The following is a 56,915-nucleotide window of genomic DNA, read 5'->3' as shown; positions in this document are numbered from 1 at the left end:
CGGCCGGAAGGCCGAAGCCACCGCGCTTTACGACATCGACGCCACGATCGGCGCCCTGGTGAAGCAGGCACCGCCGAATGACGGCGTGCTGACCGCGATCGGCCGGCTGGGCGTCACCGTCGACAGCCCCATCGCCTTCAACATCGTCTCGACCGAGATGGGCGGCGAGGCCGGCTGGATGGTCAATGGCGGGGTGATCCACAAACTGGATCTGGCCACCGGCAACGCCACGCCGCTTCGCCCGGTGGATGGCGCACCGGCGCCCATCACCGACGTCGCCTGGATGGAGTAGTCTTTGTGGTCCCTCGCCGGGCGGGGTGCTTCCGCACCCCTTGGCCGCCGCCGCAATGGCGGGAGTCTTTAATAGCCCCTCGCCGGGCGGGCGCTTCCGCGCCCTTGGCCGCCGCCTCAATGGCGGGAGTCTTTAATAGCCCCTCGCCGGGCGGGCGCTTCCGCGCCCTTGGCCGCCGCCTCAATGGCGGCTTGCTCCCGCACGGTCCCGTGCGGGAGCGGGGACCTTCAGAGGGGGCGCGGGGCTTTCGGGCGGGCGTCAGTCGGCATAGGCATAGGCGCCGCCGCGCTCCAGGGCGCGGCGGAAGGCCGGGCGGGCGTGGATGCGTTTCACGAAATCCTGCACGCGTGTGGCGTTGCGCGCGCCTTCGATCCGCTGTGCCGACACTTCGGCCGGGAAGCTCATCATGATGTCGGCGGTGGTGAAGTCGGGCCCGGCGAACCAGGGGCCGCGGGCGAGTTCCGCTTCCCAGAAGGCGAGGTTGGTGTTGAGCCGGGGGTCGACGAAGCCGGCATTGATCGCGCCGGTGATCTTGCGCGCCAGCGGCCGGATCAGTGCCGGGGTGCGGTCGGGGGCGCGCATCAGCACCAGCTTCATCACCAGCAGCGGCATCGCCGAGCCTTCGGCATAATGCATCCAATAGCGCCAGCGCAGCCGCTCCGGCGTGCCGGCGGCCGGCACCAGCCGGCCCTCGCCATAGCGCTCCAGGATGTAGTCGACGATGGCGCCGGTCTCGGCCACGGTGACGTCGCCATCGGTGATCACCGGCGACTTGCCCAGCGGATGCACCGCCTTCAGGCTGGCCGGCGCCTCCATGGTTGCCGGGTCGCGCTCATAGCGCCGGATCTCGTAGTCGAGCCCCAGCTCTTCCAACAGCCAGAGCACGCGCTGCGAGCGCGAATTGTTCAGATGATGCACGACGATCATAATGCCTCGACCCCTTGACCCTGTCTCTTGCCGGCGACTGGACTGGCCGCCCCTCGTATGTTTACATTGTAAACATTAGGGCGAAGGAGAGGGACGTCAATGGGGGAGACGGGTGCGGCACGACACTCCGACGGCTATCATCACGGCGATCTGAAGCCGGTGCTGATCGCGGCCGCCCGCCGCCTGGTCGAGGCGGACGGCCATGACCGGCTGTCGCTGCGCGAGGTGGCACGCCAGGCGGGCGTTTCGGCCATGGCGCCCTATCGCCATGTGGAGAACCGCGAGGCGCTGCTCGCCGAGCTGGCCGCGCAGGGCTTTCGCGAGCTGGGGGCGGCGCTGAAAGGCGCGGCCGATCAGGGGGTTGATCCCCGGTCGCGATCATTGGCGCAGGCGCAGGCCTATGTCGGCTTCGCTTGCGTAAATCCGGGCTTGTTTCGGTTGATGGTCGGGCCGCTCGATCCGGCCCAGAAACAGCTGATCGCCGCCGATGCCGAAGCCGCCCATGCGATGGGGGCCACCCCCGACATCGATCCCGATCTGGCCCGGGCGCGCTGGGCGCTGGTCCATGGGCTGTCGATGCTGATCATCGACGGCCGGCTGGCCATCGCGCCCGGCGACACCGTGCCGGCCATCGTGGCCCGAACGGCTGCGGCCCTCTGGCCCGAGAGTGGGGTTTGTGAGGGCGGGGCTGGTCAGTCGGCATAGATCGCATCGCGCAGCGCGTCGGGAAAAGCCCCGGTCATGCCGGCGAGGGCGGTGTTGGTCATCGCCACGACGGTCAGTTTGCGGACCGGATCGACGAACCAGGAATGGCCATAAGCACCACCCCAGGCCCATGTGCCCGGGCTTTGCGGGCTGCCGGCAAGGGCCGGGTCGATCAGCACCGAGGCACCAAGCCCGAAGGCCCAGCCGGGGCCCGTCACATCGAGGGGCAGGTCGCCGGTGGTCGGGCGGACGAAGGCTGCGGCCATCCCGGGGCTCAACACCCCGCCGCCGCCGGTGCGGATGGCTTCCAGCAACGCCAGGACATCGGCGGCGGTGCCCGCCATGCCGGCACCGCCCGAGGGCCAGGCATCGGGATCGAGGATGCGGCCGGGCGCGTAATGCACGGCGCTGCCGCCAAAGGGCACCGCTTCGGCCGCCGCCATCCGCCGCGGTACGCCGCCCTCTGGGCCGTCGACATAGGGCACCGCCAGCCGCGTGGTGTCGGCGACGGTGAAGCCGGTGTCTTCAAGGCCGAGCGGTGCGGTCACCTTCTCGCGGACCACATCGGGCAGGGTGCGGCCGGTTGCAGCCTCGATCAGCCCGCCGGTCACGTCGATTGCCAGCGAGTAATGCCAGGCCGCGCCCGGGCGGTTGCGCAGAGGTGCCATGGCGAGTCGACGCAGGTTTTCAGCCAGGGTCAGGCCGGGACGGTCATCCATCCCGTCCGAGACCCCCGCCCGGGCATAGGGGCCGTCGGCCGGCTGGAAGAAACCGTAATCGAGCCCGGCGGTATGGCTCAACAGCTGGCGCAGGGTGATGACCGGCCGGTCGCCGTCGCCGGTCGCCGGACGGAAATCCGGCAGATGGCGGGTGATCGGCGTGTCGAGGTCCAGAACCCCGTCATCGACCAGGGCCAATGCTGTTGCCGCCACGAAGGGCTTGCTGACCGAGGCGAAGCGGAAGATCGCATCCTCGCGCATCGGCAGGCCCGCCTCGCGGTCCAGATGGCCGGCGGCGCGGCGATGGATCAGCCGACCGTCCTCGGCGACCAGGATCACGGCACCGGCGATCTGCCCCTCGGCGATCGCCGTGTCGACCACCCGGTCGATCCGGGCGCCCAAGGTCTTCTCTCCCGTGGTCTTGTCGGCCTTAGTCTTGTCGTCGGCTGCGGCCGGCGTCAGGGCGAGGGGGAGCGTGACCGCCGCAAGGGATGCGGCGACGGACAGGCTGCGCATGGCGCTTCTCCATTTAAATAGCAGTCGCTATATTAATGAGCAGATGCCTGTCCCCGCGCAACAGAAATATATATCGATCGCTATGAAAAGCCCGTCATCCCCATCCCCGACCCCGCGTCAGGGCCGTGGCCGCCCGCGCAGCTTCGATCGTGATGCGGCCCTGGCCAAAGCCATGCGCCTGTTCTGGGAACGGGGGTATGAGGGCACCTCGGTTGCCGACCTGACCCAGGCGATGGGCATCACCCCGCCCAGCCTCTACGCCGCTTTCGGGTCGAAGGAAGAGCTGTATCGCGAGGTGATGGCTGCCTATCGCGCGGGGCCGGGGCTGTTCACGATCCGCGCGCTGGACGAGGAGCCCGACCCCCGGGCGGCGATCCGGCGGCTGCTGCGCGAAACCGCCATCGCCTTCACCGATCCCGGCCAACCCGCCGGCTGCCTGATCTCCACCGCCCTGATCACCTGCGCGCCCGAGCACGACGCGGTGGCGGCGGAGACCGCACGGCTGCGCCGCGATACCATTGCGGCCATCGCCGCCTGCATCCGCCGCGGCATCGCTGCCGGGCGCTGGCCTGCGGGAACCGATGCCGGGGCGCTCGCCCGGCTTTACGGCGCCGTCATCCAGGGCATGTCGATCCAGGCCCGCGACGGCGCCGGGCGCGACGAGCTGCTGGCCATGGTCGATCAGGTCATGCCCGATCAGGTCATGCCGGATTGAGGCGGTGGCCGATCACCCCTCCGAGCCGGTGCGCCGGGGCGGCGGGGTTGCCTCCGCCATCCGTGCGCGGGTGTCGGCATCGACCAGACAGCGCAGCCGGGCCAGCAGCGGGTGGCCCTCGGCATAGTGGCGACCGTAATCCAGGTTGAATCCATGATCGAAATCGGGGGCGGTGGCACCCTGATTGTGCTGGATGATGGTTTCCATCTTGTCCAGCGCCTTGACCATCCGGGCCTCAGGGGTCGAGCTCGCTTCGTATTCGTCCCAGAGCGCCAGGAATTCGGCGCGGCGTGCGGCATCAAGCGGTTCCAGAAGAGTGATCAGGTCGGCGCGTTCCTGCGCCGCCTTGTCTGGTCCGCCGGTCTGCCGGATCGCCGGCACATCGCCGCCGATCGCCTCGCCCAGGTCGTGGATCAGGCAGAGCTTCAGCACGCGCAGCAGGTCGACCGGCTCGCCATCCCGGCCCAGATCCGGGCCCAGCACCATCGCCATCAGGGCCAGACGCCAGCTGTGCTCCGCAGTGCTCTCGTGGCGGCCGGAGGCGGTGTAGGAATTGCGCAGGACGTCCTTCAGCTTTTCAGTCTGACGGATAAAGTCGAGGCAGCCATGAAGCTCGGCATCGGTCATGTTTTCCTGTCCGTTCCGAAGGTGGCCGCAAGAGCTGCGGCCTCGGGTGGGACGACTATATATGGGGAGCGTTTCCGGTTTCGTCGCGGGTCATGATGCGGCCACATCGATGAAAGCCTCATGACAAAGCCTCATGACAAGGGGGCATAACGTCATCGTGATCATTACCTCCGGCATAATCGCCGGCGGGGGATCGCCGGTGTCTGATGGGGGCAGGACGGCGGGCAAGGGGCCCCGTCCGGCACTGCTCCCTGAAGGAGACCCGTCATGACCGTCAACCCGACCCTGCTGCGCCGCGTGCTCTGGTTCGATGCCCTGAGCGGGCTTGGCATGGCTGCCCTGTTCCTGATCGCCGGCGGCCCGGTCGCCGAACTGACTGGCCTGCCGCGCGGGCTGCTGGCCGCTACCGGTATCGCCCTCGTCGTGATCGCGGGCGGCATTCTGCTGATTGCGACGCGCGATCCGCTGCCTCGCAAGGCGGTGCGCACGCTCGCCATCCTGAACCTGCTCTGGGTCGTCGACAGCATCGCCCTTCTGGTTCTGGGCTGGGTGGAGCCAACGGGCCCCGGCTATGCGTTGGTCATCGGCCAGGCGGTGGTGGTGGCGATGCTGGCCGAGCTTCAGCTCCTGGGCCTTCGCCAGCCGCACCTTGCAACTGCCTGATCACCCTGGATCTTCCCCCGCGGCACCCCATGTCATGAACATGGGGTGCGCGCGCGGCGACAGGGGGGAGGCCCGGAGATGTCCCGTCAGCAAGGCTTGCCGGCCATGGGCCGGGGGTGGATCAAGATCGCGGCATCGCTGCTGATCGGCACGGCGCTGGTGGTGGTTGCGGCCGATCACCCGCGGGCGGATCATCCGGCCCGGACCGCGGCTCCCGTGGCCGTGGCGGCCGATACGGCCGAGCGGTCGGCGGTGATCGCGGCCATCGACCGTCAGCTTGCGGCGTTGGCCCGCGACGATGCCGCCGCCGCCTTCGCCATGGCGGCACCCGCCCTTCAGGCCCGGTTCGGCACGCCCGACCGCTTCCTGCGCATGGTGCACCATGCCTATCCGGCGGTCATCCGGCCCGTGCGGGTGGATTACGGCCCGGCCTGGCGCCTTGCCGACGGCCGCTTCGTCCAGCGGGCCATACTGCAGACCCGTAAAGGCGGGGTGGTGATGGCGGTCTACACGCTGGAAGTGATCGACGGCCGGCACCGCATCACCGGCTGTTTCCTGTTCGACACCCCGGCCGAGGCGGTCTGACCCGACCGCCGCCGCCGCGCGATCCCCCCTGTTGACCTTCATCCATATTCGTATCATCGTAAGTTACGAATTAGGATCCGGAGGACAGCATCTCATGTCGGACACCCCTGCCGATGGCGGCACGGCCGATCTCGTCAGCCATTTCTGCAACCCCGAGGCGGTGGCCGCCTATGCCGACGGCCCGCGGCGCTTCGTGCCGGGGCTGGAGGCGCTGCACCGCATGACCTGGCTGTTGCTGGCCGAACGGGTGCCGGCCGATGCCCGGATCCTGGTGCTGGGCGCCGGGGGCGGGCTGGAGCTGAAGGCCATGGCCGAGGCACAGCCCGGCTGGCGCTTCACCGGCGTGGATCCATCATCCGAAATGCTGGGGCTGGCCCGCCGCACGCTGGGGAAGCTGGCCGCGCGGGTCGATCTGGTCGAGGGCCATATCGACGATGCACCCGAGGGGCCCTTCGATGCCGCAACCTGCCTGCTGACCCTGCATTTTCTGGACGCGGCCGAACGCCGACGGACGGTGGCGGAGATCCACCGCCGCCTGGTGCCCGGTGCGCCGTTCGTCGCCGCCCATTCCAGCTTTCCGCAAGAGGCGGCGGAACGCGATCTCTGGTTGTCGCGCTATGCCGCCTATGCGGTGTCGATGGGCGCGGATGTCGAACAGACCAATGGTGCCTGCGAAGCGGTGCGCCGCAGCCTGATGACCTTTGACCCCGCCACCGACACCGCGATCCTGGAGGAGGGCGGCTTCCGCGACGTCAGCCTGTTTTTCGCCGCCTTCACCTGGCGGGGCTGGGTCGCCACTGCCTGAGGCGCTCAGCCGCGCGCCTTCCGCCCGGTCCAGTGCCGTTCCAGATTGGCAACCAGCGCCGGGCTCAGATGGCAGACCGCCACCTCGCGGGTATAGATTGCAAGATAGGCGCGGAACAGGTCCAGCGGTTCCTGGGCCACCCGGAAGGCGCGGCGGTTGCCGGCGATCGAGACCACGCCGCCATCGACCAGATCGGCCGCCACCTCGTCGATCGCCGTCTCCAGCCCGTCGGGTTCGGCCACGCGGTCGATCAGCAGCCGGGCTTCGGGCTCGTCCACGCGGATGGTGCGGCCGTTCATGATGATCTGGCGGGCCAGCCGGTCGCCCATGATCCGCGGCAGGCGCAGATTGGTGCACCCCGGCACCAGCCCTTCCTTGCGGGCGGGCACGTTGAACCAGCTGCCGGCCTCTGCCACCACCGCGTCGCAGACCAGCAGCGCCTGGGTGGCCGCGCCGATCGCGAAGCCGTCGATCACCCCGATCCAGGCCTTCTCGCGCGTCTCGGCCAGTTCGTCGGGCAGGCGGTCGGGGGCCGCCAGGCCGCGGAAGACCTTGGCGACCCAGCCCATTTCGCGCTCGATATACATCACATAGGGCACGCGGCCCTCGTAGAGATCGGTGAGGTTCAGCCCGGCCCCCGCCAGCCGGCGCCCGGCATAGCGGGGATGGTCGACCACGCCGCCGCGCAGGATGCAGGCGGTGCTCTCCTCGTCCAACAGGGCGGCATCGACCGCATGTTCCAGCGCGTCGATGGTGGGCACGTCCTCGGCATTCAGCCGGCCGGCATTGCGGTTCTCCACCACCAGCAGCCGGCCGTGCCGTTCCACCCGGACCAGCCCCAGATCCAGCACGCCGTCCCGGGCGAGCCGCGCGGCATTGGCGGCGGCCTCGGGGCGGGGCAACTGCATCGCATGGCAAAGATGCAGGCCGCGGGCGCGGTCGGCGAAGATCGCCTGCAGGAACAGCGCCTGGGCCATCTCCACCCCGGTTTTGGCCGAAAGCGGCCGGGCGGCTTCGGCTGCAAGGGTCTGCGCATCCGGCAGCAGCCCGGGGGCCGTTTCCGCCCCTGCGGTCAGCAGCTCCCCCACGCGCAGGAACCGGCTGCCATTGCCGGTCAGGTGGTCGTAGAGCGCGCGGGCTTCCGCCATGCGCGCCTCGTCGAGCGGCCGGATATCGGTCATTGCAGGGACCCCTTCAATGTCGCCAGACCGCGGGCGACGATTTCCTTCATCACCTCGTTGGAGCCGGCATAGATCCGCTGGGCGCGGGCATCGACATACATCTGTGCCAGCGGGTGTTCGGCCATGTAGCCCGCGCCGCCGAAGACCTGCAGGCAGGCATCGACCACACGGCCCTGCATCTCGGTGGTCCAGAGCTTGGCCATGGCCGCGGTTTCGGCGTCCAGCCGGCCCTGGATGATGCGGGCGATGCAGTCGTCGACCAGCACCCGGCCGGTATGGGCTTCGGTGCGGGCATCGGCCAGGGAGAAGCGCAGCGCCTGATGGTCGATCAGCGGCCGGCCGAAGGTCTCGCGGGTCATGGCATGGTCGACGGCGAGCGCCAGCGCGCGCTCGGCAAAGGTCACCGCCTGCACCGCGATGATCAGGCGTTCATAGGCCAGCTGCGACATCAGCTGGCCGAACCCCAGACCATCCGCCGCCCCCAGCCGATTGGCGGCCGGCACGATCATGTCGTCGAAAAAGAGTTCCGAGGTGTCCTGGCCGCACTGGCCCATCTTGGCAAGCCGCCGGCCGCGGCGGAAGCCGGGCAGGTCGTCGGTTTCCAGCACCAGCAGGGTGACGCCTTTCGCGCCCGCCGCCGGGTCCACCGTCGCCACCAGCAGGATCAGATCGGCCGAGGCGCCGTTGGAGATGAAGGTCTTGGAGCCCGAGACCAGATAATGGTCCCCCTGCGGCCGGGCGGTGGTGCGCACCGCCTTCAGATCCGATCCGTTGCCGGGCTCGGTCATGGCGATGGCGCCGATGCGCCGCCCGGCGGCAAGGTCCGGCAGCCAGCGGCGCTGCTGTTCGGGCGTGCCATAGGCGCGGATATAGCCCGCGCAGCATTCATGCACGCCCTTGCAGAAGGATGTGTCGCCGATCCGCGCCAGCTCTTCGTAGACGATCGCCTCGGTCGCGAAACTGCCGCCGCCGCCGCCCAGATCCGGGTCGTGTTCGGTCAGCAGCAGGCCCATCGCACCCGCCGCCGTCCAGGTCTGGCGGTCGACGATACCCTGCGCGCGCCAGGCGTCGAGCCGGGGTACGAATTCCGTGGCCAGAAAGCCGCGCACGGCATGGCGGAAGATGCGCAGCTCCTCTTGCGCCGACCAGGCAGGTTCCATCCGTCACGCCTCCGCGGCTTCGGGCTGGCGAGCGGGTTCGCGCGCGGCGCTGTCCCAGAGCGGATCGAGCAGGCCCGTCAGCAGCCGGGCGCGCATCTCGCGCCGCCGGATCTTGCCCGACGAGGTTCTGAGGATGGTGTTGGGCCTGAGGATCACTAGCCGCTCCAGGCGCAGTTCCAGGGCGGCCGCCACCGCTTCGACCGCATCGGCGAAGATTTCGGGCCCGTCCAGACGGCGCATGCGCTCACGCTCGGCCTCGATCATCGCCACCACCGTCTCGCCGCCTGGTCCGTCTACTGAGACCGCAGCCGCGGCTCCGGCGGCAAGGTCGGGGCAGGCGGCGGTGATCGCGGTCTCGACATCCTGCGGGTAGTGATTGCGGCCGCGGATGATGATCAGTTCCTTGATCCGGCCGGTGACGTAAAGCTCGCCGTCGATCCGGCAGCCCAGATCGCCGGTGCGCAGCCAGCGGCGGTCGTCGCCGGGCAGGCGGGCGCCGAAGACCTCGTCGGTCAGCTCAGGGCGCCGCCAGTAGCCGCGGGCCAGGCTGGTGCCGGTGACCAGGATTTCCCCGATCCGGCCGTCGGGCAGGGGGCGGCCGGTTTCGGGGTCGGCGATCGCGACCGCCAGCCCCTGGCCCGGCTGGCCGCAACCGACCAGCCGGCGGGGCGGGGTGACGGCGCTCGCGACCGGCGGCACCACCCGGCCCAGATCGAGCGCGCCGCCGTCCACGTCGATGATCGGCGGCGCGATGCCCTGGCTGCCGCCCGAGATCATCAGCGTCGTCTCGGCCATGCCATAGCAGGGATAAAAGGCGTCGGCACGGAAGCCGTAGGGTGCGAAGGTGGCGGCGAAGCGCTCCAGTGTCTCGGCCCGGACCGGCTCGGCGCCGTTATAGGCGACGTTCCACGACGACAGGTCCAGCCCTTCGCAGAGATCGGGGCGGAAGCGGCGCACGCACAGGTCGTAGCCGAAATCGGGGCTGCCGGCGGTGGTGGCCTTCCAGTCGGAAATCGCCCTGAGCCAGCGCATCGGCTTCTGCAGAAAGGCGGCGGGCGCCATCAGCACCGACGGGATGCCCAGCCAGAGCGGCTGGAGCAGGTTCCCGACCAGCCCCATGTCGTGATAGAGCGGCAGCCAGCCGGCGAAAACCGTTTCGGGCCCGTGGCCCATGGCGCGGCGGATCAGCCGCTGATTGGCCGCAAGCGCGCCGTGGCTGACCATCACCCCCTTGGGATCACCGGTCGAGCCCGAGGTGTATTGCAGGAAGGCGAGATCGTCGGGCCCGACGGTGGGTGCACGCGGTAGCAGGTCTTCGGGCCGGGTCACCATCTCGTCGGTCGCCAGGATCCGGGCGGCGGCGATGGCGCCGGCCCCCTCGGCGCCGGCCTCGGCAAAGCGGGGTTCCAGCCAGGCGCGCTGGTCAGCGGCGATGAGGATCACCCGGGCGCCACAGCCCGAGACGATCGCCCCCAGCCGGTCGAGCGACTGGTTGCGGCGCGGCGGATAGGCCGGCACCGCCACCAGACCCGCGACCAGACAGCCGAAAAAGGCTTCGATGAACCCCATGCCCGGCTGATGCAGCAGCAGGGCCCGGTCTCCCGGTTCCGCCACTGCCAGCAGGCCGCGGGCGATCGCCCGGGCGCGGGCACCGAGCCCGGCATAGTCGATCCGGGTCTGTTCGCGCTCGCCATCGGCCAGGAAGACATAGGCCAGCGCGTCGCCGCGGTTGCGGGCCAGGTCTTCAAGGCGGTGGACCAGGGTGGTGGCGGTGGTATCGGCGGTCATCGACGCCCCCTTCGCTCAGCCGGCCTTGCGGAAGCCGATCCGGGCCAGATTCATGGCGCCGGTGTGGAAGCCGATCATGAACACGCCGCAATACTTCTCGAACCGATCGACCACGGCGGGACCGACGATGGTCTCGGCCGCCGCGCGATTGGCCCGAAGCCCGTCGAGCCAGCTCTGGAAGGTGCGGACATACATCTGGCGGTCACACCGCAGGCGCTCCACCTCGAACAGGCGGTCGCAGCCTTCCATGATCTCGTGCAGGCGCGGCAGGTCGCTGTCGGGGAAGACCTCGGCGGCGCAGAAGGTGCTGAAATCCGCCTTGGTCGCCCGGCCGTAGACGATGGTCTGGATCGACATCCGCCCGCCGGGCTTCAGCCAGGAATGGGCGCGTTCGAAGAAGGCACGATAGCCGGCCTTTTTTTCCGCCTCGGTCGAGTCCAGCCGGGCGAAATGTTCGAAAGCCTCCAGCGACACGATGGCGTCATAGGGCGCCTCGGGCTCGAACCCCGCCCAGGGGGTCAGGGCGACCTCGAGCCTGGGATCGCCGAAGCCCGTCACATGGGTGCGATGGGCCTCGGTCATGGTCATGCCGGTGACGTGGCCTGCGCCGCGTTCCGCCAGCCGCCGCATCATCGACCCCCAGCCGCAACCGATATCCAGCACCCGCTCTGCGCCGGCGGCATGGGCCTGGTCGATGTGGAAGTCCAGCTTGCGGGTCTGGGCGGCCAGGAAGCCCGCCGGATCATCGGTATCGCCGGCCTCGTAGAGCGCGCAGGAATAGGTCAGCGACGGGTCGAGCCACAGACCGAAGAAGTCGGTCCCGATGTCGTAATGCGAGCGCAGCGCATCCGACGACGTGCCGGGGTGGCCGCCGGCAGGGCTGGTGGGATGGATCTGGTTGGTATCAGGTGACATGGCGCGAACTCCGGTCGGGGCACGGCCTCAGCCGGCAAGGGCGGCTGCAAGATCCTGGACGGTGGGGTGATCATAGGCGAGTGTGGGCTCCACCTTACGGCCGAGCCATTCTTCCAGCTCGCCGGTCATCGAAACGACGGCGAGCGAGTCGACGCCCATGCGCTCGAAGCGTTCGGTCCGTCGGATTTCAGAGCGATCGCGGCCCAGGCGGTCGGCCAGATAGTCGACGAGCCAGGCCTCGATGGCAGCGGCATCGGGGCGGGTGGCCGCCCGGGCACCAGCGGCGGCCTGCTGGGCGCCAGGAAGCGTGGTCTGGGTGTTCATGGAACAGGTCTCCGGCTGCGGGCTGCGCCCGGCGTTGGAAGGGTCTGAGAGGCTGGAAAACACTCAATCTTGGGTTGATATGCACATGATATAGACCTAAGAACAGAGAAAATTTCGCGTTCAGCGCGATAATTTCCGATCGGGCCCCCGGGGTGAAATGCGGCCGCAATCGGGGCGGCCGGGCGGGGCGTTCAGGCCGTCACGCGGTCGTCGTCGTCGACCTGCATGCCCGCGGCGGCTGCGGCGCGCTTGGCGCTTATGCTCTCGGGCAGGGGGCGGCGGACATTCCAGGCAAGCCCCACGGCTTCCAGGCTGCGGATGATCCACCAGCCGATATCCACCTCCCAGACCGCCAGGCCGAAGCGGGCGGAGGTGGGGAAGGCATGGTGGTTGTTGTGCCAGGCCTCACCCAGGGTCGGCAGGGCGATCGGCCAGAGATTGGTGGATGTATTCCGGCCGCCGAAGGGCCGGGTGCCGATCATGTGGGTGAGCGAATTGATCGCATTGGTGAAGTGATAGCTGAGGGTCAGCCGCACCGCGCCGCCCCATAGCAGGCCCAACACCGCGCCCCGGATGCCGCCGATGGCGAGCGCACCGGCGAGCGCCGGCAGGATCAGCCCCAGGGCCACCCACCACAGATAGCGCTGGTTGATCCACATCAGCCGCCGATCGCGGGTCAGGTCGCGGGTCACGGCGAAGACATCGGCCGGGCGATGGCTGAAGGTCCAGCCGGCCTGCGCGTGCCAGAACCCTTCCCAGCGTCCCAGCTGCCGCCCGTTCGCGATCCGCGGACTGTGCGGGTCGCCGTCACGGTCCGACCGGATGTGATGGACCCGATGATTGGCGGCCCAATAGATCGCCGGTCCCTGGGCCGCCATGCAGCCGAGCACGGCGAACACCGCGCGCAGCCAGGGCGTGGTCTCGAAGGCGCGATGGGCGAACAGCCGGTGCAGCCCGACGGTGATGCCGGCATAGGTGGCCATATAGGACACGAGCAGAATCACCAGGGCCGCGGCCGGGACGCCACCGTCATGGACGGCGATGCCGATGGCGATCAGGCTGCCGATGGCGGGCAGCACCAGAATCGCAAAGGCGTGACGGGCCTGTGCCCGTCTGAGACGCGGATCCAGACCGCTCCCCCCTCCGGGGCGGGTCGATCCGCCGGTCGGCGTGTCAGACGACATCATCCCCCCTTCGTCCGCATCCGTCTGCCGGCCGCGGTCACCTAAAACCTTAATATTATTTTGAATACTATATAAACAACCAATGCGAGAGATGGCAAGCGCTGTCGGAGACGTGTCGCGGGATGCAACGTCTTACAGTTGCAAGCTGTGTCAGCCGACCGGGAGGGAGGGGGAGCAGGGCGGGCCTGAGACCGGCAGGATCACCCGGGCGGTGGTACCGCTGCCGGGGCTGCTGTCCAGGCGGATATCTCCACCCATCAGCAGGCAGAGTCGTCGGCAGATCGGCAGGCCGAGCCCTGTGCCGCCATAGGTGCGGGCGATCGCGGCATCGGCCTGGATGAAATCCTCGAAAACCCGGGCAAGCTGTGCCTCGGTCATGCCGATGCCGGTGTCGGTGACCGTGATCTCCACCAGATCGCTCCGGCCGTCGACCGAGCCGAGCCGCCGTGCGGCCAGGGTCACGGCGCCACCGCGGGTGAATTTGCAGGCATTGGACAGAAGGTTCAGCACCACCTGCCGCAGCCGGGTGACGTCGCCTTTCAGCGTGCCGATGTCGTTGGGGATATGGGTCTCGAACCGGTTGTCGTTCCTGCGGGCCAGTGGCCGGCAGGTGTGCATCAACTCGCGCAGCAGGCCATGGAGATCCACGTCGTCGACCAGCAGCTCCAGCCGGCCGGCCTCGATCTTGGCCATGTCGAGGATGTCGTCGATCAGCTTCAGCAGATGGGAGCCGGCGTGGTGAATGTCGGCGGCGTATTCGGCATAGCGCTGTGGCGACCGATCGCCCAGCAGCTGATCGCGGATGATTTCGGAAAAGCCCAGGATCGCGTTCAGCGGCGTGCGCAGCTCGTGGCTGACCCGGGCCAGGAATTCAGACTTGGCGGTGTTGGCCCGCTCGGCTTCCAGGCGGGCGGCGATCGCGATCTCGCGGGCGCGGACCGCCACCTCGCGTGCTTCTGCCAACTGCTGGGTCTGGCGTGCCAGATGGTCGCGCGCCATCTTCAGCTCGATCTCGCGCTGCTTGATGTCGGTGATGTCGCTGCGCAGGCCGAAAAAGCCGACGCCCTGCACCCTGACCTCGCGGACCAGATGCCAGCGTCCGGCAGTCAACTGCTCGAAGGGCTGGGGCTGCGGGTTGTGCAGCCGGTGGCGGCGCTTGGCGATATAGGCATCCGGATCGGTCCGGGCCAGCGGATCGAGCACGACACCCGGTGCCACCATGCTGTGGCGGATGACGTCTTCGAAGCTCTGGCCCATCAGCTCCCCGACCGGGGGCATATAGGGGAAGAAATCGCAATAGGCCTGATTGACGAAGGCGACGCGATCATCGGTGTCGTAGATGATCACCGCTTCCGGAATCCGGTTGACCGCCATGCGCAGCAGCCGGTCGGCATGCTGCACGCGGTCTTCCATCGTGTCGTCGAGGGCTTCTCCGTCAGCCATGAGAGAGGGGTCCGGTGGTTCAGGATGACAGACCGGGGATGTGGCACGACCGCGTCACATTTGATCCGTATGCATTGCATGATGGTGCCGCGATCACCATCAGGTTGCAATGTGAGTCGACATTTGCCCTCGCAAAATGCCGTGCCGCAAAAAAACCGCCGATGTGGTGGCATTATGCGATGACCGGACCCTGAAACAACGACGCCCCGGCAGGAAAACCTGCCGGGGCGTGTCGATCGGACATACCGAAGTTGGTCGGAGTGGCAGGATTCGAACCTGCGGCCCCCGCCTCCCGAAGACGGTGCTCTACCAGGCTGAGCTACACTCCGGTGCGTCCGTGGGGCGCCTTATAGCGGGATCCGGCGGCCCCTGCAAGCAGGTTTTCGATCAGAATCCGCGGGCGATGCAGAACGAGATCAGTTCGTCCAGGGTGCGGCGTTCGATCCCGTCTGCGAAGCCCTGCAGCGAGGCGCGGGCGATCTCGCCATAAGTCTCGGCGCGGCGCAGGGTTTCGCCGAAAGCGTCGTGGCGGCGCATCAGTTCGATGGCCTGTTCCAGATCGCCCTCGCGCTGGTCCAGCTCTTCCATGGTCCGGGACCAGAAGGCCCGTTCCTCGGCCGTGCCGCGCTCGTGGGCCACGATCACCGGCAGGGTGATCTTGCCCTCGCGGAAATCGTCGCCGATGGTCTTCCCCAGCGCCGCCTGTTCTGCCGAGTAGTCCAGCAGGTCGTCGGTCAGCTGGAAGATCACGCCCAGCGCCATGCCGTAGCGCGCCAGCGCTTCGATATCCGCAGCCGGACGGTCGGCGACCACCGGGCCGATCTGGCAGGCGGCCTCGAACAGCTTGGCGGTCTTGCTTTCGATGACGCGCAGATAGGCCGCTTCGTCGGTTTCCAGATCGTTGGAGGTGAGCAGCTGCATCACCTCGCCCTCTGCAATCACCGCCGAGGCATCCGACAGGATGCGCAGCACCTCCAGAGAGCCGTCGCGGGTCATCAGCTGAAAGGCGCGGCTGAACAGGAAGTCGCCGACCAGCACGCTGGCCTTATTGCCGAAGACCGCATTGGCGGTGGCCTTGCCGCGCCGCAGCTCGCTTTCGTCCACGACGTCGTCGTGGAGCAGTGTTGCGGTGTGGATGAACTCCACACAGGCTGCGAGGGGAACATGCCGGTCGCCGGCATAGCCGCAGAGCCGGGCCGACATCAGCAGCAGAAGGGGCCTGAGCCGCTTGCCGCCGGACGAGACGATGTGGCCGGCCAGTTGGGGGATGAGCCCCACCTGGCTCTGCATGTTGTCGATGATGACCTGATTGACACGCTTCAGGTCATCTGCCACCAGAGCCTGAAGGGTCGAGAGGACCTCTTGCGAGGAATGTGCGCGCGCATCCACGAGAGAGCAGCCGATCCGTCTTGTTTCAGGGCAACGTTGGAAAAGAGGGCAACGTTGGACCCGGGGCCGGCAGGGCTTGACGCTCCGCACGGCGCTGGGGAGCATATGAAGTGGCGCGCGGCGCGGTCAAGATGCGCAGCGACGCGAGGGGTGGGTATAGTGTGTCGCCGCACATCCTGCCGCGCTCGTGTGCGTTGCACAAGCCGCTGCGCGTCTGTCTGGTGCCCGTCACCGTCTCTTCACTTCGCCCCCTCCCTTCCGCCCCCTCCCTTCCGCGCCCTCCGTTCAGCGCCCTTCGTTCAGCGCCTGGCCGGGAGGCGGCCATGACCTCACCTTCCCGGGATCGCCGCTGATGGATGTCGTATTGCTGACCACCGATCCGGTGCGCCTGTCCTGGGCACGCGCGGTTCTGGCCGCCGAAGGCATCGACAGCCTGGTCTTCGACGAACAGATGAGCCTGGCCGAAGGTTCCATCGGTGCCTTTCCGCGCCGGCTGATGGTGGATGACGCCCTGGCGCCGCGCGCCCGCCGCCTGCTCGACGAGGCGGCGCAGGGGCTGGGGGAGACCGCGCCGATCTCGGCCCCGCCGCGCCGGCCGGCACCGCAGGCCACGGGCGGTCTGGCCGGGCTGGTGGCGCGCATGCTGGGGCCCAGACGGTGAACATGGCGACGCCGATCGATCTTCAGGACAGGCTCACCCGTCATGGCATCGATCCGTCGGCGGTCAGCCTGGATCATCTTCTGGGCCGACGGGTGCAACTCGTTCAGTTCATCCGCGGCTATCGTGCCGCGGTCGACCCGGTGCTGCTGGCCGCCGCCGTGCCGGCGGAACCGGGGCAGCGGGTGCTGGATCTGGGCCTCGGCACCGGGGCGGCAAGTCTTTGCCTCGCCGCCCGTGTGCCCGGGCTCAGACTGGTCGGCGTGGAACGCGATGCCGGTGCGGCCGCGCTTGCGCGGGTGAATGCCGGGCTGGCCGGTGCGGCGCTGACCGTGGTGGAGACGGATGTCGGTGCCCGGCTGCAGGGGCCGGACGATCCGCGGACAGAGCCCTTCGACCATGTTCTGACCAACCCGCCGTTTCTCGAGGAGGTCCGCGCCGATCCGCCGCCGGATCCGGGCCGCCGTGCCGCCCATGTCGAGGGCGGGACCGGCCTCGGCGCCTGGATCGCGGCCGGGCTCAGGCGGCTGAAGCCCGGCGGCAGCTTCACCATCGTCATGCGCGCCGACCGGCTGGCCGAGATCCTGACCGCGCTGGCCGGGCCCGCCGGTGACATCCGCGTTCTGCCGGTGCACACGGTGGACGACGGCCGGCCGGCCGGCCGGGTGATCGTTCAGGCCCGCAAGGGCCGGCGGACGCCGCTCACCCTGCTGGCGCCGCTGGTGCTGGCGGGGGAGGGGCGGGACTGGACACTGCAGGCTGGGGCCGTGCTTGAGGATGCGGCGCCGCTGCCTCTTGCCGCGCCCTCCCGGCGTTGACAGCCGCTGCCCGCCACTCGATATGATCCCCAACCTCTTTATCCGGGAGACATGCCGCCTTGACCGACAAGCCCAGCCGCTTCCGCCGCCTGCTCCGCCTGCTGCCGGTGAAGCGGTTCCGCAATCCGCCGCCGGTCGTGGCCGTGCTGCGGCTCGAGGGCATGATCATGTCCGGCCGCAGCTTTCAGGCGAACCTGTCGTACGAGGCCGTGAAGCCGCTGATCGAGCGCGCCTTCAAGGTGCCCGAGGCGAAGGCGGTGGCGCTGGTGATCAACTCCCCCGGCGGCTCGCCGGCCCAGTCCTCGCTGATCTGGAAGCATATCCGGGCGCGGGCCGCCGAAAAGAAGCTGCCGGTGATCGCCTTCGTCGAGGATGTCGCAGCGAGCGGCGGCTACTGGCTGGCGATGGCCGGCGACGAGATCTTCGTCGACGAAACCTCGATGGTCGGTTCGATCGGCGTGGTGTCGGCCGGCTTCGGCTTCGACCGGGCCATGGCGCGGCTCGGGCTCGACCGCCGGGTCTATACCATGGGCAATTCCAAGATGCGGCTCGATCCGTTCCAGCCCGAGAAGCCCGAGGACATCGCCTGGCTGGGCGGCATCCAGGAGCAGGTGCACCAGCGCTTCATCGAGGTGGTGCGCGAGCGCCGGGGGGAACGGCTCGGGAAAGCCGGCGACACGCCGCTGTTCGAAGGCGATGTCTGGGTCGGCGCCCGGGCCGTGGAACTGGGGCTGGCCGACGGGCTGGGCGATCTGCGCAGCGTGATGCGCAGCCGCTTCGGTGACGAGGTCCGCTTCGCGCAGATCGAAGAGCGCAGCGGCCTGTTCGGCCGGGTCAGGCTGGGGCTGCAGGCCGAGCGCGCCGGTTCGGCCGCCGTCGCCGGGCTGGTCGAACAGGTCGAATCCCGCGCGCTGTGGTCGCGCTACGGACTCTGAGGACACGAGGCCATGCTCAGCCTGTCGAAGATCCTGCTGCTGGTGCTGGTGGTGCTGGCGGTGTTCACCGGGGCGCGTCTGGCGCGGATTTTCGGCCAGCGGCGCGAGACGATTCGCCGCGAAGACCGGCGGGAACCGCGCCATGTGCCGCGCCGCCGCCGGGCCGCGCGCGAGGTGGCCGATGCCGACCGCTGCGCCCGCTGCGGCAGCTTCGTAGTGCCCGGCGCCGGCCCCTGTGGCCGCGCCGACTGTCCGATCGGATGAGACCGATGCATCTGTGGCGTGCATTGAAGACGTTAACTAACCCTTAATCATAGATGCGCCGCCGCATCTCCCCCGGAAACGGGGGGAAGGCGGGGTGGCCCGGCTGCGCACGCATCTTGCGCGAAGCGCGCGATCCTTGACCCTCAACCGGCCGGCGGCTATGTTCGCGCCGCACCAAACGAACCGGTCGGCGGCAGGATTGCCGACACGCATCAGCGGGCTGAGCATGGCGACAGAGCGCAAAGGCGCGCCGTCTTTCCAGGAGATCATTCTCCGTCTCCAGCACTATTGGTCGGAGCGGGGCTGCGTCATCATGCAGCCCTATGACATGGAAGTCGGCGCAGGAACTTTCCATCCGGCCACCACGCTCAGGGCACTCGGCCCCGAGGCCTGGAATGCGGCCTATGTCCAGCCGTCGCGCCGGCCGTCCGACGGTCGTTACGGCGAGAATCCCAACCGGCTGCAGCATTATTACCAGTTCCAGGTGATCATGAAGCCGTCGCCCGAGAACCTGCAGGAGCTGTATCTGGGCAGCCTGGCGGTTCTGGGGATCGACCCGCTGGTCCATGACATCCGCTTCGTCGAGGATGACTGGGAGAGCCCGACCCTCGGCGCCTGGGGGCTTGGCTGGGAAGTCTGGTGCGACGGCATGGAGGTGTCGCAGTTCACCTATTTCCAGCAGGTCGGCGGCATTGAATGCGAGCCGGTCTCGGGTGAGCTGACCTATGGCCTGGAACGCCTGGCGATGTTCATTCAGGGCGTGGAGAACATCTACGACCTGGCCTATAACGACCGCGGCGTGCGCTATGGCGACATCTTCCTCAGGGCGGAGCGCGACTATTCGGCGCACAATTTCGAGCACGCCGACACAGGCATGCTGTTCCGGCACTTCGCCGACGCCGAGGCCGAATGCGCCCGCCTGCTGGCGGCACGTCTGGCCCAGCCGGCCTATGACCAGTGCATCAAGGCCAGCCATCTCTTCAACCTGCTGGACGCGCGCGGCGTGATCAGCGTGACCGAGCGTGCGGCCTATATCGGCCGGGTGCGGGCGCTGGCCAAGGGCTGCTGCGAGGCCTGGATTGCGGGCAGCCCCTCCGTCTCCGCCGCCGGAAAGGCCTGATCCCATGGCCGAACTGCTTCTCGAACTTCTGTCGGAAGAGATCCCCGCCCGCATGCAGGGTCGGGCCGCCGACGATCTGGCGCGCCTGGTGACCGAGCGGCTGACCGCCCAGCGGATCACCTTCGGCCGGGCCGAGGCCTTTTCGACCCCGCGCCGCCTGACCCTGGTGATCCACGATCTGGCCGACGCCCAGCCCGACCGGGCGGAAGAGCGTCGCGGTCCGCGGGTCGGTGCGCCCGAACAGGCGCTGGCGGGGTTCCTCGCCGCCAACAATGCCGATCGCTCGTCACTGATCGAGCGTGAGACGCCCAAGGGCAGTTTCTGGTTCCTCGACGTGTTCGAGGCGGGCCGCCCGACCATCGAGGTGCTGCCCGAGCTGATCGCGGGCGCACTTGGCGATCTGCCCTGGCCCAAATCCATGCGCTGGGGCGCCCATCAGATCCGCTGGGTGCGGCCGCTGCGCTCGATCCTCTGCCTGTTCGGCGGGGCGGTGGTGCCGGTCCGCTTCGGCCATCTGACCGCGGGCAACACCACCCAGGGCCATCGCTTCCTGGCGCCGGCCACGATCGAGGTGCACGACTTCGCCGGCTATCGCGCGGCGCTGGCCGGCGCCCATGTGGTGCTGGATGCGGCCGAGCGGCGGCGGAAGATCGCATCGGACGCCGCGGCACTCGCCTCGGATCTGGGGTTGATGCTGCGCGCCGATGAAGGCCTGCTGGAAGAGGTGGCCGGCCTGGTCGAATGGCCGACCGTGCTCGCCGGCCGCATCGACGATGCCTTCATGGATGTGCCGTCCGAGGTTCTGGTCTCGGCCATGCGCACCCATCAGCGCTATTTCGTCGCCGAGGACGCCCATGGCCGTCTGGCGCCGGTCTTCGTGCTGGTGAGCAATCTCGCCCCCGACGCCGAGGGCGCGAAGGTCATCGTGCACGGCAACGAGCGGGTGCTGCGCGCGCGCCTCGCCGACGCCAAGTTCTTCTGGGACACCGACCGTCAGACCCGCCTGGATGCGCGTCTCGACCGGTTGTCCGCGATCCTGTTCCAGGCGAAGCTCGGCACCGTCGCCGACAAGGCCGGGCGGATCGCGGCGCTGGCCCGGCAGCTGGCGGCCCATGTGCCGGGTGCCGATCCGGCGCTGGCGGAGCGGGCGGGCCGGCTGGCCAAGGCCGATCTCGTCACCGGCATGGTCGGCGAATTCCCCGAGATCCAGGGCATCATGGGGCGCTACTACGCCACCCATGACGGCGAGCCCGCCGAGGTCGCCCAGGCGATCGGTGATCACTATGCGCCGGCCGGTGCGTCGGACGGCGTGCCGACCGCCCCCTTGTCGGTGGCGGTGGCGCTGGCCGACAAGCTCGACACCCTGGCCGGCTTTTTCGCGATCGACGAGAAGCCGACGGGGTCCAAGGATCCGTTCGCGCTGCGCCGCGCGGCGCTCGGCGTGCTGCGCATCCTGATCGAGACCGGCGTGCGTCTGCCGCTCAAGGCGGCGATTTCGGCGGCGGCCGAAGGCTATCGGCCGATCCTGGGCGAGATCGACATCGACCGCCTGCATGGCGATCTGATGGGCTTTTTCGCCGATCGGCTGAAGGTCTTGATGCGCGACCGCGGCGTGCGCCATGATCTGATCGCGGCGACGCTGGCCGGTGTGGATGACGACGATGTCGTTCGGCTGCTGGCGCGCGTGCGGGCCCTGCAGTCGTTCCTGGACGGCGAGGATGGGGCGAACCTGCTGGCGGCGTACCGGCGGGCGAGCAACATCGTGCGTATCGAAGAGAAGAAGGACGGGACGACCTATGGTGGCGACGCCGATGCGGCGCTGCTGGTCGAACCCGAAGAGGTGGCGCTTCACGGCGCCCTCGTGCAGGCGCGGGCGGATATCGCTGCGGCGCTGGCCGGGGAGGAGTACGAGCGGGCGATGACGGCTCTGGCGGGGATCCGGGTGCCGGTCGACGCGTTCTTCGACCGTGTGACGGTCAATTGCGATATGCCGGAGCGTCGGCGCAACCGGCTCCACCTGCTGTCCGAGATCCGGGCGGCGCTGGAAGCCGTGGCCGATTTTTCGAAGATCGAAGGGTGAGTCGACCGATGACCAAGTGGGTGTACAGTTTCGGCCGCAACGGCTCCGAAGGCACCGCTGACATGCGTAATCTTCTCGGCGGCAAGGGTGCCAACCTGGCCGAGATGAGCAATCTGGGCCTGCCGGTTCCGCCCGGTCTGACGATCACCACCGAGGTCTGCACCTATTATTACGCCAACGGCCAGAGCTATCCGGCCGAGCTTGAGGCGCAGGTGTCGGAAGCGCTGGCCAAGGTCGAGACCGAGATGGGCATGCGCTTCGGCGATGCCGAGAACCCTCTGCTGGTATCGGTCCGCTCCGGTGCCCGCGCCTCGATGCCTGGCATGATGGATACGGTGCTGAACCTGGGCCTCAGCCCGGTCACGGTCGAAGGCCTCGCCCGCCGCAGCGGCGACGAGCGCTTCGCCTATGACAGCTATCGTCGCTTCATCCAGATGTATTCCGACGTCGTGCTCGGCGTCGACCACAGCTTCTTCGAGGACCGGCTGGAGGCGCGCAAGGAAGAGCGCGGCTACCATCTTGACACCGAGATGACCGCCGATGACTGGAAGTCGCTGATCGATGACTACAAGGCGATCGTCGAGCGCGAGCTGGGTCGTCCGTTCCCGGATGACCCGCGCGAGCAGCTCTGGGGTGCGATCAGCGCGGTGTTCGGGTCGTGGATGAACCAGCGCGCCAAGACCTATCGCCGCCTGCACAACATCCCCGCCGAATGGGGCACCGCCGTCAACGTGCAGGCAATGGTGTTCGGCAACATGGGCGATGACTGCGCGACCGGCGTGGCCTTCACCCGCAACCCCTCGACCGGTGTCAAGGAGTTCTACGGCGAATTCCTGGTCAACGCCCAGGGCGAGGACGTGGTGGCGGGCATCCGCACTCCGCAGCACCTGACGGTTGCCGGCAAGCAGGCCAACGGATCCTCCGATCCCTCGATGGAAGAGGAGATGCCCGAGGTCTTCGCCGAGCTGGTCACCGTGAAGGACCGGCTGGAGCAGCACTACCGGGATATGCAGGACATCGAGTTCACGGTCCAGCAGGGCCGGCTCTATATGCTGCAGACCCGCAACGGCAAGCGCACCGCTGCCGCCGCGCTCAAGATCGCGGTCGACATGGCGGAAGAGGGGCTGATCACCCACGAGCAGGCCGTGGCCCGCATCGAAGCCCAGGCGCTGGATCAGCTGCTGCACCCGACGCTGGATCCCAAGGCGCCCAAGCAGGTCATCGCCAAGGGGCTGCCGGCCTCTCCCGGTGCCGCGTCGGGCGTGGTGGTCTTCACCGCCGACGAGGCCGAGAAGCGTGCGCAGGGCGGCGAGGACGTCATCCTGGTCCGCATCGAGACCAGCCCCGAAGACATCCACGGCATGCATGCCGCCCGTGGCATCCTGACCGCCCGCGGCGGCATGACCAGCCATGCGGCGGTGGTCGCCCGCGGCATGGGCCGCGCCTGCGTGTCGGGCGCCGGCACCGTGCGCATCGACTATGCGAAGGGTCAGTTCACCGTCGGCGACGTCACCGTCAAGGCGGGTGAGACCATCACCATCGACGGCGGCAAGGGCGAGGTCATGCTCGGCCGCGTGCCGACCATCAAGCCGGACCTGTCGGGCGATTTCGGCACGCTGATGGCCTGGGCGGACGAGATCCGCACCCTCAAGGTCCGCACCAATGCCGAGACCCCGCTGGATGCCGAGACCGCGCGCACCTTCGGTGCCGAGGGCATCGGCCTCTGCCGGACCGAGCACATGTTCTTCAGCGACGACCGCATCATCGCGGTGCGCCAGATGATCCTGTCGGACGATGCCGACGGCCGTCGCGCGGCGCTGGCCAAGCTGCTGCCGATGCAGCGCGGCGACTTCGTCTCGCTGTTCCGGATCATGGCCGGCCTGCCGGTGACGGTGCGCCTGCTCGACCCGCCGCTTCACGAGTTCCTGCCGCACAGCGAGAAGGAAATCGCCGAGGTGGCCGCCGCCTCGGGCATGGACGCGCAGAAGCTGGCCGCCCGCGCCTCGGCCCTGCACGAGAGCAACCCGATGCTGGGTCATCGCGGCTGCCGTCTGGGCATCTCGTATCCCGAGATCTACGAGATGCAGGCCCGCGCGATCCTGGAAGCCGCGGTCGAGGTCTCGGCCGAACTGGGCCAGACCGTGACCCCTGAGATCATGATCCCGCTGGTCGCGACCCGTCGCGAGCTGGAGATCCTGCGCAAGCTGGTCGACGACACGGCGGCCAAGGTCTTTGCCGAGAAGGGCGCGAAGGTCGAATATCTGGTCGGCACCATGATCGAGCTGCCGCGCGCCGCCCTTCAGGCCGCGAAGATCGCCGAGGTGGGCGAGTTCTTCAGCTTCGGCACCAACGACCTGACCCAGACCACCTTCGGCATCAGCCGCGACGATTCGGGCGCCTTCCTCGACAGCTATCGCGAGGCCGGCATCTTCGATCAGGATCCCTTCGTCAGCCTGGACCAGGATGGCGTCGGCGAGCTGGTGAAGATCGCGGCCGAGCGCGGCCGTTCGACCCGCCCCGACATCAAGCTCGGCATCTGCGGCGAGCATGGCGGCGATCCGGCGTCGATCGACTTCTGCCAGCGCGCCGGCCTCGACTACGTCTCGTGCTCGCCCTACCGCGTGCCGATCGCGCGTCTGGCCGCCGCCCAGGCGGCGCTCCGCGCCCGCGGCTGACGGCCGGGACAGCGGCATGACAGGCGGTTCCGACGGGAACAGGATGGAGGCCGGCAGCAGCGCTGCCGGCCTCCGCCGTCTCGACGCCATCCGGGGCGGCGGCAAGCCGGCGCTGGCCCGTGCGCTCGCCGAGCTGGAAAGCCGGGCCGGGCGGCCCGAGACCGCGGCCCTGCTCGATGCCGCGCACGAGGCGCCGGCCGCCCGGGTTCTGGGCATCACCGGCCCGCCCGGCGTCGGCAAATCCTCGCTGCTTTCGGCCCTGATCCGGTCCTATCGCGACCAGGGCCGCAGCGTGGGCGTGATCGCCGTCGACCCGTCGTCGAAGCGTACCAAGGGCGCGCTGCTTGGCGACCGGACCCGCATCCAGACCGATCCTGAAGACCAGGGCGTGTTCATCCGTTCCATGGCCGCCCGCGACCGGCTGGGCGGGCTTGCCGATCTGACCATCGCCGCCACCGTGCTGATGCGCGCGGTGTTCGATGTGGTGCTGGTCGAAACGGTAGGCGTCGGCCAGTCCGAGACCGATGTGGAAGAGGTCGCCGACACGGTGCTGTTCTGCGTCCAGCCCGCCTCGGGAGACAGCCTGCAGTTCATGAAGGCGGGGATCATGGAGATCCCGGATCTGGCGGTGGTGACCAAGGCCGATATCGGGCCTGCGGCGGAACGCGCCCGCACCGATGTCGCAACCGCGCTCAAGGCCGTGGGCCTCAGGGCTGACGGCTGGAAGGTGCCGGTGCTGAAGGTTGCCTCGGCGACGGGCGAGGGGATCGGGGATCTGATCGCCGCCGCCGACCGCCATCACGACTGGATGGTCGCCGAAGACCGGCTGGCGCCGCGGCGCGCGGCCCAGGCCGAAGGCTGGATCGCGTCGTCGCTCAAGGATCGTTTCGGAACCGAGGGTCTGCGCCGCCTGGGCCGCGCGGATGCCGGTGCCCCGGCAGGGCAGGGGCCGTTCCGGCGTCTGGCCGCCGCGGCGGAAGAGCTGACCGCGCGTCTCGACCGCTGACGCGGGCGTGCCGGTCCGGCAGTATAGTCGGGTGATGCATCGCATCAGGACCGCAAGAGGCCGGATCCACCGGCCCGGGGCCCCGGTCCGATCGTGCCGGCGGGCAGAAGGCCCGCCTGGATGGGAGACGTCTGGACGATGACCGCGATCCTTCGCCGCCGCCTTGCCGCGGCCGCCTTCCGCGCCACCACGGCCAGCCTGGCCGCGACGTTGCCCCTGGCACTGCCTGCGGCTCTGACCGTGGCGCTGCCGTTGGGCCTTGCCGGCCCCGCCCGCGCGGCCGGCCTCGACAGCGGCACGGTTGGCCGCTGGCTCGATGCTTCGCAGGCGCTGGAAGCCTGGAGCGATACCCTGCCCGAAGACCGTCGCGAGGCGCTGGACGGGGCCGGCGACCCCGCGGCCATGATGGGAGATATGGCCGACGGACGCATGCTCTCTGCCGCCGTGTCGCGCATGGCCGGCGCGCCCGAGGCGGCGCAGGCGGCGGGCATCGTCTCGAAACACGGCTTCTCGGGCCTCGACGACTGGGCGACCGTCGGCGACCGCGTGATGCAGGCCTATATGGCGATCGAGATGCAGGGCGAGGACGTCCAGGGCCAGCGGGCCGAGATGGAGGCGGCGCGCAGCCAGATCATGAACTCGCCCGACATGACCGCCGAGCAGAAGAAGATGATGCTGCAGATGCTGGGCAATGCCGGGGCGATGATGGACCAGGCCGGCAAGGCCGATCCGGCCGACATCGCCGCGGTGCAGCCGCATCTGGAGCGCATCCGGAGCATGAACGGCACCGAATGACCGGTCCGTGACGGTTCGGGCGGGCTGCTGCCATGCGGGCGGCGGCCCGCGCGGCCTGCCTTCACCGCCCAGCCTTCACCGCCACAAGGATCCGCCCGTGCAGATCGCCCGCCGCCTGCTGGTTCTGGCGCTTGCCACCGCCCTTCCGATGACCGCGTTCGTGGCCGCCCCCCGCGCCGCGCATGCCGCCGGGGAGGCAGCTGTCGCCCAGGACGGTCCTTTGACCGGCGAGGTGGTGAGCCGCTGGCTCGACAGCTGGCAGGCGTTCACGGCCTGGTCGGGGGCTCTGCCGCCGGATCGGCGCGCGGAGATTGGCCAGGCGATCCGCGATCATCGGGCCGCGACGCCGACGCAGCCGGGCCGAGATCTTGCGGCGATGACCGCCGCGATCGAGGGCATGCCGGAATGGCACGAGGCCTCGGCCATGATGATGAAGCGCGGTTTTGCCGATCTCGCTGCCTGGGCCGCGACCGGCGACCGGATCATGCAGGCTTATCTGACGCTCGATTACGACAGCGCGGCATCGGTTGCCGCGCGGGCCGAGCGCGATGTCCTGAGAACGCGGATCCGCGACAGCGACCAGCTGACCGACGCCCAGAAGCAGCAGCTGCTGCAGAGCTACGGCCCGTCGGAAGAGATGAACCGCCCGGTGATGGCGATCCCCGCGGCCGAGCTGGAGGCGGTGCGGCCCCATATGGAGCGGCTGCGTGCGCTCCAACCCCAGGGATAACGGCAGTCGGATGACCGCCGCCCTGCGCCGCATCCTTGGCCTCGTCACGGCCGCCTATGGCGGCTATGCGGCCTTTCTGCTGGTCGAGGTGCTGGATTTCCTGGCCCTGCTGCGTGCCCCGCCTCAGGGGATGCATGCGACCTACGACATCGTCGACGTCGCCTTTTTCATGGTCGAACTGACCGTCTGCGGCCTGCTCGCGCTGGTCTTCCTCACCCTCAGACTGGCGGGGCGCCCCGGCTGGCTGCTGGCGGCAGCCTGCGCCGCTCTGACGCTGGGCCGGGCCTGCCTCGGCTGGTATCTCTACCTCCATATCGGCTCGGCCGAACAGATCACCCCCTTCATCTACAAGGACGCCAATGCCTTCAGCGGCATGGCGCGGATGATTTTCGTGCCCGGGCAGGTGGTGCTTGGGGTGGTTGCGACAGTGAAGATGCTGCGTGACCTAAGTAATAAGATGGATTGACCATTTATTCTCTACGTATAATTTCTGTTTCCGATTGATATATATGGATGTATATTTCAAAAAGTGGCCCTGAAAGGCTCGAATATATATAGTCCAGCGGCATCTTGATGTGCGATTATGCCGCGTCGAGAGAGTGTAAAGTGTAACTTTACACACGACGGCACAGGCGATCGGGTATATCATGCTCATCAGGAACATTCTTCACAAAGGTCTGCGCCGCTTCGTCCAGTCGGATGATCCATCAGGTCTCGACCCTGCCGTTCTCGGAAAACTCCGACGAATGATCTCGTTCCTGCAGGCCATGTCTCATGAAGATGAGCTTCTTGCCGTCGCCAGCTGGAAACCTCATCGACTGTCCGGTGACCGGAAGGGAAGCTGGGCATTGTCGGTGACTCGCAACTGACGGCTAACATTCTATATCGACGACGATGCAGTCGAAATTGTCGATCTGAACTATGAGGATTACCATTGAGGAGCCGGCATCATGCACCGTCCTGAAGGTCTGAGACTGAAGTCGCCGGCCCACCCCGGGGCCTTCATCCGTGAAGACATCATGGCCGGTTATGAACTGACCGTGACAGATGCTGCGCGCATTCTTGGTGTCACCCGGCCGGCACTGTCGGCGCTGGTCAATGAGCGGGCGCGCCTGTCCCCTGAGATGGCGCTGCGGATCGAAAAGGCGTTCGGTGTGGCGATGGAGACGCTGATGCGGATGCAGATGGCCCATGACATCGCCGAAATGCGCAAGGCCGGGGGTGCGGTGAACGTCGCTCCGTTTGCCGCCCCTGGCGAGAGGCCTTCTGCCTCTGCGGAAAGTGGCAAGGCCTCCATCCCGTCGCCCCGATCCGATTGACAATCCTCCCGATCGTTCCGACCTGTCTTGAGACATGATTACGGGTATTGTAACTCTGGGTTGAGGGCGGACCCATGGTTGCGTCCGGGCATATGCGGCCGGCTAAAGAATCCGGCGCCGGTTCGCGGCGTGACTGTTGATCCGGGGCGCGTGTCCTGGGATAGTCGAACGGCCGGTTGACGTATACGGAAACCGGTTTTGCCGTTGGGGGACGGCTCATCAAGGAAGCGGTACGGGGTCCGGGCCGGGCAGGGGCGGGCACCGGGGTCGCGACAAGGTCTCGGGAGGACCAATGACACAGATGATGGGTGCCGGGATCGATCCCGGCGGAGCCGAGCCGGTCTGGTTGCGCAAATATCCTGCCGACGTGAACTGGCGCAAGACGATTTCGCCCGCGCCGCTGACATCGCTGATGGATCACGCGGTCAAGACCTTCGCGGATCGGCCGGCGGTCGACTTCCTGGGCAAGATCCTGACCTTCGGCGAGATCGGGCGGATGGTCGGCCAAGCCGCGAAAGGGCTGCAGCAGATCGGCGTGAAGCCCGGCGACCGGGTGGGGCTGTTTCTGCCCAACACCCCCTATTCGATCGTTTACTACTATGCGGCGCTGACCATCGGCGCCACGATCGTCAACTTCAACCCGCTCTATGCGCTGCGCGAGATCGAGCATCAGGTTAATGACAGCGGCACCCGGGTGATGGTGACGCTGGACCTGGCGGTGGTCTACGACAAGGTTCACGAGCTGCTGGGCAAGACCTGTCTGGAGCGGATCATCGTCTGCCCCATGGCCGGCGTGCTGCCCTTCCCTAAGAACCTGCTCTTCCCGCTGGTGAAGGGTAAGGAGATCGGCAAGGTCGAAAAGAGCGCCCGGATCGTTCAGCACAAGGCGCTGATGCAGAATGACGGGCGCTATGCCCCGGTTCAGATCGACCCTGAAACCGCAGTGGCGGTGCTGCAGTATACCGGCGGCACCACCGGCCTGCCCAAGGGCGCGATGCTGACCCATGCCAATCTGCACGCCAATGCCCGGCAGCTGGAGGCCTGGTTCCCGGATGCGCGTCCGGGGCAGGAGCGCACCATGGTGGTGCTGCCGCTGTTCCATGTCTTCGCGATGACGGTCTGCATGAATTATTCCGTGCTGGCCGGCGCCTGCATGATCATGCTGCCGCGCTTCGAACTGGACCAGGTGCTGGAAACGCTGGCGAAGAAGAAGCCCAGCCTGTTTCCGGGCGTGCCGACCATGTACACGGCCATCGCCCATCATCCGAAGATCCGCGCGTTCGATCTCTCGTCGATCAATTACTGCCTGTCGGGCGGTGCGCCGCTGCCGCTGGAGGTGAAGCAGACCTTCGAAAAGCTGACCGGCTGCACCCTGGTCGAAGGCTATGGTCTGACCGAGACCTCGCCCGTCACCCATTGCAACCCGTTCAACGGCATCAGCAAGGAAGGCTCGATCGGCCTGCCCATGCCGGGCACCACGATCGAGATCGTCGATCTTGAGGATGGCGAGACCGTGCTGCCCCAGGGCAGCCGCGGCGAAATCTGCATCCGCGGGCCCCAGGTGATGGCCGGCTACTGGAACAAACCGGAAGAGACCGCAAAGACCATGGCCGGCGGCCGGCTGCACACCGGCGATGTCGGCTATCTGGACGAGGACGGCTATGCCTTCATCGTCGACCGGATCAAGGATCTGATCATCGCCGGCGGCTACAACGTCTATCCGCGCATGGTGGAAGAGGCGGTCTATCTGCATGATCTGGTGGAGGAATGCACCGTCATCGGCATTCCCGACGAATATCGCGGCCAGACGGTCAAGGCCTTCGTGAAGCTGAAGGCCGGCGCCCATCTGACCGCGGCCGAACTGACCGCCTTCCTGAAGGAGCGGCTGTCGCCGATCGAGATGCCCAAGCAGATCGAGTTCCGCGACGCCCTGCCCAAGACCCTGATCGGCAAGCTGTCGAAGAAGGAACTGGTGCAGGAGGAGAAGGAGAAATACGAGGCGCGCCGCAAGGCGGCCGGTTGAACGGCGTGATCCGGAGTTAGTTGACGTTTACGTAAACGTCAATTAACATGCCCGGGTCGGGATGGCACACAGGCGAAGAGCCGCACAGGCGAAGAACCGGGCCCGGGGCAGTGGCACCGCCCCCGAGGCCCGCCGGGCCTGTGCACAAGCGGGGGAGCGCATGCCGGACACCTTCACGATCACCCAGCTGGCCGAGGAGTTCTCGATCACGCCCCGGGCGATCCGGTTCTACGAGGATCAGCACCTCATCAAGCCCGCACGGGAGGGCATGAACCGGGTCTATTCCTATCGCGACCGCGCACGGCTGAAGCTGATCCTGCGCGGCAAGCGGCTGGGATTCAGCCTGGCGGAGATCAAGGAGTTCCTGGACCTCTACGAGGCCGACCGCACCCAGGTGGAGCAGCTGCGCCAGCTGCGCAGTGCGGTCACCGAGCGGATGGAGCAGCTCCAGGGCCAGCTGAGCGACCTGATGGTGACCCTCGACGAGCTGCGCGACATCGAGGCCCAGGTGCTGGCGGCGCTTGCCGTCAAGGGCGTCGATGCCGCCGGCTGATTGGCGGATGTCGCCAGAGGCATCGCGGAACCGTCATTGTTCCCGCGCCACCATGTAAGACCACATGTCCAAGAAACCACGCGCGCCGGCGAACCGGCGCACGGGAGAGACAATCCAGGAGCCGAGGGCCCCCATGAAGAGCGTCGTGATCGCGGGCTATGCCCGTTCGCCTTTCCACTTCGCGCGCAAGGGCGCGCTGACCAAGGTCCGTCCGGACGATCTGGCAGCCCAGGTGGTCAAGAGCCTGGTCGAGCGGAGCGGCATCGATCCCGAGACGATCGAAGACCTGATCCTGGGCTGTGCCTTCCCCGAGGGTGAGCAGGGCTTCAATGCCGCCCGTCTGATCGGCCTGCTGGCCGGCCTGCCCCAATCGGTGGCAGGTGCGACGGTCAACCGCTTCTGCGGCTCGTCGATGCAGTCGGTGCACATGGCGGCGGGCGCCATCCAGCTGGGTGCGGGCGAAGCCTTCATCGCGGCCGGCGTCGAATCGATGACCCGCGTGCCAATGATGGGCTTCAACCCGGCGCCGAACCCGGTGCTGGCCGAGATGATGCCCGGCGCCTATATGCCGATGGGCATCACGGCCGAGAACGTCGCCGAGAAGTGGCAGATCAGCCGCGCTGCCCAGGAGGAATTCGCCGTCGCCTCGCATAAGAAGGCGGCCGCAGCGCGCGAGCAGGGCCGGTTTGCCGACGAGATCGTCGCGATCACCCAGAAGAAGGGCCCGGCGGTCGATGCCGACGGCTGCATCCGTCCCGACGCCTCGGTCGAGGGTCTGGCCGGGCTCGACCCCGCCTTCAGGAAGGATGGCGTGGTCACCGCCGGCACCTCGTCGCCCCTGACCGACGGCGCCTCGGCCTGCCTGGTCTGCACTGAAGAATATGCGGCGAAGAACAACCTCACCCCGCTCGCCCGCATCCGCTCGGTGGCCGTTGCCGGCTGCGCACCCGAGATCATGGGCATCGGCCCGGTGGCGGCCAGCCGCAAGGCGCTGGACCGCGCCGGCGTAAAGGCCGGTGATCTGGACGTTGTGGAGCTGAACGAGGCCTTCGCCTCGCAGGCGCTTGCCTGCATCCAGGATCTGGGCCTCGATCCGGCGCGGGTGAACCTGGATGGCGGCGCCATCGCCCTCGGCCATCCGCTGGGCGCTACCGGCGCCCGCATCACCGGCAAGGCGGCGGCGCTGCTGAAGCGGGAAGGCGGGCGCTATGCGCTGGCCACCCAGTGCATCGGCGGCGGCCAGGGCATCGCCACGGTCCTCGAAGCGCTCTGACGCAGGAACCAGACGGCTGTCCCAAGCGACCGGAGATGCTTTGAGATGACTGCAATCAAGAAGGCGGCCGTGATCGGCGCCGGCGTCATGGGCGCCGGCATCGCGGCCCATATCGCCAATGCCGGCGTGCCGGTGGTGCTGCTCGACATCGTGCCCAAAGGCGCCGAGAACCGGAATGCGCTCGCCGAGGGCGCGGTCCAGAAGATGCTGAAGACCAAACCCAAGAGCTTCATGCATCCGAGCCGCGCGAAGCTCGTCACCACCGGCAATCTGGAAGACGATCTGGGCCAGCTGGCCGATGTCGACTGGATCGTCGAGGCGGTGATCGAAAACCTCGACATCAAGCGCCGGCTCTATGCGACGCTCGACGAGGTTCGCAAGCCCGGCTCGATCGTGTCGTCGAACACCTCGACCATTCCGCTCGGCCTGCTGGTCGAGGACCGGTCGGCGGCGTTCAAGGGCGATTTCCTGATCACCCATTTCTTCAACCCGCCGCGCTATATGCGTCTGCTGGAGCTGGTCGCCGGCCCCGAGACCCGGCCGGATGCGGTGGAGACGATCCGCGCCTTCGGCGACCATGCGCTCGGCAAGGGCGTGGTCGACTGCAAGGATACCCCCGGCTTCATCGCCAACCGCATCGGCACCTTCTGGATGCAGGCGGCGGTGACCGAGGCCATGGACCGCAAGCTCGATGTCGAGGCGGTCGACGCGCTGCTCTCGAAGCCGGTCGGCATTCCCAAGACCGGCGTGTTCGGGCTGATCGATCTGGTCGGTCTCGACCTCATGCCCCATGTCGCCGCCAGCATGAAGGCGACCCTGCCGGCCGATGACGCCTATCACGCCATCTACCGCGACAGCGACCTGTTCCGGAAGATGATCGCCGAGGGCTATACCGGCCGGAAGGGCAAGGGCGGCTTCTACCGCCGGCGCAAGGACGGTGGTCAGACCGTTCAGGAGGCGCTCGATCTTTCGACCGGCGAATACCGGGCGAAACGCAAGCCCGATCTCGCCAGCATCCGTGCCGGCGCAAAGGATCTGCGCGCGCTGGTCTCGCACGAGGATGCCGGTGGCGCCTATGCCTGGGCGGTGATCTCGGCGGCGCTCTCTTACACCGCCGATCTGGTCGGCGTGATCGCCGACGAGGTGCCGGCGATCGACGAGGCGATGCGCCTCGGCTATGGCTGGAAATATGGTCCGTTCGAGCTGATCGACCGCATGGGTGCCGGCTGGTTCGCCGACCGGCTGACGGCCGAGGGCCGCAAGGTGCCCGAGATCCTGGCCGCCGTCGCCGGCAACGGGACCGGCCGCTTCTATCGGGTCTCGGACGGCGTGCTCGAATTCGCCACCCGTGCCGGCGGTTATGCCCCGGTGCCGGTGCCGGAAGGCGTGCTGCGTCTCTCCGACGTCAAGCGGCGCTCGAAGCGGGTGGACGGCAACGGGTCGGCCAGCCTGTGGGATCTGGGCGACGGCGTGCTCTGCCTCGAATTCCACACCAAGATGAATGCGATCGATCCGGGCGTGCTCGAGATGGTCGCGAAGTCGACCGAGATCGTGCGCGGCGGCTACAAGGCGCTGGTGGTCTATAACGAGGCCGACAACTTCTCGGTCGGCGCCAATGTCGGCCTTGCGCTCTTCGCCTCGAACATCGCCGCCTGGGACATGATCGACGGCATGATCCGCATGGGCCAGGAAGCCTACAAGGCGCTGAAATACGCGCCCTTCCCGGTGGTCGGCGCGCCGGCCGGCATGGCGCTGGGCGGCGGCTGCGAAATCCTGCTCCATTGCGATGCCGTCCAGGCCCATGCCGAGACCTATATGGGCCTGGTCGAGGTCGGCGTCGGCGTGGTGCCGGGCTGGGGCGGCTGCAAGGAGCTGCTGTTCCGCTGGATGGCCAACAAGCGCCGTCCGGGCGGCCCGATGCCGGCGGTGGGCCAGGTCTTCGAAATGGTCTCGACCGCGAAGGTGTCGGAAAGCGCCGACGAGGCGCGCGACATGCTGCTGCTGCTCGACCGCGACCGGATCACCATGAACCGCGACCGGGTGCTGGCCGATGCCAAAGCCCGCGCGCTGGAACTGGCCGAGGGCTACCAGAAGCCCGAGGCTGCCGAAATCTCGCTGCCCGGCCCATCGGCACGGGTGGCGCTGGAGATGGCGGTCGACGGCTTCTTCCAGCAGGGTAAGGCCACGCCGCATGATGTGGTGGTCTCTGGCGCGCTCGCCCGGGTGCTGTCCGGCGGCGACACCGACATCACCGAGACGCTGCGCGAGGATGACGTGACCCGGCTGGAGCGCGAGGCCTTCATCTCGCTTCTGAAGACGCCTGCGACGCTGGCCCGGATCGAGCACATGCTCGAAACCGGCAAGCCGCTGCGCAACTGAGCCCTGCGGAGAGGAGACCGATCCCATGGCCGCAACCTACAAGGCACCGCTGCGCGACATCCGCTTCGTGCTGCACGACGTGCTCGACGTCTCGCGGATTTCCCGGCTGCCGGGCTACGAGGATGCCACCCCCGACATCTTCGATGCCGTGCTCGAAGAGGCGGCGAAGATGTGCGAGAACGAGCTGTTCCCGCTCAACCGCCCGGGCGACGAGGAAGGCTGCACCTTCGAGAACGGCGTGGTGCGCACGCCCCGTGGCTTCAAGGAAGCCTATGCGACCTTCATCGAAGGTGGCTGGACGGCGCTTGCCACCCATCCCGAATATGGCGGGCAGGGTCTGCCCAAGACGCTGAACTTCGTGGTCGAGGAGATGATCTGCTCGGCCAATCTCGCCTTCGGCATGTATCCGGGCCTGTCGGCCGGCGCCTATAACGCCATCGCCGCCCATGCCTCGGACGAGCTGAAGGCGCGCTACCTGCCCAAGCTCTCCGACGGCACCTGGTCGGGCACCATGTGTCTGACCGAGCCGCATTGCGGCACCGATCTGGGGCTGATCCGCACGAAGGCGGTGCCGGCCGATGACGGCAGCTTCCGCATCACCGGCACCAAGATCTTCATCTCGGCCGGTGAGCACGATCTGACCGAGAACATCATCCATCTGGTGCTGGCCAAACTGCCGGATGCGCCTGAGGGTACGCGCGGCATCAGCCTGTTCCTGGTGCCGAAATTCATCCCCGACGCCAATGGTGCGCCGGCGGAGCGCAACGGCGTCGCCTGCGGTGCCATCGAGCACAAGATGGGCATCAAGGCATCTGCCACCTGCGTGCTGAACTTCGATGATGCGGTCGGCTGGATGGTGGGCAAGCCTCACCGCGGCCTGCAGGCAATGTTCACCATGATGAATGTCGCGCGGCTCGCCGTCGGCATGCAGGGGCTGGGTATCGGCGAGGCGGCCTATCAGGGCGCGGTTGCCTATGCGCTGGACCGCACGTCCGGCCGCGCGCTGACCGGCACCAAATATCCCGACCGATCGGCCGACCCGATCGTGGTTCATCCGGATGTGCGCCGCAATCTGATGACCATGCGCGCGCTGAACGAAGGCGCGCGGGCGCTGTCCTACTGGATCGGCACCGAGATCGACGTCTCGCATCACCACCCCGATCCGGCGGTGCGGCAGGAGGCGGATGATCTGGTCCAGCTGATGACCCCGATCATCAAGGCCTTCCTCACCGATCTGGGTTTCGACAACGCCAATCGCGGCGTGCAGATCTATGGCGGCCACGGCTATATCCGTGAGCATGGCATGGAGCAGTATGTCCGCGATGCCCGCATCACCCAGCTCTACGAGGGCACCAACGGCATCCAGGCCATGGATCTGGTCGGCCGCAAGCTCTCGGCCGGGATGGGCCGGCTGCTGCGCCGCTTCTTCCATCCGGCCGATGCCTATATCGCGGCGAAGAAGTCTGATCCGGCGCTGAAGGAGTTGATCGGCCCCTTCGCCAAGGCTTTCCAGCGCCTGCAGCAGGCGACGGCCGGTCTGGCACAGAAGGCCATGGCCAATCCCGACGAGGCGGGGGCCGCGGCCTCGCCCTATCTGCGCATGTTCGCCCTGGTCGCGCTCGCCTTCATGTGGGCGAAGATGGCCGAGGTCGCGACCGTGAAGATCGCCGCCGGCGAGGATGTCGACTTCCACCAGCGCAAGCTCAAGACCGCCCGCTTCTTCATGGAGCAGGTGCTGCCCGAGCATCTGGCCGCCTTCGCGGTGGCCATGGCCGGCGCGAAGACCGTGATGGCGATGGCCGACGACGAGTTCTGATCGTCACCATCGGCGTCGACAGACGACACCCCCGCCGGGAGACCGGCGGGGGTGTCGTCGTCTGTGGGATCCGCGATTACGGATGCTTGAACGAGGGCAGGCGGCTCAGCCGATCGGTATAGAAGGCTCGGGCATCGAAGGCGCTTTCGGGCTCGGGTGTGTCCGGTTTCAGGCTCAGCGGATTGCCGCCGATGATGAAGCTGAAATCGGTGCCGCCGAGCTGGGCATTACCGTGGCAGCCCATGCAGCCGCCCATCTGATAGGTGGTGAACGACGTATTTCCGGGATTGCGGAGGTAGATGTTCTGGAAATTCTGCTGGTTGCCGCCGTCCGGATAGGTGGTCGGCGCATTGTCGGCATGGATGCGGCCATTGAACTGCTGCAGGGTGTAGTCGGTTTCGACCGTGATATTGGCTTGATAGAAGGCGCTACGCAGCTTCGGGCTTATGAAATTGGTGTTGTTGTAGGGGAGCGCTTCCGAACGGTTGAACGGCACCACCTGGACATTGATCAGCTTGTAGTTCAGCCAGGGCGTTGAAGTGAGGCCCTTATCGGCGATGTAGGACCGGATGCTGTTCTGGAAGCTGGTGTTGATCTGCTGCAGCGTGTAGTTGATCGGCTCATAGCGGGTATTGACGCAGAGATTGCCGCCGACCGGCGTGCCCGGCTGAACCGAAGGGTCGCCCGGCGGCAGTTCCTGGAAATAGAGCCGCTTCTGCGGGCTGTTGCAGAACTGGTTGCCGTCCAGCGACACCACGAAGGGGTGGGTGGGGTTGTCCTGATAGGCGAGATAAGGCGTCGTGGGCGTGGCGCCGACCGGCTGCTGCACGATTTTGCCGCTCGCATCCTCGATCGGCGTGCCGTCGGGCTGCAGGATGTTGTCGGCCTGTTCGAAGGTCGCGAAGATGAAATAGGGCGCGCTCGGGGTCTTTTGGATGATGTGGAGCGCAACCAGACCCCATTCCGCCTCCCACCAGCAGGGGTTGCCGTCGGGTCCCGGCTCGTAATAGCGCACCGTGTTGGTGTGGAAGCGGTTGGACTTCAACTCGTGATCCAGCAGCGGCCGCCAGGCGGATTTGACCTCGATCGTCCCCGGGTTCAGCGTGACGACCTGGTTTTCAGGGGCAGGCTTGCCCGCGGCCACGCCGGCCTTCCAGGCGGCGATGCGCTGTTCCAGCGGCGTGGTGCCGTCGGTGCCGATATACCAGAGCCGGTTGGTGACGATGTAGTCGAATTCCGCCTTGTTGGCCTTGGCCAGATAGCGGATCAGTGAGGGCGCGCTGTTGGGGCTGGCGGGTGGCGTGCCGTCCAGAAGGCCGGCATGCATGGTGGTAAGGCCGATCTGGCTGGTCTCGTCCAGATTGATCCAGGCCGGCTGGGCCACGGCGGGCTGGCCGGGGCAGGCCGGCACCTTGCCACCGGCGCCGAAGATCGCCGGCGAATAGACATAGGATGGCGGCGTGCTGTAGCCCCAGGGATCATTGCTGCCGGGCGGCACGCCATGGGGCGGATCGTTCGGCGAATTGCTGCCCGGGAAGATCTCGATCTTGTGACGATAGGTCTCCCAGACCAGAGGGCCGGCATTGGGGTCGCCGAAGGTTGCTGACGGGTCGGGCGTGTCGCGCACCACCTGGCCGTTCTGCTTCAGGGCCGGCCAGTTCAGGGCGATGAATTCCTGCCAGGCGAAATAGGCGGCATCGACCAGATTGGCCTGGGCCGCCCCGCCATTCACATCGGCAGGCGGCGTGGGCGACAGGCTGTCGGCCTGAAGCGGCGGCAGGGTGACGGCGGTTGATGTGCCGGCCGGTTCATAGGTGATCGTCTGGGCCAGCGCCGCGCTGCTGCAGAGCAGCGGCAGGGCGCAGGCGACGAAGCGGGCTGTCTTCATGGCGGCTCGTCCTGTTTGTGTCGTTGGCGCCGACCAGAATATTCCCTCAGAAGTTTATCATCGATTCAATTGTTCTATTTTGGATGAGGTTTGCATCTCCACCAGGACCGCCGGTAGAGGGGATTTACGTCACAAATATGTATGAAGTGTGATCTATGTACATTTTTTCCTGCAGGGCAGGAAATCGCATATCATGTCGCGATCTGTGATGAAAATCTCAGACAAGGGTCGACATTCTGAGTCATGAGTCCCAAAGAAGAGGCTGCTCTTCCAGGTTATGCATTTGTGACAACTGTCATGTTTCCCCGGAGAGCCGGGAAGGTGGGCATGTGCCGTCGATTCCACCTTCCTGGCCGTCTCTGGTGATTACGGAAGGACCTGTCGATGATGTCCGCTCCCCAGCATCCGCCGCTGACCCGGCCGGCACCTCCGCCCCAGCCGGCCTTCGTCGACGCTTTTCCCCATGCCCTTCCGGACGCTCTTTGCGACCAGTTGATCGCCCGTTTCGAACAGGACGAAAGCCGTTTCGCCAGCCGCACGGCTGCGGGCCAGAGCGCCAACCGCAGCGGCGTGATGGCCTCGATGGAAGGGCCGCATTGGGACGACCTGATGGCGCCGGTGGAAGCGGCGCTCTACAAGGCCCTCGGCGCCTATGCGCAGAAGTACCAGTCCGTGATGCGGATGACCGCGCCGTCGAACCACCGGATGAGCGTGCCGATCATCGAGAAGATCGAACCCGGCCAGGGCTTCGGCTGGCATATCGACGCCGGCCCGCGCGACACCTATGACCGCTTCGTTTCGGCGCTCTGCTATCTGCGCACGGTGGAAGAGGGCGGGCACACCGAATTCCCGTATCAGCAGGTCGCTATCAAGCCGACCAAAGGCCTGCTGGTCCTGTTCCCGCCCTTCTGGACCCATCTCCACCGCGGCGCACCGCCGGTGCGCGGGGTAAAATACAATCTGACCTGCTTCTTTCTGCGCACGCCCGACTGGCAGGCGGTGTGACCTTCCACCCGCAGATCACCCCGGCACGGCCGGAATGTCGATCCTGAGATCCGGTTCGTCGTGGATGAAGGTCAGCTGAAAACTGGCCGAGACCTCGCGGTCCGGGGCATGGCCGGCGGCGATGGTCGCGTCCAGGGCGGCGGCGGCTTCGTCGGTCAGGGCCAGGTTGAGATCGGCCAGCCGGCTGCGGAGCGGCACCAGACCGCCCGCGGGCAGGGTGAAACGCAGCGTGGTCATCTTGTTCGAGAACTGGTTGTGGCCGTCGATCCAGCCCCCGGCGGCGCCCACGGCATCGGCGACCTGATCCGTCGCCAGATGGCGGTCGCGCCGCGTGACGGTTGCAAGACGCAGGAAGAGGTGGCGTTGCGACATCGGCCGGCTCCGCGCATGGTATCATCCGACGGCCAGTCTATATCAGGCGGTCGGGATGTGGAGCTTTGCGAAAGAGGCCGGGCATGGCGATCGACGTCGGGGATATCTGCCGCTGGATCCTGGACACCGGCCTTGCCGGAGACGGTGAACAGGCGCTGCTGAACGGCACGGCCGAGCGGTTGCGGGCGGCGGGTGTGCCGTTGACCCGCGCCAACATGGTCTGCGACACCCTGCACCCGATCCTTGAAGGGCATGCCTTTCGCTGGCGGTCCGGAGAGGATGAGACGGCGGTGATCGCCTATGGCCGCGACCATGATCCGGACAGCTGGGCGAACAGCCCGTTCAATCATCTGGAGCAGAGCGGCGCGCCGATGTTGCTGCGCCTGCTGTCGCCGGCGACCGACAGCGAATTCAGCTATCTGGCCGAGCTGCGCGCCGAGGGCCAGACCGGCTATCTGGCCACCATCGTCCGCTTCGGCGGCACCGGGGGCGACGGGATTGGTGTGGGTGGCATGGAATGCGTCTACGTCTCGTGGATCACCGATCATCCGGATGGGTTCGGCGAGGCGGAGGTGGCGGCGGTGCTGGCGATCATGCCGTCCCTGGGGCTGGCGATGCGCGCGGCCTCGCTCTCCGGCATCGCTCATACCATCGCTCGCACCTATCTGGGCCGCGACGTCGCCCGCCAGGTGATGTCGGGGCGGATCGTGCGCGGGGTCGCTGAAAAGCGCGACGCCGTGCTGTGGTTCAGCGATCTGCGCGACTGGACGCGGATCAGCGGCAGCCTGCCGCCGGATCAGGTGATCCCATTCCTGAACGACCATGTCGAACCGGTGGTCGCCGCCATCCATGCCGAGGGTGGCGAAGTCCTGAAGTTCATGGGCGACGGCATTCTGGCCGTCTTCCCTGCCGACGACCGTCATGCGGCCGCGGAACGGGCGCTGGCCGCCGCCGCTGCGGCCCGGCAGGGCCTCGGCGATCTGGCGCGAATGCGCGAGGGGGCGGACCTGCCCTCCACCGGGCTATATCTCGCCCTGCATGTGGGCTCGGTTTTCTATGGCAATGTCGGTGGCCCCGACCGGCTGGATTTCACCGTCGTCGGCCCGGCGGTAAACGAGGTCGCCCGCATCGCCGCCATGTGCCGCTCGGTCGATCGCAGCCTGCTGTTGTCGCAGGCCTTCGTCGATGCGCTGGACGGGGCGGACCAGCAGGTCGCCTCGGTCGGCCGCTTCGCGCTCCGCGGCGTCGAGGTGGTTCAGCACCTCTACACCCCGGACGCCTGATTAAACAAGGCTTGTGTGTTTTTCTCTGGGATTTCTACCGGAAGGTTTCTGCCTGGCCCGGGCTGAGCCTATCTCTGGTGAGATTGTCCCGGCATCAATGCAGGCATCACCTTTATTCACATCGGATTGCGTTGCAATTCTCGGCATTGGCCGTATATATGATCTCCGTGTGTGGATTAAGCCGCGAAACAACAACGTCGTCGCGGATTGCCCCTTCACCGACGGTCCCCGCAGCCGGCGGTGAGCAGGAGTTCGGGTCATGAGCTTGCATGTGATTTCCGCCAACCGCCTGACCGACGGCGTCGCCGTCTGGCTGAACCAGGCCGGTGACTGGGTGGAACGGGTGGATGGTGCCGCCGTCTTCGACCGCGACACGCTGGAGGCCGGGCGTGCGCTTGCGGCCGAAGGTGAGCGTCGTCAGGAGGTCGTCTCGGTGGCCGAGGCGCCGGCCCAGGTGGACGGCGACCGCCCGGTGCCGACCACCCGGCGGGAGAGCATCCGCAGCCGTGGCCCCAGCGTGCGTGCCGATCTGGGCAAGCAGGCGGGGGAGACCGGCTGGCCGCCGGCGCCGCCGGTGACCGACGCCCCCCGGCCGCAGCATCGCGCGACCGCCGGCATCTACAATTACGACGAGCAGGACCGCGCTTTCCTGAAGGATCGCGCCGAGGTCTTCCGCCGTCAGGTGGAGCGCCGCATCGCCGGCGAGCTGACCGAAGAGGAGTTCCGCTCCTTCCGGCTGATGAACGGCCTCTATCTGCAGCTGCACGGCTATATGCTGCGGGTGGCCGTGCCCTATGGCGTGCTGTCCTCCGACCAGATGCGCCAGCTGGCCTATGTCGCCCGGGTCTATGACCGGGGCTATGGCCATTTCACCACCCGGCAGAACATCCAGTTCAACTGGCCGCGGCTGGTCGACACGCCCGACATTCTCGAGGTGCTGGCCGATGCCGACATCCATGCCATCCAGACCAGCGGCAACTGCATCCGCAACGTGACCACCGATCAGTTCGCGGGGGCGGCCGCGGACGAAGTGGTCGATCCACGCATCTTCGCCGAAATCCTGCGCCAGTGGTCGACCGACCACCCGGAATTCACCTTCCTGCCGCGCAAGTTCAAGATCGCCATCACCGGCAGCCCGAATGACCGGGCAGCCGTGCGGCTGCACGATATCGGCGTGCTGGCGAAGCGCAATGCGGCGGGCGAGATCGGGTTCGAGATCCATGTCGGCGGCGGGCTGGGCCGCACGCCGATCGTGGCAACCAGGGTTGCCGACTGGGTGGCGGTGCCGGATTTCCTGCGCTACATGGAAGCGGTGCTGCGGGTCTATAACGCCCTCGGCCGGCGCGACAATCTCTACAAGGCCCGGATCAAGATCCTGGTCCGTGAGACGAAGCCCGAGCGTTTCCGCGAGATGGTCGAGGAAGAATTCGCGGCGATGGATGCCGAGGGCTACCGGCTTGAGCCGGAGGTGGTCGAGGCGATCGCCGCCCGCTTCGTCGACCCGGATTTCGAGACCCTGCCGGCCGTTTCCGATGCCTTCGAGCGCGCGAAAGCCGCGGATCCGGCCTTTGCGGCCTGGGTGCGGACCAACACCAACCCGCACAAGCAGCCGGGCTACATCTCGGCGGTGATCTCGCTGAAGCCGGTGGGCGGCATTCCGGGCGATGCCACCGATGCGCAGATGGACCTGGTCGCCGATCTCGCCGACCGGCACTCCTTCGGCGAGATCCGCGTGGCGCATGAACAGAACCTGGTTCTGCCCCATGTCCGCCAGGACGCGCTGTACGCGCTGTGGCAGGCCTTGCAGGGCACCGGGCTCGAGACCGCGAATATCGGGCTGGTCAGCGATATCATCGCCTGCCCGGGCATGGATTACTGCGCACTGGCCACCGCCCGCAGCATCCCCGTCGCCCAGCGGATCGCCGAGCGCTTCGCCGATCTGGACCGGCAGCACGATATCGGCCGGCTGACGCTGAACATCTCGGGCTGCATCAATGCCTGCGGCCATCACCATATCGGTAATATCGGCATTCTGGGCCTGGACCGGGGCGGTGTCGAAGCCTATCAGATCACGCTGGGCGGTGCGGCGGACGAGCAGGCGGCCGTGGGGCAGATCCTGGGCCCGTCGGTCTCGTATGAAGACGTGGTCGATGCGATCGAGACCATCGTCAACGTCCATGTCGCCCGCCGCGAGGCCGGCGAGACCTTCATCGACACCTATCGCCGCATCGGCATCACCCCGTTCAAGGAAGCGCTCTATGGCTCTGCTAAATGATCAGGGGCAGCCGATCGCGGATCGCTGGCAGGTGGCGGCCGAGGGCGAGGCGGTAACCTCGCCCGAAACCATCCTGCCGCTGGCCCGTTTCCTGGCCGCCCGGGCCGGCACGCCAGAGATTGCAGGCGACGAGCTGGCGCGCGGCGTGGCGCTGGGGGCGGATGCCCGGCCCGAGCGGCTGCGCGAGGTGCTGGACGCCATCGATCTGGTGGTGATCGATTTCCCGAAATTCCGCGACGGCCGCGGCTTCACCATTGCCCGCACGCTGCGTGAGCACATGGGCTATGAGGGCGAGATCCGCGCCCATGGCCATGTCCTGCCCGACCAGTTCGTCATGCTGCTCGATTGCGGCTTCACCACGGTTGCGGCACCGGATGACCGGCCGATTGCGCGCTGGGCCGAGTTCCTGGTGCTGCAGCCGCATGGTCCCGAGCCGGCGCGGCCGGTTCAGCTCTTCCGCCGCCTGGTCTCGGGGCGCGCCTGAAGGCCGATGAACGCCTAAAGACAGGATGTGTGACCGGCCCGGAATCGGCTATGATCCGGGCCGGTTCGCATTTCCCGGGACGTATTGCCTCATGAGCCTGTCTGACCCTGCCATCTGCCGTGCCGTTCTCCCGAGCCGGAGGACCCGCGCATGACCGCGCTCGCCGCTTTCTGGCAGTTCGACGGCAACACGGATGGTGATGCCGCACTGACCCGGATGCTTGCTGCGCAGGCCATCTACACCCCGCATGCCCGGCCAGGGGCGGGGGATCAGATGTGGGGCGACGACCGGATCACCATCGGGCTGCGGCTCAACCCGTCGCTGCCCGAAGACATTTACGACCGCCAGCCGGTGGAAGGCGCCGGCGGCCGCTTCGTGATGGTGGCCGATCTGCGCCTGGATAACCGCGAGGATCTGGCGCAGGAGCTGGGCATCAGCGCCGACCGGCTGAAAACCATGGCGGATTCGGATCTGGCCATGGCGGCGTTCGAGCGCTGGGAGCTGGACTGCGTCCACCATTTCTACGGTGATTTCGCATTCGTCGTCTGGGATACCCGCGAACGCCGCCTGCTGATGGCCCGCGACCATCTGGGCGCCATGCCGCTGCACTACCACGCCGGAACCCTGCCCGGCGGTGGCCGGTTCTTTGCCGTGGCGAGCATGCCCCGCGGTCTGCTCGCACTGCCCTGGCTGCGCATGGCGCCCGATATGGAGCGGCTCAACGGCTTCCTGGCTCTGCTGCCGGAGCTGGGGACCAATTCCTTCTTCGAAGGCATCGAACGCCTTCTGCCCGGCCACCGTGCGGTGGTGACGGCCGATGGCGGCGTCCGTGCCGAGCGCTGGTGGAACCCCGCGCCGCTGCCGCTTCGCCTGTCCAGCCGTGACGAATATGCCGAGGCCCTGCGCACTGAACTGGACCGGGCGGTGCGTTGCCGGCTGAGAGGCGCGGGCGACAAGGTGGCGACCCATCTGAGTTCCGGGCTCGACAGTTCGTCGGTGACGGCCACGGCCGCGCGTCTGATCGCGCCAGGTCGGGTAACGGCCTATACCTCGACGGTCCGCCCCGGCTATGACGACCGGTTCGTCGATCGTGACCGGATGGCCGATGAATGGCCGCTGGCCTCGGCGACCGCCCGGCTGTATCCGAATGTCGATCATGTGCGCGTGATCAACGACGGCACGTCACCAATGGAGATGCTGGGGACGGGCTTCGAATTCATGGACCGGCCGATCCTCAACCCCTGCAATCATGTCTGGATCCATCAGATCAACGACATGGCCCGGAAGGCCGGGCATCGCGTCGTGCTGTCGGGGCAGATGGGGAATATGAGCCTCAGCTATGACGGCTATACCTTCTATCCCCAGCTCTTTCTGTCCGGGCGGCTCCTGCGCTGGTTCAAAGAGGCGCGCGGCCATGTCCGCGCCGGCGGGCAGTGGCGGTGGCGGGGCATGCTGGCGCAGTCCATCGGCCCGGCCTTGCCGGCAAAGGTATGGACCGGGCTTATGAAGCTGGCCGGTCGGGATACCGACCTTGCCAACATTTCCCTGCTGCACCCGGACAAGCGGGCCCGGGCCTTCGAAGCGGCGAAGAAGGCCGGTTTCGACCTCTCCTATCGCCCAAGCCTCGACAGCATCGAATTGCGTCTCAGGGTGTTGCGACGCATTGACGGCGGAAACTATCACAAGGGCACGCTGGCCGGCTGGGGGCTGGACAGCCGGGATCCGACCTCGGATATCCGTCTGATCGAGTTTGCGATGCGGGTGCCGGACGAGATCTTTGTCGAGAATGGCGGCGGGCGTGCGCTCGCGCGCCGCGCCATGACCGACCGTCTGCCACGCGAGGTGCTGGCGGAGCGTCGCCGTGGTCTGCAGGCACCGGACTGGCATGAAGCCCTGACGGCCAAGCCGGAGCTGTTGGACAGCACGGTCGAGGGCATTCTGCGGTCACCGGCTGCCTGCGAGATGCTCGACACCGAACGGCTGAAGCAGCTGCGCGACAAGATGGCGACCACGGATCTCCGCAAGCGCGGGGCGATGTTCGCCTATCGCCTGGCCATGCTGCGCGGCACTGCCGTCGGCGATTTCATCCGGCGGGCCTCGGGCGCGAATTGACGCGCCTCACCCCGCCAGCGGATCGATCAGGATCACCCGCAGATGGTGACGACCTCGATATCGGTGGCCGGCACCCGGATGACGGAGCTGGGGCTCGATTCGGCGTTTATCGGCACATGAAACCGACCGGAAGTTGATGCAGATCAAGGTATTGATTTTTGTGACAGGGTAAACGAAAGATGAATGCGACCCCTGCTGTCGCACCGCCCCCCTGAGGTGGAGGAAACAGCCATGACCGCCAGCCCCTCGACATCCGCAGCACCCGAGACGGCGCTTCTGCCGCCGGTGTCTTTCGACACCATGATGACCGGCGGCCGCGAGGCCGTGGAGACCTGGTTCCAGATCAACCGCGCGGTCGTAGATGCGGCCGGGCGGATCGCACAGGAATACGGCCGCTTCGTGATGGGGCGGCTGAATGACGACTTCGCCAGCCAGAAGCAACTCGGCGCCTGCCGCACGCCGGTGGACTTCATCGAGATGGCGAACGGCTTCGCGCAAAAGGCCGTGCGCGACTATATGGACGAGGCGACCCGTCTGACCGCGCTGGCGACCGAGGCCTTCTCGGCCGCGGCCGTCACGCCCGCGCCGTCGGCTGCCCGCCGTCAGGCGGCCGACTGATCACAGCCCCGCCTTGCGCCTTCCGGGGCCCGGCCCGTCGCCTGTGCAGGCGGCGGTGCCGGGCCTCGTGACGTTTATCCCCTGCATGCGTCTGCCGCAGATGCTATAACGTCGGGCGAAAGCAGCCTGCCTTGCGGCGGGTGGCGGTCGCATCGAGGGGCCGGCTTGTACCAGAGGGGTCCTTCGGGCGACCCCTGGTGGTGGAATATTGCCAAGCGAGCGTTTGCTTTTCACGCTGGCCGGTCGATCTTTCCAGTCATCTGCATCCCTCTCCCACGGCCCCGAGCCTTCTCCAAGGCCCCGAGACTTCGAGGACATCCATGTTCGGTTACACGGCACCCATCCGCGACATGCGCTTCGTAATGCGCGAGATCGTCGACATCGAAGGCCTGTCGCAGCTTCCGGGCTGCGATGCGGCGACCCCCGACACCGTGGACGCCATCCTCGAAGAAGCCGGCAAGCTGGCCGGCGGCGTGATCGCGCCGCTGAACCGCACCGGCGATCAGACGGGTTCCAAGGTCGAAAACGGCGTGGTCCGCACGCCGGAAGGCTGGCGCGAGGCCTATCGCCAGTTCGTCGACGGCGGCTGGAACTCGATCCCGTTCGAGCCGGAATTCGGCGGCCAGGGTCTGCCGATTACGGTCGCCTCGGCCTGCGCCGAGATGTGGAATTCGGCCAACATGGCCTGGGGCCTCTGCCCGCTGCTCACCATCGGTGCGGTCGAGGCGCTGACCGCCCACGGCTCCGACGCGCAGAAGCAGACCTATCTGGAAAAGCTGGTCTCGGGCGAGTGGACCGGCACCATGTGCCTGACCGAGCCGCAGGCGGGTTCCGATCTGGCGCTGCTGCGCACCAAGGCGGTGAAGCAGGATGACGGCACCTATGCCATCACCGGCACCAAGATCTTCATCACCTATGGCGAGCACGACCTGACCGAGAACATCGTTCATCTGGTGCTGGCGCGCACCCCGGATGCGCCGGCGGGGGTGAAGGGCATCTCGCTGTTCATCGTGCCCAAATTCCTGGTCAATGCCGATGGCACGCTGGGCCAGCGCAACGACCTGCGCTGCGCAAGCCTGGAGCACAAGCTCGGCATCCATGGCAGCCCGACCGCGGTGATGCAGTTCGGCGACGGTGGCGGTGCCACCGGCTATCTGATCGGCGAAGAGAATCGCGGCCTGCAGTACATGTTCACCATGATGAACAATGCCCGGCTGAATGTCGGCATTCAGGGCTATGCGATCGCGGAACGCGCCTATCAGCAGGCGCTCGCCTATGCGCAGGAGCGCCGCCAGGGCCGCGCTGCCGGCGCCGAGGGTGCGGCACCGCTGATCATGCATCCGGATGTGCGCCGCAATCTGATGCTGATGAAGTCGCAGACCGAAGCCGCCCGTGCGCTCGGCCTTTACACCGCCGCGATGATCGACCGCGCCCGCCATACCGAGGATGCGGATGCCCGCCGCCAGGCCCAGCGCCGGGTGGAGGTGATGATCCCGATCGTGAAGGGCTGGTCGACGGATCTCGGCTTCGAGCTGGCCTCGACCGGTGTCCAGATCCATGGCGGCATGGGCTATGTGGAAGAGACCGGCGCCGCCCAGCATCTGCGCGACGCCCGCATCTGCCTGATCTACGAGGGCACCAATGGTATTCAGGCCATGGATCTGGTCGGCCGCAAGCTGTCGATGGACAATGGCCAGTCGATCAAGGCGCTGGTCGCCGAGATGGGCGCTGCCGCTGACGCGCTGAAGGCGGTGGAGGGCGACGATGCCGCGACCATCGCCGCCGCGCTGGCCGAGGCGGTGGCTGCCGCCGACGATGCCACCGACTGGCTGATCGCCCGGGCCGGCAGCGATGCCCAGTCCGTGCTGTCTGGTGCCACCGCCTATGCCCGGCTGATGGGCACGGTGGCCGGCGGCTGGATGATGGCGATCTCGGCCGCGGCCGCGATCCGCGGTCTTTCGGAAGGTGCCGACGATGCGGCCTTCCTGGAAGCGAAGCTGATCACCGCCCGCTTCTATGCCGAGCAGGTCCTGCCGCTCGCGGCCGGGCTTGCCCGCACCGTCAAGGCCGGCTCGGCCTCGATCATGGCGCTCAGCCCCGAGCAGTTCGCGGCCTGATCGCCAGGAACATGCGCATGCACCGGGGCCGTGGCGGGCGACCGCCAGGCCCCGGCTGCGGCGCGGTTTTCCAAGGCGGCCGCCCAGAAGCCGCGGGAAAGCCTGTGCCGCAGACGACGACGGTCCGAACGCCCGCAGAGGCGGGGGCCGGGATCTGAGAAGACGGATCTGTCTGACGAGGGGGAGGTGATGCAAGGAAAGGCCAAGACATGGATCGTGCCGCCGGGGTCGTCTATCCCCTGACCACCCGCCCGGAGCCGGGGCAGAGCCTGGAGGTCGCGCCGGGCGTCTTCTGGGTCCGGATGCCGCTGCCCTTCGCGCTCAACCACATCAATCTCTGGCTGGTCGACGGGCCCGAGGGCTGGACCGTCGTCGATACCGGTATCAACACCCGCATGACCACCGATCTGTGGGAGCAGGTGTTCGAGGCGACGCTCGGCGGCCGGCCGGTGGTCGACGTGGTCGTCACCCACTACCATCCCGACCATATGGGTCTGGCCGGCTGGATGGTGCGCCGCTGGGAGGGCGCGCGTTTCCATGCCTCGCTGGGTGAATGGCTGATGGCGCGGGCGGTGTGGTTCGAGGTCGCCTCGGGCGCCCATGACGCCAGGCTCTCCTATTACCGCAAGGCGGGGCTGACCACCGACGAGATCGAGGGCATCCACGGCCGCACCAGCGGCTATCGCAAGGGCGTATCGGAACTGCCGCAAAGCTTCCTGCGCATGAGCCGCGAGGCGAAGGTCGCCTTCGGCGGCGACGAATGGCAGGTGCTGATCGGCCGCGGCCATGCCGTCGAGCATGTCTCGCTCTATTCCGAAAAGCGCAAGGTGCTGATTTCGGGCGATCAGGTCCTGCCCCGGATCAGCCCCAATGTCGCGGTCTGGCCGACCGAACCCGACGGCGACCCGCTGGCGATGTTCCTGGCCGACATGCCGCAATTCCTTGAACTGCCCGAAGACACGCTGGTGCTGCCGGCCCATGACGCGCCGTTTTATGGCCTGCATCACCGGGTCGAGGCGCTGGCCGCCCATCACCACGACCGGCTGGACGCGATCCTGACCGCCTGCCGCGCCGGGCCCTGCACCGTGCGCGACACGTTCCCGCTGCTGTTCGGCAACCGCAAGCTGGATGCCCAACAGCTGGTCTTCGCCACCGGCGAGGCGCTGGCCCATATCAACAATCTGGTCCACCGCAACGCCATCCGCCGCGAGACCGGCGAGGACGGCATCTGGCGCTTCGTCGCCGTCTGACCGGCGCCGATCCGGCCGGGTTCCACCGGTGCAATCTATCCGTTTGCGGCCAGCCCGCGCCCCTGGACCTCCGGGGACGCGGGCTGTCGCTTTTACGGCGTGGAAATCTTCTTACCCGTGGGTAATGTCGATTGACACCTACCGGACAGTTTCCTAGCCTGAAGGGACGGGAGTGGTTCTAAAATAATAAAGACCGCCCCGCGAGGGAGGGAGACATTACCGGTGAACGGTCACCATCGACGGCACGGATGCGCCCGTGCCGGGGAGACGGGAGAGGTGCATCCGCGCGTCTGCCGTCGGGCGGGCGCGACATGACGGCCATACTCGAAGTTGAGGGTGTCGGTCTGAAGTTTGGCGGCGTGGCTGCCCTGACCGATGTGTCGCTCACCGTCGAGGAGGGTTCGATCACCACCGTGATCGGCCCCAACGGCGCGGGCAAGACCTCGCTGTTCAACGCCATCTCGGGTTTCTACAAGCCGAACACCGGTACCGTGCGCTTTCGCGGCCGCGACGTCAGTCGCCTGAAGCCGCCGGCCCGTGCCGCGCTGGGGCTGGCCCGCACCTTCCAGAACATCGCCCTGTTCCGCGGCATGACCGTGCTCGACAACATCAAGCTCGGCGCGCATGTCCATCTGAAGACCGGGCTGGTCGACGCGCTGATCTATCGCGGCCGGGCGCGGGCGGAAGAAGCGCGGCTGCGGCAGGAGGTGGAAGAGCGGATCATCGATTTCCTGGAAATCGACCATATCCGCGGCCTGCCGGTCGGTGCCTTGCCCTATGGCCTGCAGAAGCGGGTGGAGCTGGCGCGCGCGCTCGCCATGCGGCCGACCGTGCTGATGCTGGACGAGCCGGTGGCGGGCATGAACCGCGAGGAACGCGAGGATATGGCCCGCTTCATCCTGGACGTGAAAGAGGAATGGGGCGTCACCGTGCTCATGGTCGAACACGATATGGGCCTGGTGATGGACATTTCCGATCATGTCGCGGTGCTGAATTTCGGCAGGCGCATCGCCGCCGGCCGGCCGGCCGACGTCCAGAAGGATCCCGAGGTCATCCGCGCCTATCTGGGGGCGGGCGATGTCGGGCAGATGCGTGCACGGCTGGAGGCGGGCCAGGCGGCGGCCTGACCGCCGGTCGTCCCGGTCCTCCGACGGGTCCCGTCCGACCAGACACCCCCTTGCCTGGCATCCTGTATGTGGAAGGAGGCGGCCGTTGGATTGGCTGTTCTTCGGCGAAGTCAGCCTTGCAGGGCTGGCGACCGGCGGGCTCTATGCCCTGATCGCCCTTGGTTTCGTGATCATCTACAAGGCGACGCGGGTCATCAATTTCGCCGTCGGCGAGATGATGATGTTCTCGGCCTATCTGTTCCTCACCTTTGCCGGCATCCTGGACTGGCCCTGGTATGTGTCGCTGCCGCTGGCGGTGATCGGCGGGTCGCTTCTGGGCGGCGTGATCGAACGGGTCGCGATCCGGCCGATGCTGGGCGAGAACCCGATCTCGGTGGTGATGGTGACGGTGGGCATCGCCAGCGTGCTGATCGGCCTCGCCGAAATGCTCTGGACCGCCGATCCGCAGCTGCTGCCCGATTTCCTGCCGCGAGAGCCGATCATGATCGGTGAGATGTTCGTGGCGCCGAAATCGGGCTGGGCCTTCGTGATCGCGGCCTGCGTGATCGTGGTCTATCTGCTCTATTTCCGCTTCTCCCGCGGCGGTGTGGCACTCCGCGCCACGGCCTCCGATCAGGCGGCGGCCTATTCGATGGGCATCGCCGTGCCCAAGGTGTTCTCGGCAGCCTGGATGGCCGGGGCCTTTGCGGCCGCGATCTCGGGCATCCTGGTCGCGGCCAGCGGCGGGCTCAGCCCGCAGATGGGCGTGGTCGGGCTGTCGATCCTGGTGATCGTGATCCTGGGCGGGCTCGACAGCATTATGGGCGCGCTGATCGGCGGGCTGTTCGTGGGCTGGATCGAAACCATCGCCGGCACCTATCTGGGCGGTGAATACCGCCAGCTCGCCACCTTCTCTCTGCTGGCGGCGATCCTGATCGTCCGCCCCTACGGCCTGTTCGGCACCCGCGAGATCGAGCGTCTCTGACCGGGTGTCTGCCCCCGTTCCCTTCGCCACCACCGCACCGGAGACCGGATCGCGATGCGTATCGGTGACGCCAAGACCAGCTATATCGCCGACGAGATGATCTTCGACACGCCCGTGCGCCGGGCGTGGTTCGCGGCCCTGATCGTCGCCATCCTGGTCTTCCCCCTGATCGGCAACGACTACACCATCTATCTGGCCTGTCTGGTCGCGATCAACGTGATCAGCGCCACCGGGCTCAACATCCTGACCGGTTTCACCGGCCAGATCTCGCTCGGCCAGGCGGCCTTCATGGGGATCGGCGGCTATACGGTCGCGGTGCTCGCCAGTCGCTGGGGGGTGCCCTTCATCCTGACCCTGCCGCTGGCGGGGCTTGCCTCCGCCGCCTTCGGCGTGCTGGTCGGCCTGCCCTCGCTCAGGGTCAAAGGGCTCTATCTCGCGATCGCGACGCTCGCCGCCTCGGTCATCGCCCATTTCGTCTTCGCCCATTGGGACCCGGTCACCGGCGGCATCGGCGGGCTGCAGGTGCCGCCGGCCGACCTCTTCGGCCTGGTGCTGGGCGACGACCGGTCGATGTACTGGCTGATCATGGGGGTGGCGGTCATCGCCTGCATGGGCGCGCGCAACCTGTTCCGCACCCGGGTCGGCCGTGCCTTCATCGCCATCCGCGACCGCGACATCTCGGCCGAGGTTCTGGGCATCGACCTGTTGCGCTGGAAGCTCTACGCCTTTGCGCTCAGCTCCTTCTATGCCGGGGTCGCCGGCGGGCTCTTCGCCTATTTCTTCCGGGTGGTGACGCCCGAAAGCTTCCCGCTCACCATGTCGATCTTCTTCCTGGCCGCGATCATCGTCGGCGGGATGGGCTCGATCCTGGGCGGCATCCTGGGGGCGATCTTCATGACCCTGGTGCCCGAGGCGCTGCGCTTCGTCACCACCATGGTCACGCCCTTCTACCCGCAGGCCCCGGTCGTGCTTTCGCCGATGCGCGAAGTGATCTTCGGTCTGCTGATCGTCCTGTTCCTGATCTTCGAACCCCATGGCCTCGCCGAGATGTGGCGCAGGCTCCGGCGGTTCTTCCATCTCTGGCCCTTCCGCACCTGAGGGGTGCCGCGGGCCTGCATGATCGTCAACGACCGCCGGCACGAACCGGCGGCAGGCGTCCTTTCAGGGAGGAGACACCCATGTCCAGCATCATGCGTGGCGTTTCGCGCCGCGATCTCCTGAAATATGGCGGCGGTGCCGCGGCTCTCGGCCTGGCGCTCAAGACCGGGCTCGACCCGCGGATGGCGCTTGCCGCCGACGACATCGTGATCGGCGGCTCGCTGCCGATGACCGGCGTCTTCGCCTTTGCCGGCATCGCCGGCCATCAGGGGCTGAACGATTTCGTCGAATGGAAGAACGCCAATGGCGGCGTCGCCGGGCGCCAGCTGCGCTATGTGATGGAAGACACCGGCTACAAGGTCGACGTGTCGGTGGCGGCCTTCAAGAAGATCACCGCCGCCCACAAGCCGCCCTTCTATTTCGGCGACAGCACCGGCTTCGAAAAGGCGATCGCCTCGGAACTGGTCCAGCTGGGCACGACGGTGATGTCGGGGGCGAGCTTCGCCTCGGAACTGGCCGATCCCGGCCGCTACCCCTATCACTTCATCGCCGGCCCCAGCTATGCCGAGCAGGTCGGCATCCTGCTGCAATACATCAAGAACGAGGCCTCGGGCGGCTCGGCACCGAAGCTGGCGCTGGTCTACAGCGACACCGAATTCGGCCGCGACCCGATCGCCTCGGCCAAGGCGCGCGCCAAGGCGCTGGGCATCGAACTGGTCGACGAGATCGTGACCAAACCCGGCAGCGTCGACGTCTCGGCCGAGGTGCTGAAGCTGCGCCGCTCGCGCCCCGACTATGTGATCTTCCACGGCTATGTGCTGTCGCCAATCAATGAATTCATCGTTCAGATGAAGCAGATGGGCCTGAAGACGAAGTTCATGGGCACCTATTACACCATGGACAAGCTGCTGATCGATCAGGTGGGCGAGCCGTCAGACGGCTTCATGGGGGTGATGCCCTACAACTATTACGACAGTGATGCCAGCGGCGCCAATTTCGAGGCCATGCGGGCCTGGACGAAGCAGCATGCGCCGGACGTGACCTATCGCCCCGTCCCCTATGTCGCCAGCTGGTTCACCGGCATGCTCTTTGCCGAAATCGCCCGGCGGGTACTGGAGGGCGGCCAGGAGATGACCGCCAAAAACATGAAGGCGGCACTGGAGAGCATCGAGAACTGGGACACCGGCGGCATCATCGGCCTGCCGATTTCGATGAAGACCCATTCGGTGCCGGTGGGCCGCATCTATCAGGTGAAGTTCTCGGAAAAGCGCTACGTGCCGGCCTCCGACTGGATCGCGCTCACCTGACCTCATCCGACCCAAGGCCGGCCCGGGCCCCTGTGCCCGGGCCGGCCACAGCCACCGGGGCCCTGCCGATGACGTCAGCCTCTCCCGATCCTCTGCTCGATATCGAGAACATAGAGGTCGTCTACAATCACACGGTGCAGGTGCTGCGCGGGCTGTCGATCCGCGTCGCCCCCGGCGCGATCGTGGCCCTGCTGGGCGCCAATGGCGCCGGCAAGTCGACCACGCTCAAGACCGTGTCCGGCCTGATCCGGCTGGAGAATGGCGGGCTGACCGCCGGCCATGTCCGCTTCCGCGGCCGCGAGGCCTGGGGGCGGGAACCCGACCGGCTGGTCCATGACGGGCTGTTCCACGTGATGGAAGGCCGCCGGGTCTTCGAGGATCTGACGGTCGAAGAGAACCTGATCGCCGCGACCTATGCCCGCAGCGCCGGCAGCGCCGGGTCCACCGACGATGCGCTGGCCATGGTCTACGGCTATTTCCCGCGGCTGAAAGAGCGCCGCAAGGGGCTGGCCGGCTATCTGTCGGGCGGGGAGCAGCAGATGCTGGCCATCGGCCGGGCGCTGGTGGCGGAGCCGCAGCTGATCATGCTCGACGAGCCGTCGCTGGGCCTCGCCCCCATGGTGGTGGAAGAAATCTTCTCGATCGTGCTGCGCATCAACCGCGAGCGCGGGGCCGCGGTGCTGCTGGTGGAACAGAATGCCGCGATCGCGCTCGCGATCGCCGATTATGCCTACATCATGGAAAGCGGCCGGGTGGTGATCGATGGCACGCCGGCCCAGCTTGCCGCCAATCAGGACGTGCAGGAGTTCTATCTGGGCCATGGCGGCGAGGATGGCGGCGGCCGGTCCTTCCGAGACATCAAGCATTACAAGCGGCGTAAGCGGTGGCTGTCATGACCATGGCGATTCCGACCCTGACCATGCCCCAGATGCTGCGCGAGCATGCCCGCAGGCAGGGCGACCGGCTCGCGATCCGCCAGAAGGATTACGGCATCTGGCAGCCGATCACCTGGGCCGGCTATTTCGAGCGCGCCCGCGCCTTCGGCCTGGGGCTGGAGGTGCTGGGGGTGGGCGCCGGCGGCCATGTCGGCGTGCTGTCCGAAAACCGCGCCGAATGGGTGATCGCCCAGCTGGGCACCGGCATCATCGGTGCGGTCACCGTCGGCGTCTATCCGACCAGCCCGGCGGGGGAGGTGGCCTATGTGCTCGCCCATGCCGATGTCGACGTGGTGGTGGTCGAAGATCAGGAACAGGCCGACAAGGTGCTGGAGAGGCGGGCGGAGCTGCCGCGGCTGCGCCGGATCGTGGTCGTCGACATGCGCGGCCTGCGCGGCTATGACGAGCCCGACCTGATCCCCTTCGACGAGGTGGAACGGCTGGGCGCCGAACACCATGCCGCCGATCCCGGCCGCGCCGATGCGCTGCTCGATGCCCAGACGCTCGATGATACCGCGCTCATGATCTACACCTCGGGCTCGACCGGAAAGCCCAAGGGCGCCGTGATCACCTATCGCAACATCACCCATGTCGTGCCCGGGCTGGTCGCGCGGCTGCATCTGGATGGCGAGGCCTCCAGCCTCAGCTATCTGCCGCTCTGCCATGTCGCCGAACAGGCGATGACCAATTTCGCACCGCTCTATCTGGGCAGCCGGATCTCGTTCGGCGAAAGCCTGCGCACGGTGCAGTCGGATCTGCGCGAGGTGGCGCCCAGCTTCTTCATGGGCGTACCGCGGATCTGGGAAAAGCTGCACGCGGCGATCCACATCAAGATGGCCGAGACCGGCGGCTGGCGGAAGGCGCTGTTCGACCGGGCGGTCCGCGACTGCACGCCGCTTGCCTGGAAGCCGCGCCGTGACTGGACGATGGTCGAGCGGCTGCGCTTCGGGCTCTGGTATCTGCTGGTGTTCCGGGCACTGCAGAACTTCATCGGCCTGCGCCGGGCACATGTGGCAATCACCGGCGCCGCGCCCATTTCGCCTGAAATCCTGCGCTTCTTCCGCACCATCGGCGTGCCGCTGGTCGAGGCCTATGGCCAGACCGAGACCTCGGGCGTGGCCGTCGGCCAGGCGCCCGAGGATGCCCGGCCGGGCATGGTCGGCACCGCCGTCGAGGGGGTGGAGGTGAAGCTCGATCCCGCCACCGGCGAAATCCTGGTGCGGGGCGGCTCGGTCTTCGCCGGCTATTACAAGAACGAGGCCGCGACCCGCGACACCATCCGCGACGGCTGGCTGCACACCGGCGATGTCGGGGAAGAGGTCGACGGCCATATCCGCATCGTCGACCGGATCAAGGACATCATGATCACCGCCGGCGGCAAGAATCTGTCGCCGACCGAGATCGAGAACGCCGCCAAATCCAGCCCCTATGTCAAGGAATGCGTGGTGATCGGCGACCGGCGCAAATACGTCGCCGCCCTGATCCAGATCGATTACGACACCGTCGCGCGTTGGGCGGAAGAGCAGGGCATCGCCTATACCACCTTCCGCTCGCTGGCCGAAAACCCCAAGATCCGGGCCCTGATCGAGGCCGAAATCGCCCGCGCCAATGCCGGCCTCGCGCCGGTGTCGCAGATCCGTCGCTTCCATCTGCTGACCAAGGAACTGGACCATGACGACGACGAAGTGACGGCGACCA

The 56,915-nt window shown here is 67.3% G+C and carries 51 protein-coding genes and 1 tRNA gene (2 of these 52 cut by a window edge); 38 read left to right on the top strand and 14 right to left on the bottom strand.

What is annotated here, in order from left to right; all coding sequences use genetic code 11:
* Positions 1–292, top strand: the 3' portion of a protein-coding gene (locus tag TMO_RS27885) for a DUF4394 domain-containing protein (protein ID WP_014748416.1). The gene continues 527 nt to the left of window position 1, outside the view; the window shows 292 of its 819 coding nt (coding positions 528–819); the start codon falls outside the window, past its left edge; the stop codon is at positions 290–292.
* Between the two features lie 258 nt (positions 293–550).
* Here the strand turns inward: TMO_RS27885 and TMO_RS27880 are convergent, their stop codons facing one another.
* Positions 551–1,219 carry a glutathione S-transferase family protein gene (locus tag TMO_RS27880; protein ID WP_014748415.1) on the bottom strand — a complete coding sequence of 223 codons (669 nt, stop codon included), beginning with the start codon at positions 1,217–1,219 and terminating at the stop codon, positions 551–553.
* Between the two features lie 99 nt (positions 1,220–1,318).
* On the opposite strand from TMO_RS27880, the gene TMO_RS27875 reads away from it, so the two are divergent.
* Entirely contained in the window at positions 1,319–1,924 is a 606-nt protein-coding gene (locus TMO_RS27875) for a TetR/AcrR family transcriptional regulator (RefSeq protein ID WP_014748414.1), read from the top strand.
* On the opposite strand, the gene TMO_RS27870 is transcribed toward TMO_RS27875, so the two are convergent.
* The gene (locus TMO_RS27870) at positions 1,912–3,159 is read right to left on the bottom strand and encodes a serine hydrolase domain-containing protein (protein ID WP_014748413.1); all 1,248 of its coding nucleotides are present in this window, start codon (positions 3,157–3,159) and stop codon (positions 1,912–1,914) included. The two genes, TMO_RS27875 and TMO_RS27870, sit on opposite strands and share 13 nt — an antisense overlap.
* An 82-nt stretch (positions 3,160–3,241) precedes the next feature.
* Here TMO_RS27870 and TMO_RS27865 point away from each other — a divergent pair, with 82 nt between their 5' ends.
* Complete coding sequence (locus TMO_RS27865; protein ID WP_014748412.1) at positions 3,242–3,874, top strand: TetR/AcrR family transcriptional regulator; 633 nt, start codon at positions 3,242–3,244, stop codon at positions 3,872–3,874.
* A 12-nt stretch (positions 3,875–3,886) separates the two neighbouring features.
* Here TMO_RS27865 and TMO_RS27860 read toward each other — a convergent pair whose 3' ends face one another.
* A complete protein-coding gene (locus tag TMO_RS27860) occupies positions 3,887–4,501 on the bottom strand; it encodes an HD domain-containing protein (RefSeq protein WP_014748411.1) in 615 nt (204 codons plus the stop codon).
* Between the two features lie 267 nt (positions 4,502–4,768).
* On the opposite strand from TMO_RS27860, the gene TMO_RS27855 reads away from it, so the two are divergent.
* The 3 genes from TMO_RS27855 to TMO_RS27845 all read left to right on the top strand — a co-directional run bounded on the left by TMO_RS27855 (position 4,769) and on the right by TMO_RS27845 (position 6,554).
* Positions 4,769–5,164, top strand: coding sequence for a hypothetical protein (locus TMO_RS27855; protein ID WP_014748410.1), 396 nt, complete (start codon positions 4,769–4,771; stop codon positions 5,162–5,164).
* 78 nt (positions 5,165–5,242) lie between these two features.
* Positions 5,243–5,749, top strand: coding sequence for a DUF4864 domain-containing protein (locus tag TMO_RS27850; RefSeq protein ID WP_145978483.1), 507 nt, complete (start codon positions 5,243–5,245; stop codon positions 5,747–5,749).
* Positions 5,750–5,843: 94 nt separating this feature from the next.
* Positions 5,844–6,554 (top strand): class I SAM-dependent methyltransferase, encoded by a 711-nt coding sequence (locus tag TMO_RS27845; protein ID WP_014748408.1) that lies wholly within the window; start codon positions 5,844–5,846, stop codon positions 6,552–6,554.
* 5 nt (positions 6,555–6,559) lie between these two features.
* Here the strand turns inward: TMO_RS27845 and TMO_RS27840 are convergent, their stop codons facing one another.
* The 9 genes from TMO_RS27840 to TMO_RS27800 all read right to left on the bottom strand — a co-directional run bounded on the left by TMO_RS27840 (position 6,560) and on the right by TMO_RS27800 (position 15,938).
* A complete protein-coding gene (locus TMO_RS27840) occupies positions 6,560–7,735 on the bottom strand; it encodes an enoyl-CoA hydratase/isomerase family protein (RefSeq protein ID WP_014748407.1) in 1,176 nt (391 codons plus the stop codon).
* Positions 7,732–8,895 (bottom strand): acyl-CoA dehydrogenase family protein, encoded by a 1,164-nt coding sequence (locus tag TMO_RS27835; protein WP_014748406.1) that lies wholly within the window; start codon positions 8,893–8,895, stop codon positions 7,732–7,734. The genes TMO_RS27840 and TMO_RS27835 overlap by 4 nt, the downstream gene beginning before the upstream one ends.
* A 3-nt stretch (positions 8,896–8,898) precedes the next feature.
* A complete protein-coding gene (locus TMO_RS27830) occupies positions 8,899–10,683 on the bottom strand; it encodes a fatty acyl-AMP ligase (protein ID WP_014748405.1) in 1,785 nt (594 codons plus the stop codon).
* A 15-nt stretch (positions 10,684–10,698) separates the two neighbouring features.
* Positions 10,699–11,598: an SAM-dependent methyltransferase gene (locus tag TMO_RS27825; protein ID WP_014748404.1), complete on the bottom strand. Its 900-nt coding sequence runs from the start codon at positions 11,596–11,598 to the stop codon at positions 10,699–10,701.
* Positions 11,599–11,625: 27 nt separating this feature from the next.
* Positions 11,626–11,922, bottom strand: a complete 297-nt coding sequence (locus tag TMO_RS27820; RefSeq protein ID WP_014748403.1) for an acyl carrier protein — start codon at positions 11,920–11,922, stop codon at positions 11,626–11,628.
* Between the two features lie 191 nt (positions 11,923–12,113).
* Positions 12,114–13,109: an acyl-CoA desaturase gene (locus TMO_RS27815; protein ID WP_014748402.1), complete on the bottom strand. Its 996-nt coding sequence runs from the start codon at positions 13,107–13,109 to the stop codon at positions 12,114–12,116.
* Between the two features lie 147 nt (positions 13,110–13,256).
* Positions 13,257–14,549, bottom strand: a complete 1,293-nt coding sequence (locus tag TMO_RS27810) for a PAS domain-containing sensor histidine kinase (protein WP_014748401.1) — start codon at positions 14,547–14,549, stop codon at positions 13,257–13,259.
* A 252-nt stretch (positions 14,550–14,801) separates the two neighbouring features.
* Positions 14,802–14,878, bottom strand: a tRNA-Pro gene (locus tag TMO_RS27805).
* 58 nt (positions 14,879–14,936) lie between these two features.
* Entirely contained in the window at positions 14,937–15,938 is a 1,002-nt protein-coding gene (locus TMO_RS27800; protein WP_014748400.1) for a polyprenyl synthetase family protein, read from the bottom strand.
* 352 nt (positions 15,939–16,290) lie between these two features.
* Between TMO_RS27800 and TMO_RS27795 the strand changes: the two genes are divergently transcribed.
* The 18 genes from TMO_RS27795 (at position 16,291) to TMO_RS27715 (ending at position 36,382) form a co-directional block, all read left to right on the top strand.
* A complete protein-coding gene (locus TMO_RS27795) occupies positions 16,291–16,599 on the top strand; it encodes a DUF2007 domain-containing protein (protein ID WP_014748399.1) in 309 nt (102 codons plus the stop codon).
* A 2-nt stretch (positions 16,600–16,601) separates the two neighbouring features.
* Complete coding sequence (locus TMO_RS27790; RefSeq protein ID WP_145978482.1) at positions 16,602–17,414, top strand: tRNA1(Val) (adenine(37)-N6)-methyltransferase; 813 nt, start codon at positions 16,602–16,604, stop codon at positions 17,412–17,414.
* A gap of 59 nt (positions 17,415–17,473) precedes the next feature.
* The gene (locus TMO_RS27785) at positions 17,474–18,349 is read left to right on the top strand and encodes a S49 family peptidase (RefSeq protein ID WP_014748397.1); all 876 of its coding nucleotides are present in this window, start codon (positions 17,474–17,476) and stop codon (positions 18,347–18,349) included.
* A gap of 12 nt (positions 18,350–18,361) precedes the next feature.
* Positions 18,362–18,613, top strand: a complete 252-nt coding sequence (locus TMO_RS27780) for a hypothetical protein (protein ID WP_014748396.1) — start codon at positions 18,362–18,364, stop codon at positions 18,611–18,613.
* A gap of 226 nt (positions 18,614–18,839) precedes the next feature.
* Positions 18,840–19,733, top strand: a complete 894-nt coding sequence (locus tag TMO_RS27775; protein ID WP_041607673.1) for a glycine--tRNA ligase subunit alpha — start codon at positions 18,840–18,842, stop codon at positions 19,731–19,733.
* Between the two features lie 4 nt (positions 19,734–19,737).
* Positions 19,738–21,813 (top strand): glycine--tRNA ligase subunit beta, encoded by a 2,076-nt coding sequence (glyS, locus tag TMO_RS27770; RefSeq protein WP_014748393.1) that lies wholly within the window; start codon positions 19,738–19,740, stop codon positions 21,811–21,813.
* 8 nt (positions 21,814–21,821) lie between these two features.
* Positions 21,822–24,488, top strand: a complete 2,667-nt coding sequence (ppdK, locus tag TMO_RS27765) for a pyruvate, phosphate dikinase (RefSeq protein ID WP_041607672.1) — start codon at positions 21,822–21,824, stop codon at positions 24,486–24,488.
* 43 nt (positions 24,489–24,531) lie between these two features.
* Positions 24,532–25,494, top strand: coding sequence for an ArgK/MeaB family GTPase (locus TMO_RS27760; protein WP_014748391.1), 963 nt, complete (start codon positions 24,532–24,534; stop codon positions 25,492–25,494).
* A 138-nt stretch (positions 25,495–25,632) separates the two neighbouring features.
* Complete coding sequence (locus tag TMO_RS30080; protein ID WP_014748390.1) at positions 25,633–26,289, top strand: hypothetical protein; 657 nt, start codon at positions 25,633–25,635, stop codon at positions 26,287–26,289.
* A 97-nt stretch (positions 26,290–26,386) separates the two neighbouring features.
* Entirely contained in the window at positions 26,387–27,019 is a 633-nt protein-coding gene (locus TMO_RS27750; RefSeq protein ID WP_014748389.1) for a hypothetical protein, read from the top strand.
* 10 nt (positions 27,020–27,029) lie between these two features.
* Positions 27,030–27,485 carry a hypothetical protein gene (locus tag TMO_RS27745; RefSeq protein WP_014748388.1) on the top strand — a complete coding sequence of 152 codons (456 nt, stop codon included), beginning with the start codon at positions 27,030–27,032 and terminating at the stop codon, positions 27,483–27,485.
* Between the two features lie 181 nt (positions 27,486–27,666).
* Complete coding sequence (locus TMO_RS30990; RefSeq protein WP_322111275.1) at positions 27,667–27,888, top strand: type II toxin-antitoxin system RelE/ParE family toxin; 222 nt, start codon at positions 27,667–27,669, stop codon at positions 27,886–27,888.
* Positions 27,889–27,969: 81 nt separating this feature from the next.
* Positions 27,970–28,338: a HigA family addiction module antitoxin gene (locus TMO_RS27740; RefSeq protein WP_014748386.1), complete on the top strand. Its 369-nt coding sequence runs from the start codon at positions 27,970–27,972 to the stop codon at positions 28,336–28,338.
* Positions 28,339–28,630: 292 nt separating this feature from the next.
* Positions 28,631–30,361: a long-chain-fatty-acid--CoA ligase gene (locus tag TMO_RS27735; protein WP_014748385.1), complete on the top strand. Its 1,731-nt coding sequence runs from the start codon at positions 28,631–28,633 to the stop codon at positions 30,359–30,361.
* A 160-nt stretch (positions 30,362–30,521) separates the two neighbouring features.
* A complete protein-coding gene (locus TMO_RS27730) occupies positions 30,522–30,914 on the top strand; it encodes a MerR family transcriptional regulator (protein WP_014748384.1) in 393 nt (130 codons plus the stop codon).
* A 133-nt stretch (positions 30,915–31,047) separates the two neighbouring features.
* On the top strand, positions 31,048–32,187 hold the full coding sequence (locus TMO_RS27725; RefSeq protein ID WP_014748383.1) for a thiolase family protein: 1,140 nt from the start codon (positions 31,048–31,050) through the stop codon (positions 32,185–32,187).
* 45 nt (positions 32,188–32,232) lie between these two features.
* On the top strand, positions 32,233–34,566 hold the full coding sequence (locus TMO_RS27720) for a 3-hydroxyacyl-CoA dehydrogenase/enoyl-CoA hydratase family protein (RefSeq protein ID WP_014748382.1): 2,334 nt from the start codon (positions 32,233–32,235) through the stop codon (positions 34,564–34,566).
* A 25-nt stretch (positions 34,567–34,591) separates the two neighbouring features.
* Positions 34,592–36,382 carry an acyl-CoA dehydrogenase C-terminal domain-containing protein gene (locus TMO_RS27715; protein WP_014748381.1) on the top strand — a complete coding sequence of 597 codons (1,791 nt, stop codon included), beginning with the start codon at positions 34,592–34,594 and terminating at the stop codon, positions 36,380–36,382.
* Positions 36,383–36,458: 76 nt separating this feature from the next.
* Here the strand turns inward: TMO_RS27715 and TMO_RS27710 are convergent, their stop codons facing one another.
* Complete coding sequence (locus tag TMO_RS27710; RefSeq protein ID WP_014748380.1) at positions 36,459–38,270, bottom strand: hypothetical protein; 1,812 nt, start codon at positions 38,268–38,270, stop codon at positions 36,459–36,461.
* A 384-nt stretch (positions 38,271–38,654) separates the two neighbouring features.
* Here TMO_RS27710 and TMO_RS30075 point away from each other — a divergent pair, with 384 nt between their 5' ends.
* Complete coding sequence (locus tag TMO_RS30075; protein WP_014748379.1) at positions 38,655–39,275, top strand: 2OG-Fe(II) oxygenase family protein; 621 nt, start codon at positions 38,655–38,657, stop codon at positions 39,273–39,275.
* 15 nt (positions 39,276–39,290) lie between these two features.
* Here TMO_RS30075 and TMO_RS27700 read toward each other — a convergent pair whose 3' ends face one another.
* Positions 39,291–39,647, bottom strand: coding sequence for a hypothetical protein (locus TMO_RS27700; RefSeq protein ID WP_014748378.1), 357 nt, complete (start codon positions 39,645–39,647; stop codon positions 39,291–39,293).
* Positions 39,648–39,730: 83 nt separating this feature from the next.
* Between TMO_RS27700 and TMO_RS27695 the strand changes: the two genes are divergently transcribed.
* The 13 genes from TMO_RS27695 to TMO_RS27635 all read left to right on the top strand — a co-directional run.
* Complete coding sequence (locus TMO_RS27695) at positions 39,731–40,930, top strand: adenylate/guanylate cyclase domain-containing protein (protein ID WP_014748377.1); 1,200 nt, start codon at positions 39,731–39,733, stop codon at positions 40,928–40,930.
* A gap of 259 nt (positions 40,931–41,189) precedes the next feature.
* Complete coding sequence (locus TMO_RS27690; RefSeq protein WP_014748376.1) at positions 41,190–43,205, top strand: DUF2849 domain-containing protein; 2,016 nt, start codon at positions 41,190–41,192, stop codon at positions 43,203–43,205.
* On the top strand, positions 43,189–43,689 hold the full coding sequence (locus tag TMO_RS27685; protein ID WP_014748375.1) for a DUF934 domain-containing protein: 501 nt from the start codon (positions 43,189–43,191) through the stop codon (positions 43,687–43,689). Before TMO_RS27690 ends, TMO_RS27685 begins: the two co-directional genes overlap by 17 nt.
* A gap of 150 nt (positions 43,690–43,839) precedes the next feature.
* A complete protein-coding gene (locus TMO_RS27680) occupies positions 43,840–45,801 on the top strand; it encodes an asparagine synthetase B family protein (protein WP_014748374.1) in 1,962 nt (653 codons plus the stop codon).
* 231 nt (positions 45,802–46,032) lie between these two features.
* Positions 46,033–46,419 (top strand): phasin family protein, encoded by a 387-nt coding sequence (locus tag TMO_RS27675; protein WP_014748373.1) that lies wholly within the window; start codon positions 46,033–46,035, stop codon positions 46,417–46,419.
* Between the two features lie 320 nt (positions 46,420–46,739).
* Positions 46,740–48,536 carry an acyl-CoA dehydrogenase gene (locus TMO_RS27670; protein WP_014748372.1) on the top strand — a complete coding sequence of 599 codons (1,797 nt, stop codon included), beginning with the start codon at positions 46,740–46,742 and terminating at the stop codon, positions 48,534–48,536.
* A 209-nt stretch (positions 48,537–48,745) separates the two neighbouring features.
* Positions 48,746–49,786, top strand: a complete 1,041-nt coding sequence (locus TMO_RS27665; protein WP_014748371.1) for an MBL fold metallo-hydrolase — start codon at positions 48,746–48,748, stop codon at positions 49,784–49,786.
* A 311-nt stretch (positions 49,787–50,097) separates the two neighbouring features.
* Positions 50,098–50,913, top strand: a complete 816-nt coding sequence (locus tag TMO_RS27660; protein WP_041607668.1) for an ABC transporter ATP-binding protein — start codon at positions 50,098–50,100, stop codon at positions 50,911–50,913.
* Positions 50,914–50,998: 85 nt separating this feature from the next.
* Positions 50,999–51,877, top strand: coding sequence for a branched-chain amino acid ABC transporter permease (locus tag TMO_RS27655; RefSeq protein ID WP_014748369.1), 879 nt, complete (start codon positions 50,999–51,001; stop codon positions 51,875–51,877).
* A gap of 54 nt (positions 51,878–51,931) precedes the next feature.
* Positions 51,932–52,975, top strand: a complete 1,044-nt coding sequence (locus TMO_RS27650) for a branched-chain amino acid ABC transporter permease (protein WP_014748368.1) — start codon at positions 51,932–51,934, stop codon at positions 52,973–52,975.
* A gap of 80 nt (positions 52,976–53,055) precedes the next feature.
* A complete protein-coding gene (locus tag TMO_RS27645) occupies positions 53,056–54,282 on the top strand; it encodes an ABC transporter substrate-binding protein (RefSeq protein WP_014748367.1) in 1,227 nt (408 codons plus the stop codon).
* Positions 54,283–54,350: 68 nt separating this feature from the next.
* Positions 54,351–55,178 carry an ABC transporter ATP-binding protein gene (locus tag TMO_RS27640; RefSeq protein ID WP_014748366.1) on the top strand — a complete coding sequence of 276 codons (828 nt, stop codon included), beginning with the start codon at positions 54,351–54,353 and terminating at the stop codon, positions 55,176–55,178.
* Positions 55,175–56,915, top strand: the 5' portion of a protein-coding gene (locus TMO_RS27635; RefSeq protein WP_014748365.1) for an AMP-dependent synthetase/ligase. It continues 65 nt past the right edge of the window; the window shows 1,741 of its 1,806 coding nt (coding positions 1–1,741); the start codon lies at positions 55,175–55,177; its stop codon lies beyond the right edge, outside the window. Before TMO_RS27640 ends, TMO_RS27635 begins: the two co-directional genes overlap by 4 nt.

The organism is Tistrella mobilis KA081020-065 (assembly GCF_000264455.2).
In the GTDB taxonomy this organism is placed as follows: Bacteria; Pseudomonadota; Alphaproteobacteria; order Tistrellales; family Tistrellaceae; genus Tistrella; species Tistrella mobilis.
This window is presented reverse-complemented; position numbering and strand designations above follow the sequence as displayed.

Excerpts from the sequence above, each read along its gene's own strand:
- TMO_RS27665 (WP_014748371.1), top strand. The coding sequence starts at position 48,746 with ATGGATCGTGCCGCCGGGGTCGTCTATCCCCTGACCACCCGCCCGGAG.
- TMO_RS27780 (WP_014748396.1), top strand. The coding sequence starts at position 18,362 with ATGCTCAGCCTGTCGAAGATCCTGCTGCTGGTGCTGGTGGTGCTGGCG.
- TMO_RS27700 (WP_014748378.1), bottom strand. The coding sequence starts at position 39,647 with ATGTCGCAACGCCACCTCTTCCTGCGTCTTGCAACCGTCACGCGGCGC.
- TMO_RS27795 (WP_014748399.1), top strand. The coding sequence starts at position 16,291 with ATGGATGTCGTATTGCTGACCACCGATCCGGTGCGCCTGTCCTGGGCA.
- TMO_RS27650 (WP_014748368.1), top strand. The coding sequence starts at position 51,932 with ATGCGTATCGGTGACGCCAAGACCAGCTATATCGCCGACGAGATGATC.
- TMO_RS27745 (WP_014748388.1), top strand. The coding sequence starts at position 27,030 with ATGACCGCCGCCCTGCGCCGCATCCTTGGCCTCGTCACGGCCGCCTAT.
- ppdK (WP_041607672.1), top strand. The coding sequence starts at position 21,822 with ATGACCAAGTGGGTGTACAGTTTCGGCCGCAACGGCTCCGAAGGCACC.
- TMO_RS27710 (WP_014748380.1), bottom strand. The coding sequence starts at position 38,270 with ATGAAGACAGCCCGCTTCGTCGCCTGCGCCCTGCCGCTGCTCTGCAGC.
- TMO_RS27685 (WP_014748375.1), top strand. The coding sequence starts at position 43,189 with ATGGCTCTGCTAAATGATCAGGGGCAGCCGATCGCGGATCGCTGGCAG.
- TMO_RS27715 (WP_014748381.1), top strand. The coding sequence starts at position 34,592 with ATGGCCGCAACCTACAAGGCACCGCTGCGCGACATCCGCTTCGTGCTG.
- TMO_RS27740 (WP_014748386.1), top strand. The coding sequence starts at position 27,970 with ATGCACCGTCCTGAAGGTCTGAGACTGAAGTCGCCGGCCCACCCCGGG.
- TMO_RS27865 (WP_014748412.1), top strand. The coding sequence starts at position 3,242 with ATGAAAAGCCCGTCATCCCCATCCCCGACCCCGCGTCAGGGCCGTGGC.
- TMO_RS27820 (WP_014748403.1), bottom strand. The coding sequence starts at position 11,922 with ATGAACACCCAGACCACGCTTCCTGGCGCCCAGCAGGCCGCCGCTGGT.
- TMO_RS27695 (WP_014748377.1), top strand. The coding sequence starts at position 39,731 with ATGGCGATCGACGTCGGGGATATCTGCCGCTGGATCCTGGACACCGGC.
- TMO_RS27725 (WP_014748383.1), top strand. The coding sequence starts at position 31,048 with ATGAAGAGCGTCGTGATCGCGGGCTATGCCCGTTCGCCTTTCCACTTC.
- TMO_RS27855 (WP_014748410.1), top strand. The coding sequence starts at position 4,769 with ATGACCGTCAACCCGACCCTGCTGCGCCGCGTGCTCTGGTTCGATGCC.
- TMO_RS30075 (WP_014748379.1), top strand. The coding sequence starts at position 38,655 with ATGATGTCCGCTCCCCAGCATCCGCCGCTGACCCGGCCGGCACCTCCG.
- TMO_RS27680 (WP_014748374.1), top strand. The coding sequence starts at position 43,840 with ATGACCGCGCTCGCCGCTTTCTGGCAGTTCGACGGCAACACGGATGGT.
- TMO_RS27720 (WP_014748382.1), top strand. The coding sequence starts at position 32,233 with ATGACTGCAATCAAGAAGGCGGCCGTGATCGGCGCCGGCGTCATGGGC.
- TMO_RS27675 (WP_014748373.1), top strand. The coding sequence starts at position 46,033 with ATGACCGCCAGCCCCTCGACATCCGCAGCACCCGAGACGGCGCTTCTG.
- TMO_RS27775 (WP_041607673.1), top strand. The coding sequence starts at position 18,840 with ATGGCGACAGAGCGCAAAGGCGCGCCGTCTTTCCAGGAGATCATTCTC.
- TMO_RS27835 (WP_014748406.1), bottom strand. The coding sequence starts at position 8,895 with ATGGAACCTGCCTGGTCGGCGCAAGAGGAGCTGCGCATCTTCCGCCAT.
- TMO_RS27730 (WP_014748384.1), top strand. The coding sequence starts at position 30,522 with ATGCCGGACACCTTCACGATCACCCAGCTGGCCGAGGAGTTCTCGATC.
- TMO_RS27815 (WP_014748402.1), bottom strand. The coding sequence starts at position 13,109 with ATGATGTCGTCTGACACGCCGACCGGCGGATCGACCCGCCCCGGAGGG.
- TMO_RS27830 (WP_014748405.1), bottom strand. The coding sequence starts at position 10,683 with ATGACCGCCGATACCACCGCCACCACCCTGGTCCACCGCCTTGAAGAC.
- TMO_RS27690 (WP_014748376.1), top strand. The coding sequence starts at position 41,190 with ATGAGCTTGCATGTGATTTCCGCCAACCGCCTGACCGACGGCGTCGCC.
- TMO_RS27760 (WP_014748391.1), top strand. The coding sequence starts at position 24,532 with ATGGAGGCCGGCAGCAGCGCTGCCGGCCTCCGCCGTCTCGACGCCATC.
- TMO_RS27640 (WP_014748366.1), top strand. The coding sequence starts at position 54,351 with ATGACGTCAGCCTCTCCCGATCCTCTGCTCGATATCGAGAACATAGAG.
- TMO_RS27840 (WP_014748407.1), bottom strand. The coding sequence starts at position 7,735 with ATGACCGATATCCGGCCGCTCGACGAGGCGCGCATGGCGGAAGCCCGC.
- TMO_RS27810 (WP_014748401.1), bottom strand. The coding sequence starts at position 14,549 with ATGGCTGACGGAGAAGCCCTCGACGACACGATGGAAGACCGCGTGCAG.
- TMO_RS27825 (WP_014748404.1), bottom strand. The coding sequence starts at position 11,598 with ATGTCACCTGATACCAACCAGATCCATCCCACCAGCCCTGCCGGCGGC.
- TMO_RS27845 (WP_014748408.1), top strand. The coding sequence starts at position 5,844 with ATGTCGGACACCCCTGCCGATGGCGGCACGGCCGATCTCGTCAGCCAT.
- TMO_RS27880 (WP_014748415.1), bottom strand. The coding sequence starts at position 1,219 with ATGATCGTCGTGCATCATCTGAACAATTCGCGCTCGCAGCGCGTGCTC.
- TMO_RS27645 (WP_014748367.1), top strand. The coding sequence starts at position 53,056 with ATGTCCAGCATCATGCGTGGCGTTTCGCGCCGCGATCTCCTGAAATAT.
- TMO_RS30990 (WP_322111275.1), top strand. The coding sequence starts at position 27,667 with ATGCTCATCAGGAACATTCTTCACAAAGGTCTGCGCCGCTTCGTCCAG.
- TMO_RS27850 (WP_145978483.1), top strand. The coding sequence starts at position 5,243 with ATGTCCCGTCAGCAAGGCTTGCCGGCCATGGGCCGGGGGTGGATCAAG.
- TMO_RS27735 (WP_014748385.1), top strand. The coding sequence starts at position 28,631 with ATGACACAGATGATGGGTGCCGGGATCGATCCCGGCGGAGCCGAGCCG.
- TMO_RS27875 (WP_014748414.1), top strand. The coding sequence starts at position 1,319 with ATGGGGGAGACGGGTGCGGCACGACACTCCGACGGCTATCATCACGGC.
- glyS (WP_014748393.1), top strand. The coding sequence starts at position 19,738 with ATGGCCGAACTGCTTCTCGAACTTCTGTCGGAAGAGATCCCCGCCCGC.
- TMO_RS27790 (WP_145978482.1), top strand. The coding sequence starts at position 16,602 with ATGGCGACGCCGATCGATCTTCAGGACAGGCTCACCCGTCATGGCATC.
- TMO_RS27870 (WP_014748413.1), bottom strand. The coding sequence starts at position 3,159 with ATGCGCAGCCTGTCCGTCGCCGCATCCCTTGCGGCGGTCACGCTCCCC.
- TMO_RS27670 (WP_014748372.1), top strand. The coding sequence starts at position 46,740 with ATGTTCGGTTACACGGCACCCATCCGCGACATGCGCTTCGTAATGCGC.
- TMO_RS27860 (WP_014748411.1), bottom strand. The coding sequence starts at position 4,501 with ATGACCGATGCCGAGCTTCATGGCTGCCTCGACTTTATCCGTCAGACT.
- TMO_RS27660 (WP_041607668.1), top strand. The coding sequence starts at position 50,098 with ATGACGGCCATACTCGAAGTTGAGGGTGTCGGTCTGAAGTTTGGCGGC.
- TMO_RS30080 (WP_014748390.1), top strand. The coding sequence starts at position 25,633 with ATGACCGCGATCCTTCGCCGCCGCCTTGCCGCGGCCGCCTTCCGCGCC.